The organism is Streptomyces sp. NPDC060027 (assembly GCF_042737005.1).
In the GTDB taxonomy this organism is placed as follows: domain Bacteria; phylum Actinomycetota; class Actinomycetes; order Streptomycetales; family Streptomycetaceae; genus Streptomyces.
Genome location: NZ_JBHWVI010000037.1, coordinates 1 through 53,831, shown reverse-complemented (window position 1 = coordinate 53,831; position 53,831 = coordinate 1). Strand labels below are relative to the sequence as shown.

Annotated in this window: 54 protein-coding genes and 6 tRNA genes; 24 read left to right on the top strand and 36 right to left on the bottom strand. The window is 71.8% G+C overall.

The annotated features are described in order from the left end of the window. Positions 1–55: 55 nt before the first annotated feature. Both ACFWBT_RS12735 and ACFWBT_RS12730 read right to left on the bottom strand, forming a co-directional pair. A tRNA-Val gene (locus ACFWBT_RS12735) sits at positions 56–127 on the bottom strand. Between the two features lie 82 nt (positions 128–209). Then, positions 210–644, bottom strand: a complete 435-nt coding sequence (locus ACFWBT_RS12730; protein ID WP_385698819.1) for a TIGR02611 family protein — start codon at positions 642–644, stop codon at positions 210–212. A 191-nt stretch (positions 645–835) separates the two neighbouring features. Between ACFWBT_RS12730 and ACFWBT_RS12725 the strand changes: the two genes are divergently transcribed. Together ACFWBT_RS12725 and ACFWBT_RS12720 are read left to right on the top strand one after the other, a co-directional pair. After that, positions 836–1,249 (top strand): SsgA family sporulation/cell division regulator, encoded by a 414-nt coding sequence (locus ACFWBT_RS12725; protein ID WP_003959770.1) that lies wholly within the window; start codon positions 836–838, stop codon positions 1,247–1,249. A 445-nt stretch (positions 1,250–1,694) separates the two neighbouring features. Further along, a complete protein-coding gene (locus ACFWBT_RS12720) occupies positions 1,695–2,252 on the top strand; it encodes a CGNR zinc finger domain-containing protein (protein WP_385698818.1) in 558 nt (185 codons plus the stop codon). A 332-nt stretch (positions 2,253–2,584) separates the two neighbouring features. On the opposite strand, the gene ACFWBT_RS12715 is transcribed toward ACFWBT_RS12720, so the two are convergent. After that, on the bottom strand, positions 2,585–2,737 hold the full coding sequence (locus tag ACFWBT_RS12715) for a hypothetical protein (protein ID WP_266756592.1): 153 nt from the start codon (positions 2,735–2,737) through the stop codon (positions 2,585–2,587). A gap of 157 nt (positions 2,738–2,894) precedes the next feature. Then, positions 2,895–3,341, bottom strand: a complete 447-nt coding sequence (locus ACFWBT_RS12710; protein ID WP_385698816.1) for a hypothetical protein — start codon at positions 3,339–3,341, stop codon at positions 2,895–2,897. A 162-nt stretch (positions 3,342–3,503) separates the two neighbouring features. Between ACFWBT_RS12710 and ACFWBT_RS12705 the strand changes: the two genes are divergently transcribed. Next, entirely contained in the window at positions 3,504–4,025 is a 522-nt protein-coding gene (locus ACFWBT_RS12705; protein WP_385698813.1) for a DsbA family protein, read from the top strand. A gap of 60 nt (positions 4,026–4,085) precedes the next feature. Here the strand turns inward: ACFWBT_RS12705 and ACFWBT_RS12700 are convergent, their stop codons facing one another. The 3 genes from ACFWBT_RS12700 to ACFWBT_RS12690 form a co-directional block, all read right to left on the bottom strand. Next, a complete protein-coding gene (locus ACFWBT_RS12700) occupies positions 4,086–4,910 on the bottom strand; it encodes a GNAT family N-acetyltransferase (RefSeq protein ID WP_385698811.1) in 825 nt (274 codons plus the stop codon). Positions 4,911–4,989: 79 nt separating this feature from the next. Beyond that, positions 4,990–5,811: an aminotransferase class IV gene (locus ACFWBT_RS12695; RefSeq protein ID WP_385698808.1), complete on the bottom strand. Its 822-nt coding sequence runs from the start codon at positions 5,809–5,811 to the stop codon at positions 4,990–4,992. Positions 5,812–5,901: 90 nt separating this feature from the next. Continuing rightward, the gene (locus ACFWBT_RS12690; protein WP_385698805.1) at positions 5,902–6,948 is read right to left on the bottom strand and encodes a chorismate-binding protein; all 1,047 of its coding nucleotides are present in this window, start codon (positions 6,946–6,948) and stop codon (positions 5,902–5,904) included. A gap of 156 nt (positions 6,949–7,104) precedes the next feature. On the opposite strand from ACFWBT_RS12690, the gene ACFWBT_RS12685 reads away from it, so the two are divergent. The 5 genes from ACFWBT_RS12685 (at position 7,105) to ACFWBT_RS12665 (ending at position 7,569) form a co-directional block, all read left to right on the top strand. After that, positions 7,105–7,177, top strand: a tRNA-Gly gene (locus ACFWBT_RS12685). A 39-nt stretch (positions 7,178–7,216) separates the two neighbouring features. Then, a tRNA-Cys gene (locus tag ACFWBT_RS12680) sits at positions 7,217–7,290 on the top strand. A 1-nt stretch (position 7,291) separates the two neighbouring features. Beyond that, positions 7,292–7,363, top strand: a tRNA-Val gene (locus ACFWBT_RS12675). Between the two features lie 19 nt (positions 7,364–7,382). Then, positions 7,383–7,454 (top strand) — tRNA-Val (locus ACFWBT_RS12670). A gap of 40 nt (positions 7,455–7,494) precedes the next feature. Further along, positions 7,495–7,569: transfer RNA gene (locus ACFWBT_RS12665), tRNA-Val, on the top strand. A gap of 116 nt (positions 7,570–7,685) precedes the next feature. On the opposite strand, the gene ACFWBT_RS12660 is transcribed toward ACFWBT_RS12665, so the two are convergent. The 4 genes from ACFWBT_RS12660 to ACFWBT_RS12645 form a co-directional block, all read right to left on the bottom strand. After that, positions 7,686–7,979, bottom strand: a complete 294-nt coding sequence (locus tag ACFWBT_RS12660; RefSeq protein ID WP_385698802.1) for a zf-TFIIB domain-containing protein — start codon at positions 7,977–7,979, stop codon at positions 7,686–7,688. Between the two features lie 74 nt (positions 7,980–8,053). Next, complete coding sequence (locus ACFWBT_RS12655; RefSeq protein ID WP_385698799.1) at positions 8,054–8,998, bottom strand: phosphotransferase; 945 nt, start codon at positions 8,996–8,998, stop codon at positions 8,054–8,056. Positions 8,999–9,516: 518 nt separating this feature from the next. Next, on the bottom strand, positions 9,517–9,723 hold the full coding sequence (locus tag ACFWBT_RS12650; protein WP_385698796.1) for a hypothetical protein: 207 nt from the start codon (positions 9,721–9,723) through the stop codon (positions 9,517–9,519). A gap of 241 nt (positions 9,724–9,964) precedes the next feature. Then, complete coding sequence (locus ACFWBT_RS12645; protein ID WP_081223398.1) at positions 9,965–10,198, bottom strand: hypothetical protein; 234 nt, start codon at positions 10,196–10,198, stop codon at positions 9,965–9,967. Between the two features lie 196 nt (positions 10,199–10,394). Between ACFWBT_RS12645 and ACFWBT_RS12640 the strand changes: the two genes are divergently transcribed. After that, complete coding sequence (locus tag ACFWBT_RS12640) at positions 10,395–11,699, top strand: serine/threonine-protein kinase (RefSeq protein WP_385698826.1); 1,305 nt, start codon at positions 10,395–10,397, stop codon at positions 11,697–11,699. An 81-nt stretch (positions 11,700–11,780) separates the two neighbouring features. On the opposite strand, the gene ACFWBT_RS12635 is transcribed toward ACFWBT_RS12640, so the two are convergent. The 9 genes from ACFWBT_RS12635 to ACFWBT_RS12595 all read right to left on the bottom strand — a co-directional run bounded on the left by ACFWBT_RS12635 (position 11,781) and on the right by ACFWBT_RS12595 (position 23,919). After that, a complete protein-coding gene (locus tag ACFWBT_RS12635) occupies positions 11,781–12,599 on the bottom strand; it encodes a TrmH family RNA methyltransferase (protein ID WP_385698793.1) in 819 nt (272 codons plus the stop codon). A 64-nt stretch (positions 12,600–12,663) separates the two neighbouring features. After that, complete coding sequence (cobA, locus tag ACFWBT_RS12630) at positions 12,664–13,896, bottom strand: uroporphyrinogen-III C-methyltransferase (protein ID WP_385698789.1); 1,233 nt, start codon at positions 13,894–13,896, stop codon at positions 12,664–12,666. A gap of 165 nt (positions 13,897–14,061) precedes the next feature. Beyond that, positions 14,062–17,868, bottom strand: coding sequence for a nicotinate-nucleotide--dimethylbenzimidazole phosphoribosyltransferase (cobT, locus tag ACFWBT_RS12625; RefSeq protein WP_385698786.1), 3,807 nt, complete (start codon positions 17,866–17,868; stop codon positions 14,062–14,064). A 345-nt stretch (positions 17,869–18,213) separates the two neighbouring features. Next, the gene (gene cbiE, locus ACFWBT_RS12620) at positions 18,214–19,425 is read right to left on the bottom strand and encodes a precorrin-6y C5,15-methyltransferase (decarboxylating) subunit CbiE (protein WP_385698783.1); all 1,212 of its coding nucleotides are present in this window, start codon (positions 19,423–19,425) and stop codon (positions 18,214–18,216) included. Between the two features lie 255 nt (positions 19,426–19,680). Continuing rightward, positions 19,681–20,319: a GNAT family N-acetyltransferase gene (locus ACFWBT_RS12615; RefSeq protein ID WP_385698780.1), complete on the bottom strand. Its 639-nt coding sequence runs from the start codon at positions 20,317–20,319 to the stop codon at positions 19,681–19,683. Between the two features lie 219 nt (positions 20,320–20,538). Next, positions 20,539–21,384: a MetQ/NlpA family ABC transporter substrate-binding protein gene (locus ACFWBT_RS12610; protein WP_385698777.1), complete on the bottom strand. Its 846-nt coding sequence runs from the start codon at positions 21,382–21,384 to the stop codon at positions 20,539–20,541. A 100-nt stretch (positions 21,385–21,484) separates the two neighbouring features. Next, positions 21,485–22,222 carry a methionine ABC transporter permease gene (locus tag ACFWBT_RS12605; protein WP_385698775.1) on the bottom strand — a complete coding sequence of 246 codons (738 nt, stop codon included), beginning with the start codon at positions 22,220–22,222 and terminating at the stop codon, positions 21,485–21,487. Next, positions 22,219–23,253: a methionine ABC transporter ATP-binding protein gene (locus ACFWBT_RS12600; protein WP_385698771.1), complete on the bottom strand. Its 1,035-nt coding sequence runs from the start codon at positions 23,251–23,253 to the stop codon at positions 22,219–22,221. The genes ACFWBT_RS12605 and ACFWBT_RS12600 overlap by 4 nt, the downstream gene beginning before the upstream one ends. A gap of 366 nt (positions 23,254–23,619) precedes the next feature. Continuing rightward, positions 23,620–23,919, bottom strand: a complete 300-nt coding sequence (locus tag ACFWBT_RS12595; protein ID WP_385698770.1) for a hypothetical protein — start codon at positions 23,917–23,919, stop codon at positions 23,620–23,622. Between the two features lie 69 nt (positions 23,920–23,988). Here ACFWBT_RS12595 and ACFWBT_RS12590 point away from each other — a divergent pair, with 69 nt between their 5' ends. Together ACFWBT_RS12590 and ACFWBT_RS12585 are read left to right on the top strand one after the other, a co-directional pair. Continuing rightward, positions 23,989–24,348, top strand: coding sequence for a hypothetical protein (locus tag ACFWBT_RS12590; protein WP_351130241.1), 360 nt, complete (start codon positions 23,989–23,991; stop codon positions 24,346–24,348). Position 24,349: 1 nt separating this feature from the next. Continuing rightward, on the top strand, positions 24,350–24,868 hold the full coding sequence (locus ACFWBT_RS12585; RefSeq protein WP_385698766.1) for a hypothetical protein: 519 nt from the start codon (positions 24,350–24,352) through the stop codon (positions 24,866–24,868). Here the strand turns inward: ACFWBT_RS12585 and ACFWBT_RS12580 are convergent. The 3 genes from ACFWBT_RS12580 to ACFWBT_RS12570 form a co-directional block, all read right to left on the bottom strand. Next, on the bottom strand, positions 24,865–25,368 hold the full coding sequence (locus tag ACFWBT_RS12580) for a GNAT family N-acetyltransferase (protein WP_356463849.1): 504 nt from the start codon (positions 25,366–25,368) through the stop codon (positions 24,865–24,867). The genes ACFWBT_RS12585 and ACFWBT_RS12580 overlap by 4 nt on opposite strands. A gap of 58 nt (positions 25,369–25,426) precedes the next feature. After that, the gene (locus ACFWBT_RS12575) at positions 25,427–25,921 is read right to left on the bottom strand and encodes a sigma-70 family RNA polymerase sigma factor (RefSeq protein WP_385698763.1); all 495 of its coding nucleotides are present in this window, start codon (positions 25,919–25,921) and stop codon (positions 25,427–25,429) included. 142 nt (positions 25,922–26,063) lie between these two features. Then, positions 26,064–27,227 (bottom strand): glycerophosphodiester phosphodiesterase, encoded by a 1,164-nt coding sequence (locus ACFWBT_RS12570; protein WP_385698761.1) that lies wholly within the window; start codon positions 27,225–27,227, stop codon positions 26,064–26,066. Between the two features lie 409 nt (positions 27,228–27,636). Between ACFWBT_RS12570 and ACFWBT_RS12565 the strand changes: the two genes are divergently transcribed. Then, positions 27,637–28,308, top strand: coding sequence for a lysophospholipid acyltransferase family protein (locus ACFWBT_RS12565; RefSeq protein WP_351130230.1), 672 nt, complete (start codon positions 27,637–27,639; stop codon positions 28,306–28,308). Between the two features lie 198 nt (positions 28,309–28,506). Here ACFWBT_RS12565 and ACFWBT_RS12560 read toward each other — a convergent pair whose 3' ends face one another. From ACFWBT_RS12560 to ACFWBT_RS12540, 5 genes are all read right to left on the bottom strand, one after another. After that, the gene (locus ACFWBT_RS12560; RefSeq protein ID WP_385698758.1) at positions 28,507–30,024 is read right to left on the bottom strand and encodes an MFS transporter; all 1,518 of its coding nucleotides are present in this window, start codon (positions 30,022–30,024) and stop codon (positions 28,507–28,509) included. Then, the gene (locus ACFWBT_RS12555; protein ID WP_356463855.1) at positions 30,021–30,572 is read right to left on the bottom strand and encodes a helix-turn-helix domain-containing protein; all 552 of its coding nucleotides are present in this window, start codon (positions 30,570–30,572) and stop codon (positions 30,021–30,023) included. The genes ACFWBT_RS12560 and ACFWBT_RS12555 overlap by 4 nt, the downstream gene beginning before the upstream one ends. Before the next feature lie 230 nt (positions 30,573–30,802). After that, a complete protein-coding gene (locus tag ACFWBT_RS12550; RefSeq protein WP_385698755.1) occupies positions 30,803–31,774 on the bottom strand; it encodes an aldo/keto reductase in 972 nt (323 codons plus the stop codon). A gap of 208 nt (positions 31,775–31,982) precedes the next feature. Continuing rightward, positions 31,983–33,416 (bottom strand): argininosuccinate lyase, encoded by a 1,434-nt coding sequence (gene argH, locus ACFWBT_RS12545; protein WP_385698752.1) that lies wholly within the window; start codon positions 33,414–33,416, stop codon positions 31,983–31,985. Between the two features lie 127 nt (positions 33,417–33,543). Further along, positions 33,544–34,737, bottom strand: a complete 1,194-nt coding sequence (locus ACFWBT_RS12540; protein WP_385698751.1) for an argininosuccinate synthase — start codon at positions 34,735–34,737, stop codon at positions 33,544–33,546. A gap of 237 nt (positions 34,738–34,974) precedes the next feature. On the opposite strand from ACFWBT_RS12540, the gene ACFWBT_RS12535 reads away from it, so the two are divergent. The 3 genes from ACFWBT_RS12535 to ACFWBT_RS12525 all read left to right on the top strand — a co-directional run bounded on the left by ACFWBT_RS12535 (position 34,975) and on the right by ACFWBT_RS12525 (position 37,234). Further along, positions 34,975–35,808, top strand: coding sequence for a hypothetical protein (locus ACFWBT_RS12535; protein ID WP_385698749.1), 834 nt, complete (start codon positions 34,975–34,977; stop codon positions 35,806–35,808). A gap of 136 nt (positions 35,809–35,944) precedes the next feature. Beyond that, positions 35,945–36,532: a pyridoxamine 5'-phosphate oxidase family protein gene (locus ACFWBT_RS12530; protein WP_385698746.1), complete on the top strand. Its 588-nt coding sequence runs from the start codon at positions 35,945–35,947 to the stop codon at positions 36,530–36,532. A gap of 3 nt (positions 36,533–36,535) precedes the next feature. Next, positions 36,536–37,234, top strand: a complete 699-nt coding sequence (locus tag ACFWBT_RS12525; RefSeq protein ID WP_385698744.1) for a L,D-transpeptidase — start codon at positions 36,536–36,538, stop codon at positions 37,232–37,234. Positions 37,235–37,416: 182 nt separating this feature from the next. On the opposite strand, the gene ACFWBT_RS12520 is transcribed toward ACFWBT_RS12525, so the two are convergent. Beyond that, positions 37,417–38,844: a sensor histidine kinase gene (locus ACFWBT_RS12520; RefSeq protein ID WP_385698824.1), complete on the bottom strand. Its 1,428-nt coding sequence runs from the start codon at positions 38,842–38,844 to the stop codon at positions 37,417–37,419. 80 nt (positions 38,845–38,924) lie between these two features. Beyond that, positions 38,925–39,797 (bottom strand): winged helix-turn-helix domain-containing protein, encoded by an 873-nt coding sequence (locus tag ACFWBT_RS12515; RefSeq protein WP_385698742.1) that lies wholly within the window; start codon positions 39,795–39,797, stop codon positions 38,925–38,927. A 219-nt stretch (positions 39,798–40,016) separates the two neighbouring features. On the opposite strand from ACFWBT_RS12515, the gene ACFWBT_RS12510 reads away from it, so the two are divergent. From ACFWBT_RS12510 to ACFWBT_RS12490, 5 genes are all read left to right on the top strand, one after another. Next, positions 40,017–41,378, top strand: a complete 1,362-nt coding sequence (locus tag ACFWBT_RS12510; protein WP_385698739.1) for a ferric reductase-like transmembrane domain-containing protein — start codon at positions 40,017–40,019, stop codon at positions 41,376–41,378. Positions 41,379–41,385: 7 nt separating this feature from the next. Further along, positions 41,386–41,895: an FMN-binding protein gene (locus ACFWBT_RS12505; protein ID WP_385698737.1), complete on the top strand. Its 510-nt coding sequence runs from the start codon at positions 41,386–41,388 to the stop codon at positions 41,893–41,895. A gap of 123 nt (positions 41,896–42,018) precedes the next feature. Then, the gene (locus tag ACFWBT_RS12500; protein ID WP_385698822.1) at positions 42,019–43,356 is read left to right on the top strand and encodes a ferric reductase-like transmembrane domain-containing protein; all 1,338 of its coding nucleotides are present in this window, start codon (positions 42,019–42,021) and stop codon (positions 43,354–43,356) included. Between the two features lie 19 nt (positions 43,357–43,375). Then, positions 43,376–44,182 (top strand): FMN-binding protein, encoded by an 807-nt coding sequence (locus tag ACFWBT_RS12495; RefSeq protein ID WP_385698734.1) that lies wholly within the window; start codon positions 43,376–43,378, stop codon positions 44,180–44,182. Further along, positions 44,175–44,966, top strand: a complete 792-nt coding sequence (locus ACFWBT_RS12490; RefSeq protein WP_385698731.1) for an FAD:protein FMN transferase — start codon at positions 44,175–44,177, stop codon at positions 44,964–44,966. Before ACFWBT_RS12495 ends, ACFWBT_RS12490 begins: the two co-directional genes overlap by 8 nt. Positions 44,967–45,101: 135 nt before the next feature. On the opposite strand, the gene ACFWBT_RS12485 is transcribed toward ACFWBT_RS12490, so the two are convergent. The 5 genes from ACFWBT_RS12485 to argC are packed head-to-tail and all read right to left on the bottom strand — an operon-like array spanning position 45,102 to position 49,948. Next, positions 45,102–45,638, bottom strand: coding sequence for an arginine repressor (locus ACFWBT_RS12485; protein WP_266756659.1), 537 nt, complete (start codon positions 45,636–45,638; stop codon positions 45,102–45,104). A 23-nt stretch (positions 45,639–45,661) separates the two neighbouring features. Further along, entirely contained in the window at positions 45,662–46,861 is a 1,200-nt protein-coding gene (locus tag ACFWBT_RS12480; protein WP_385698728.1) for an acetylornithine transaminase, read from the bottom strand. Next, a complete protein-coding gene (argB, locus tag ACFWBT_RS12475; protein ID WP_385698726.1) occupies positions 46,858–47,772 on the bottom strand; it encodes an acetylglutamate kinase in 915 nt (304 codons plus the stop codon). Before argB ends, ACFWBT_RS12480 begins: the two co-directional genes overlap by 4 nt. Continuing rightward, complete coding sequence (gene argJ / locus ACFWBT_RS12470) at positions 47,769–48,923, bottom strand: bifunctional glutamate N-acetyltransferase/amino-acid acetyltransferase ArgJ (RefSeq protein ID WP_385698723.1); 1,155 nt, start codon at positions 48,921–48,923, stop codon at positions 47,769–47,771. Before argJ ends, argB begins: the two co-directional genes overlap by 4 nt. Further along, positions 48,920–49,948, bottom strand: coding sequence for an N-acetyl-gamma-glutamyl-phosphate reductase (gene argC / locus ACFWBT_RS12465; protein ID WP_266756680.1), 1,029 nt, complete (start codon positions 49,946–49,948; stop codon positions 48,920–48,922). The genes argJ and argC overlap by 4 nt, the downstream gene beginning before the upstream one ends. A gap of 288 nt (positions 49,949–50,236) precedes the next feature. Here argC and ACFWBT_RS12460 point away from each other — a divergent pair, with 288 nt between their 5' ends. Beyond that, entirely contained in the window at positions 50,237–51,265 is a 1,029-nt protein-coding gene (locus ACFWBT_RS12460) for a hypothetical protein (protein ID WP_385698720.1), read from the top strand. Positions 51,266–51,310: 45 nt separating this feature from the next. Here ACFWBT_RS12460 and ACFWBT_RS12455 read toward each other — a convergent pair whose 3' ends face one another. Then, positions 51,311–51,703, bottom strand: a complete 393-nt coding sequence (locus ACFWBT_RS12455; protein ID WP_385698718.1) for a DUF5997 family protein — start codon at positions 51,701–51,703, stop codon at positions 51,311–51,313. Between the two features lie 81 nt (positions 51,704–51,784). Between ACFWBT_RS12455 and ACFWBT_RS12450 the strand changes: the two genes are divergently transcribed. From ACFWBT_RS12450 to ACFWBT_RS12440, 3 genes are all read left to right on the top strand, one after another. After that, positions 51,785–52,588, top strand: coding sequence for a LysR family transcriptional regulator substrate-binding protein (locus tag ACFWBT_RS12450; RefSeq protein ID WP_385698715.1), 804 nt, complete (start codon positions 51,785–51,787; stop codon positions 52,586–52,588). 316 nt (positions 52,589–52,904) lie between these two features. Continuing rightward, on the top strand, positions 52,905–53,324 hold the full coding sequence (locus ACFWBT_RS12445; protein ID WP_385698712.1) for a MerR family transcriptional regulator: 420 nt from the start codon (positions 52,905–52,907) through the stop codon (positions 53,322–53,324). Then, positions 53,321–53,797 (top strand): carboxymuconolactone decarboxylase family protein, encoded by a 477-nt coding sequence (locus tag ACFWBT_RS12440; RefSeq protein ID WP_385698710.1) that lies wholly within the window; start codon positions 53,321–53,323, stop codon positions 53,795–53,797. The genes ACFWBT_RS12445 and ACFWBT_RS12440 overlap by 4 nt, the downstream gene beginning before the upstream one ends. Positions 53,798–53,831: the final 34 nt, after the last annotated feature.

The window sequence follows — 53,831 nt, the reverse complement described above, 5'->3', positions numbered from 1 at the left end:
GACGAAAACGGCTCCGGTCCACGATGTCGTGGACCGGAGCCGTCTGTCGGATGTGTGGGCGATACTGGGTTCGAACCAGTGACCTCTTCGGTGTGAACGAAGCGCTCTCCCGCTGAGCTAATCGCCCGGGCGCAGAGAGAACATTACCCCATGTCAGGGGGTGGCTTCGACCAGCGGAGTCGGCTCGGAAGCGGCCCGAGCCGGGCTCGTCATTCCTTGATGTTCCACGGCATCTCGAAGCCGAACTTCCAGAGGTACACGCCGACGAGGACGGCCACGATCACGAGGCCGACCGTGGTGAGGATGATGTTGCGGCGCCGGACCTTGGGGTCGAGCGCCCGTTGCGTCGCCTCCGTGACCTTGCGCTTCGTCCAGCGGAGCACCAGCTGGGCCCAGACGAACTCGGTCGCCCAGATCGCCATGCCGCCGAAGATCACCAGCCAGCCGGGACCCGGCAGCGGCAGCATGACCACGCCCGCGCCGACGACCGCGAGCCCGACGATGAAAACACCCACCTGCCAGCTCACGTGCAGCGCGCGGCGCGCCTTGATGAATTCCGGCGCCCGAGAACCGAGCGCTCGCTCATTCTTCGCCTCGTCGTCCACCATGGCGACCTCGCCCGGCTCGTCACTCCCCGTATTCATACGACCAAACCCTACCCGAGAGAAACCGGTCACCGGAATGGCCCTATCCGGCGAAGGCACCCTCGGCCGGATGAGTTACATAAAGACACGCAAAACACTCAGAGGGGTTTACAACGGCACCGTAGGTGGCATGTCGATTTCGCCGACGTGCGAATCCCCGAGCGCACACTGAGCGAAAGGCCCTGGCGCTTATGAACACCACGGTCAGCTGCGAGCTGCACCTGCGCCTCGTTGTGTCGAGCGAGTCCTCACTGCCTGTACCCGCAGGACTGCGGTATGACACGGCCGATCCCTACGCCGTGCACGCCACCTTCCACACCGGAGCCGAGGAAACCGTCGAGTGGGTGTTCGCCCGCGACCTCCTCGCCGAGGGCCTGCACCGGCCCACCGGTACCGGCGACGTCCGAGTCTGGCCGTCCCGAAGCCACGGCCAGGGCGTCGTATGCATCGCCCTGAGCTCTCCGGAGGGTGAAGCCCTGCTCGAAGCCCCTGCGAGGGCCCTGGAATCATTCCTGAAGCGAACGGACGCAGCCGTGCCTCCCGGCACGGAACACCGGCACTTCGATCTCGACACGGAGCTCTCACACATCCTGGCCGAGAGCTGACGCGTCACCAGAGCCGCCCGGCGCCGTCCACTCGGGGAGACGGCTCGGGCCTAGACAACCGCATAAGGAACACATCGGCGCCGGCGCCGCGGACAGTCCGCGGCGGCGGCGCCGGTGCGCGTCCGCCGCGCCGGCCCCCACCGCCGGCTCCACGGACCGGCACCCACGCGGCAGCCCCACGCCGGGCACGCACCTCCCGCGCCCCCGCGGTCACCACCCGTCACCACCCGTCACTCCCCCTCGGGGCACCCCGGACACCGTTCCCTCCCGGCCTGCCTTTCGGGCACCCACGGAGGCACGGCCGCTCCGCGCCCGGGGGCGCCTCCCGTGACGGGCTCCCCTCTCCCGCGGACGCCCGCCCGTCTCCACCGCGCCGGGAAGCCACTACCATCGGCCAGCATCGGGGCGGGCACCCTCGCCCGACCCCCAGGCCAGGGAGCGAATCGTGCTGATCACCCACGACACCCGGTGCGCGCTCGACGCCGTGGTGGATCTGGTGAACACCGCGCCGGAGGACGAGACGGCGGACGGGCTCGCCGATGTCCCGTCCCTCGCCGATTTCGTACGACGGAACGACATCAGTGATGTCGGCGTGCTGTCGGAGCACGATCTCGCGGCCGTGCGCGACGTCCGCGGCCGGTTCGCGGGGGTCTTCGCCGCCGAGGATCCGCGTGTCGCCGCCTCGCTCATCAACGAGCTGGTCGCCGCCGCCGGCACCACGCCCCGGCTGACGGACCACGACGGCTACGACTGGCATGTCCACTACTTCGCGCCGGGCGCCTCGGTCGCCGATCATCTCGCGGCCGACTGCGGGATGGCGCTGGCGTTCTTCGTGGTCGCCGGAGAGCAGGAGCGGCTGCGCCGCTGCGAGGCCCCGGACTGCCGACGGGCCTTCGTCGATCTCTCCCGCAACCGCTCCCGCCGCTACTGCGACAGCCGCACCTGCGGGAACCGGCTCCACGTGGCCGCCTACCGGGCGCGCCGCAAGGAAGCCGCGGGCTGAGCGACGGACGGGAGGCCGACAGGCTCACGCACGGACGGTCCGGAAGGCCGACAGACTCACGCACGGACGGTCCGGGAGGCCGACAGGCTCACGCACGGACGGTCCGGGAGGCCGACAGACTCACGCACGGACCCCGGGAGAGCGACAGGCTCCGGACGACAGCGAGAGACCGGCAGGCTCCGGACGAACGGCCGGGAGGTCGGCAGGCTCACGGACGGGCAGGCTCACAGGCCGGTGCCGTGCGGGTCGCGGGACGGAACAGCCGGACGACGTTCCGGAGGGCCGGGCTGACGGAGCCCTCGGCGGGTGACGCCAGGGGCTCCGTGTACAGCTCAGAGCAGCAGCAGGTCATGCAGCGAAGCCATGAGCAGCAGACAGCCGATCACCGCAAGGAAGATCATCAGCGGCGGCTGGGAGAGCGCGAAGAGACAACCACGCCGCTCCTCGGGCGGGGCAGCGGTGTCGCTCGGTGTTGTGTCCAGCATCTCGCGGGCGATGATGACGCAGGGAGCACTCCCTCCGCGATCAACACGCCCGGAATATACGGGAGTTCGCTGGATCATGTGACGGGCGCGCTCGAACGTGAACGGTTCCGCGCGTTCACCGTCCGACGCGCGTGCGATCTTGGATCGGCTCAGCCGGTCAGATGCCGTGCTTCTTCAGGATCGCCTCGACGTCGCTGAAGTCGTCCCCGGAACCCTTGGCCCGCGGCGTCGCGGCGGGCCGGGCGACGGTGCCGGCACCCTGGCCCAGCGAGGGGGCCGAGGCCGCGGGAGCCATCGCGTCCCGCTGCGCGGCGGCCTTCGCGGCCTTGCGCTCCTTCCGCGTCCCCCCGCTTCGACGCTCCACGGTACGGGTGATCATGAACAGCAGCCAGGCGCCGCCGAGCACCACGAAGCCGGCCCACGCGGTCGGACTGAACGCGGTATCGGCCAGCCAGCCGACCACTCCGGTCATGACCAGGCCGATCGGCACCAGGGAGTAGGCGGCGATCCGGGCGGCCGCCAGGAAACGCTTGCGGTAGGCCGTCACTGCGGCGATGCCCAGGCCGGCGACGGAGACGGCGGAACAGACGGTCTCTGCGATCATTCCGGTCCTCCAGGCAGGGCTGGGTGGTTCGTCCCTTCCATCCTGCACCGTCCCCTGCCCGGTATGCCATGGTCCGGGCAGACCTCAGGGAGATCTCCGGGTCGCCGTCCTCCCCAGGTCCCGGTTCGGCCGCCCCCCGCCGGGGCTGGGAGACTGGATCCCATGAACGACTCCTCCCCCGCGCGTCCGGCCCCCGTCGTCCTGGACGTCTGGTGTGAACTCCAGTGCCCCGACTGCCGTGGCGCTCTCGCCGACCTGCGCGCGCTGCGTGCCCGCTACGGCGACCGTCTCGAGCTGCGGCTGCGGCACTTCCCCCTGGAGAAGCACAAGCACGCCTTCGCCGCGGCGCAGGCCGCCGAGGAGGCCGCCGAGCAGGGCAGTGCCTGGCCGTACATCGAGGCCGTGCTCGGTCGCGTGGAGGAGCTGGACCGTGGGGGCGAGGCCTTCCTGGTCGAGATCGCGCGGGAACTCGGCCTGGACGCCGAGGAGTTCGACACGGCCCTGATCGACGGCCGGCACATCCTGATCGTCGACGCCGACCAGGCCGAGGGCAAGGCGATCGGCGTCACCGGCACCCCGACGTACGTCATCGGCGATGAGCGGCTGGACGGCGGCAAGAGCCAGGACGGACTGCGCGAGCGGATCGAGGAGATCGCCGACCGGCTGCTCGCCGAACAGGCCTGAGCCCCGCGCCGAGCCACGCGACCGACCTGCTGCGGAAGCTCGTCGGGAGGCGCGTGCCGACTAGAGCAGCCTCTTGAACAGGTGGTACGCCGTCGTCTCGTAGCCGAGTGACTCGTAGAGCCGCTCGGCCGGGGTGTTCCCCGCGAAGACGTTGAGGCCCACACGGCTCGACCCGACGGCCGTCGCCTGTGCCTCGGCGAGCCGCATGAGTGTCCGCCCGTGGCCGTGTCCGCGCCGGTCCGCGCGGACCCCCACGTCGTAGACGAAGGTGCGCCCGTCCCGGTCCCCCAGCCAGAGGTCGCCCACGGGGACGCCCTCGTGCTCCAGGACGCTCAGCCGTGCGCTCGCGGTGTCCGGGCCCTGGGGCAGCGCACCGCCGAAGTCCCGGTCCGCCTTGGCGAGCGCGTCGGCCTCCGGCACACCGCGCCGGATCCAGTCCTCGGCGTACGCCTGCCGGCCCCTCCGGTCCCAGATCTCGTACTCGTCCCAGGTCATGGGCCGGGCGGCGCTGCCGGGGGGCAGCACGGGAGGGGGACCTTCGAGCACCTTCTCCATCCCGCGGTTGCGCAGGACGTAACCGAGTGCCCTGGTGAACTCCAGGGCCCCGGCGGCGGCGCCGGGGACGGTCACCTCGATCTGCCGGCAGCCCCAGCCGCGCACCACCTCCTCGGCGGCCAGCGCGGCCACGGTGCCGCGACCGCGACCGCGGTCCGGCTCCTCGATGCGAAGCTCGTGGATCTTGGCGACGTCCGGTCCGTAGGAGGTGTCCGTCGCCAGGTGTACAACGCCGACGGGACGGCTGTTCACGCACACGTGGTAGCGGCGTGAACACGTCCCGTCAGCGGCGTGCTGAAGCGGCTCGGTCGGCCGCAGTGTCGTTGTCATCAGGGGTGTTGTACCCCTTGAGGCGGGCGCGGTCAGCCGAATTTCCGCGCCGTCAGGGGCCGGTGGCCCCGAGGACCGGTCAGGGATCGAGGTCGTCCGCGGCCCGCTCGTCGAAGACGCGCATGGCCTTGGCGGTCACCGGGCCCGCTGCGCCCGGCAGTTCACGGGCGTCGACCCGGTGGACGGCCTGCACATCGCGCAGTGTGGACGTCAGGAAGATCTCGTCCGCGCGCTCGATGACGTCCAGCGGCAGGTCGGTCTCCTTGGCGCCCGTCCATTCGACGGTGAGGGCGCGGGTGATGCCGGCGAGGCAGCCGGAGGCGACCGGCGGGGTGTGGATCTCGCCGTCGAGGACGACGAAGACGTTGGACCCGGTGCCCTCGCAGAGTCGGCCCACGGTGTTGGCGAACAGCGCCTCGGACGCGCCGTGTTCACGCGCGCGGGCCAGGGCGACGACGTTCTCGGCGTACGAGGTGGTCTTGAGGCCGGTCAACGCGCCGCGCTCGTTGCGGGTCCAGGGGACGGTGACGACCGCGGTGGAGTCGGGACGCCGGTCGGAGGCGCCGAGCGCGACGACGAGGGTCGGACCGTGCTCGCCCCGGTCGGAGCCGAGCGGGCCGTGGCCGCCGGTGTAGGTGATGCGGAGCCGGCCGAGCGGCATCGGGTTGGCGTCGAGGACGGCGGCGCAGGCGCGGCGCACCTCGTCGGCGTCGGGCTCGGGCAGACCGAGGCCGCGCGCCGAGCGGGCCAGCCGGTCGAGGTGGCGGGTCATCGCGAAGGGCCGGCCGTGGACCGCCTTCACGGTCTCGAAGATGCCGTCACCCACGGTCAGCCCGTGGTCGAAGACGGAGACGCGGGCGGCCTCGATGTCCTGCAGCCCGCCGTCGAGCCAAAGCTTCACTGTCCTACCTCGCATGAATCTGCCGGAGCCGGACGGGTCGTCCGGCGTGGCGTTTCGGCCCCGGTCCCGGGCGTGGTCCCGAGGACCGGCTCAGGACGGGAGAGTCCCGTCACCCGCCTCGTACTCTCCCGACGCTACCGCGAGCAGCCGGGACGCCTTCAGCTCGGTCTCCCGCCACTCCCCCTCGGGGTCGGATCCCCAGGTGATGCCCGCTCCCGTGCCGAAGCGCAGGACACCGTCGGCGCGGTCGATCCAGAAGGTGCGGATGCCGACGGCCAGCTCGCCGGTGCCGCGGTCGGCGTCGACCCAGCCGATGCCTCCGCAGTACGGGCCGCGCGGCGCGGTCTCCAGGGCGTCGATGATCCGCAGGGCACTGGACTTCGGGGCGCCGGTGACGGAGCCGGGCGGAAAGGCGGCGGCGAGGAGTCCGGGCCAGCCGACGTCCTCGCGGAGCTCACCGTGGACGGTGGAGACGAGGTGCACGAGTCCCGGGTGCTTCTCGACGACGCACAGGTCGGGCACGGTCACGGTGCCGGTGGCGCAGACCTGGCCGATGTCGTTGCGGACGAGGTCCACGATCATCACGTTCTCGGCGTAGTCCTTGTCCAGGAGGTCCGCCTCGGTGCGTCCGGTGCCCTTGATCGGGCCCGACTCGACGGAGCGGCCCGCGCGGCGCAGGAAGAGTTCCGGGGAGGCGGTGGCTATCTCGACGCCGTGGGCCGGCAGCCGGATCGTTCCCGCGTACGGTGCCGGATTGCCGCGGGCGAGCAGAGCGGTCAGCGCGTCCACGTCCGCGTCGGGCGGGACGGGTGCGCTGAGGACGCGGCAGAGGTTCGCCTGGTAGACCTCGCCGGAGGCGATGTGCTCGCGGATGCGTCGTACGCCTGCGGTGTAGGCGGCGCGGTCGAGGGACGAGTTCCAGTCACCGGCGGCCGGGCCGTGCCAGCGTCCGGGCACCGGCGCGGGCACCGGCTCCTCGCGTACGTCCCGGAAACGGGCGCAGGTCAGACGCCCCTCGAAGGAGGCCGAGACGGCCCAGAAGCCGGTCGAGTCCAGGGCCGCGGGATCGCTGGTGACGTCGAGGAGGCCGGTCGCGACGAGGCCGCCGAAACGGGCGAGAGGAGGGAGGTCGAGCACGCAGACGAGTCTAGGGCGGGCGTGCGGCAGGCGCCCTGACCGTGTCCTCGGGGGGACAGACCGCAGCACGCTGCACAAACGCGTTTTTGTGCTGGCCCGGGAATCCGCTAGAGTTCAACTCGTCGCCGGGACGCGCAAGCGCCACGGAAACGACAAGCGGACGTAGCTCAGTTGGTAGAGCGCAACCTTGCCAAGGTTGAGGTCGCCAGTTCGAACCTGGTCGTCCGCTCGCAGGATGAGGGGGATCTTCCCGAACCCCCGCACTCCTGGTGGAGTGGCCGAGAGGCGAGGCAACGGCCTGCAAAGCCGTCTACACGGGTTCAAATCCCGTCTCCACCTCCAAGGACGATTAGCTCAGCGGGAGAGCGCTTCCCTGACACGGAAGAGGTCACTGGTTCAATCCCAGTATCGTCCACTGGTCCGCAAGGATCCCCGCGCGATTAGCTCAGCGGGAGAGCGCTTCCCTGACACGGAAGAGGTCACTGGTTCAATCCCAGTATCGCGCACGCAAGTCCAGCAGCAAGCGTGGCTTCGACCGCGTGACCTGCGCGATTAGCTCAGCGGGAGAGCGCTTCCCTGACACGGAAGAGGTCACTGGTTCAATCCCAGTATCGCGCACCAGCAAAGCCCCCGGCCGTCTCGTACGGTCGGGGGCTTCGTCGTGTCCGGGTGCGGCGGGCCGTGTCCCGGACACGACGAAGGGGCCCCTCCGCCCGGGAGGAGGCCCCTTCGGTCGTTCAGGACGAGAAGAGCATGTGGCCGAAGCTCTTGTGCCGGTGGTGGCCGCCGTGGCCGCCGTAGTGACCACCGCCGTGCTGCGGGGCGCCCCAGGCCGGCGCCGGTGCGGACGGGTAGGCCTGCGGGGCGCCCTGGGGCGGCTGCGCGGGCTGCGACCACTGCGACTCGACGCGGGTCAGCGACTCCAGCTCGCCGTAGTCGAGAAATATCCCGCGGCAGCCGCTGCACTGCTCGATCTGGACGCCATTGCGGTTGTACGTGTGCATCGGCGCATGGCATTTCGGACACTGCATGCTCGGCTCAACTCCTCGCCAGTCGGTACTGCTTCCGCCAGGACAGACTCTGCCCGGCTTCGGTCGGTTGCACCCTACGTCGCGAAACCTTGCGTCAACTCGGGCGGGGCGGAACTCATTCGGTCGCAGGCGTCGACGACGGCCAGCTGCACCTCGTCCAACGGGCGGTCCGCGGCGGTGGACTTGGCGACGGCCAGGGCTGCGGTCTGCACGGTGAGGGCGCGGGCCGCGACGTCCAGGGCGGACCAGGGATCGCCGGCGGCGGGAACGGCCGGGCCGCCCGCGGCCCGGTAGGCGGTCAGGAAGCGGAGCCACTCGTCGGTGGGGAGGAGCCCGCAGGCGTACCAGGCGGCCGGGCGGGCCAGGTCCCAGGTGGGGTCGCCGACGCCCAGGTCGTCGACGTCGATCAGGACCCAGGGACCGTCCGCCGCGGGATGGCGTACGAGCTGGCCGAGGTGCAGGTCGCCGTGGCACAGGGTCGTGGCGTCCGGCATCGGGGCCTCCGCCCGTGCCCAGCCCGGCAGCGCCCCCCAGGCACGCAGGACCGGGGCGGCGGCCGGATGCGGGCCGGCGGCGCGCAGGCGGGCGATCGCGCGGGCGGCCTTGGCGGGGCCCCGCATGGGCGGCAGGCCGTCCGGGGCGGTGGCCCGGTGCAGGCGGGCCAGGAGGGTCGCGGCCGCCTCCCACGGGGCCGCGTCGGGGGTGTCGGGGTCGACCGGGGCGCCGTACGGCCAGAGAGTCACCCGGCGGCCGAGGAGATCGGCGGAGACGGGGTTCAGCGGCGGCAGGAGGATGCCGGGGAGGCTCGCGGCCACGGAGAGGCGGAGGGCGAGCGCGGCGGGGTCCGTGGCCGGGGCGTGGGCCTTGGCGACGAGGTCGCCGTGGCGCACGACGGTGCCGTCGTCGCGGTCCGCGAGGAGTGCGTCCCCGGCGTCGCAGGGGCAGGGCACAGCCGTCGCGGGGTGGGCCGCGTGGCGTGCCGCGGCGGTGAGTGCGGGCAGCAGGGTGTCTGCGGTCACGGGTCCCCCTGGGGCTGTACGACGTCTGCCGGTGAGGGTACGCAGCCGAGGACGCACCCCCGCCGACCGGCCCCGCAACTCCCCGACACCCTGGCGCTCCGGCACCCCGGCTCTCGGGCTCTCTGGCACCGCATCCCCTGTCGCAACTGGCACCACAGCACCCCAAAGGATCCTGGCTCTCCGGCACGGGCACCGGCACGGGCATTGGAGCGTCGGCACCCCGACTTTCCGGCACCGCGGCACCGCATCCCCTGTCGCAGCACCGGCACCGCAGCACCCCGGCTCTCGGCATCAGTCACCCGGCACGCCGGGATCGGCACCGGCGCCGCAGCACCCCGGCACAGCACCACTCCGACAGTCCGGCGCCGGGCCCCGGCCCGGAACCCGGCATGAAGAATGCCCGCGCAGCTCCCCAGCTGTGCGGGCATTCTTCGTGCCGTCCGCCGCACCCCCGTCCCCACGGGGTTTCATGGCCGGATGTCCCCGCCCGGACCGCTCTTCCGGGCCTGGGGCGCCGCTCAGCGCCCCAGCATCACGCCCACGGACGACGCCTGTGTGACCACCGCTTCCCAGCCGCCGAAGACGACTACGAGCAGGGCCGCCAGGGGAAGGACCATCGCTGTCGCCACCAAGGGGTGGCGCCGACCCTGGCGGGTGCCGAACGCGGCGCTGTACGCCCTGCGTCCCTGCGTGCGGAGCCCTGTCCGCGGTGCCGTGTGGGCCATGGTCCCTCTCCTGACCGAGTTTCTGTCGTGCCTGGCAGCGGCGGGTGTCTGACCTCGGGGGACGAGTGCTGCACCCGCCGCTTGACCTCAAATCTAGGCGTGCGGAGGGCGTGGGTCGTCATGCCCTCGTACCGATTGCCGGGCCTCCCGGAGGATGAGCGATGACCTGCGGAGTACTCCCCTGGGTGGAGACGGGGACCTAGGTCTCAGGGTCTTCCCGGAGGGGGCGTCCCATGTGCCCCTACTGTTCCGAACTGTCCTCCCGGGGGACCGGCTGCTCGACGAGCGCCAGCACCCGAGTCGCCATGAAGCGGGCGGTCCGTACCACTGATCCGCTTCGGGTGACTTCGCTCACTTCTACGACACCTCGGCGCACCGCCGTCTCCACCCGGCGACCCGCCCTGCTGGCTACCACCTCGTACGTACGCGTCGTGTCCCCTGCGTCCACGACTATCTCCACGCGGTCACCCTTCACGGGTTCAATCCCCCTTCTGCGATGGATGGTTGGGATCACAGGCAGTCCAAAGAGGCCCTGTTCGCACGCTCCCTGACCACCTTTCAAGTTTCCCACCCGGCACTGACAATCGATCGGGACGAGAGGGCGCGGCCTCTGCGCGCACCCGGCCGCGGAAACGTAAGCTGTGGCTCGTCAAACGGACCGGGCAGCGGGGATGGACATGGCGATGATGCGCCTGAGGCGCGAGGACCCGCGTGTCGTCGGCTCGTTCAGGCTTCACCGACGGCTCGGCGCGGGCGGGATGGGTGTTGTCTACCTGGGCTCCGACCGGCGCGGCCAGCGGGTCGCCCTGAAGGTGATCCGGCCGGATCTGGCGGAGGATCAGGAGTTCCGCTCGCGGTTCGCGCGCGAGGTCTCAGCGGCACGGCGGATCAGGGGCGGCTGCACGGCCAGGCTCGTCGCCGCCGACCTGGAGGCGGACCGTCCGTGGTTCGCCACGCAGTACGTGCCCGGCCCCTCCCTGCACGACAAGGTCGCCGAGGAGGGTCCGCTGTCGGCCGCCGACGTGGCCGCCGTCGGTGCCGCCCTCTCCGAGGGGCTGGTCGCGGTGCACGAGGCCGGGGTGGTCCACCGTGACCTGAAGCCGTCCAACATCCTGCTGTCCCCGAAGGGGCCGCGGATCATCGACTTCGGCATCGCCTGGGCGACCGGGGCCAGCACGCTCACGCACGTCGGCACGGCGGTCGGGTCCCCCGGATTCCTGGCGCCCGAGCAGGTGCGCGGCGCCGCCGTCACCCCGGCCACGGATGTCTTCGCGCTCGGGGCCACGCTCGCCTACGCGGCGACCCAGGACTCGCCCTTCGGACAAGGCAGTTCCGAAGTGATGCTCTACCGGGTGGTGCACGAGGAGCCCCACCTGCACGGGGTTCCGGACGCCCTCGCCCCGCTCGTCCGGGCCTGTCTGGCGAAGGACCCCGAGGAGCGGCCCAGCACGCTCCAACTGTCGTTGCGGCTCAAGGAGATCGCGGCCCGCGAGGCCCACGGCACGGCTGACGTGCGGCCGCCCGCGCCGCGCACGGATCCGGACCGGCCGACGGGGCGCCTCGCCGAGCAGTACGTCGAGCAGCGCACCCAGCGGCGCCCGGGGGCCACTCCCCCGCCGCGCACCGGCGGGACGAACGGCGGATCGCGGCCGGCGCCCGCCCGCAACACCGGCCGCTCCGGGAGCAGGCCCGCGCCCCGCAGCGGCGCCGGACGCCCCGGTCCGCGGACCACCGGAACGGGCAGGCGGCCCGCCAATCCGCGGCTGCTGCGCCAGCGGCTCTTCGTGTTCGTGGTGGTGACGCTGCTGGTCGCGCTCGGTATCGCGGCGGCCCAGGGGTGCCAGGGGCCGGCCCGCGGGCTCGACGACGGGGTCCCGCGCAAGGACGTACGCCAGGAGCAGTCGTCGTACGAGCCTAGGCAGACCGGCGCTTCGACGTCCGGGACGGACCGGAGCCAGGTCCACCGGAACGGCTAGGACCTGTCCGATGGATCACGCCGCGGACGCGGGATCGGGCCCGCACGTCGGTGGCGGGGCGGCCGAGCCCCCGCGCGGACGTCAGCTCTCCGGGCGGCCCGTCGCCACCGCGTAGAAGGCGACCGCGGCCGCCGCTCCGACGTTCAGGGAGTCGACGCCGTGGGCCATCGGGATGCGGACCCATTCGTCGGCCGCCATCAGGGCCCTGGTGGAGAGGCCGTCGCCCTCCGCGCCGAGCATCAGGGCGACGCGGTCCATCCGGTGCGGGGCGGCCTCGTCGAGGGACCTGGCCTTCTCGTCCGGAGTGAGGGCGAGCAGGTTGAACCCGGCGTCGCGCACCGATTCCAGGCTCTTGGGCCAGGCGTCGAGACGGGCGTAGGGGACCGAGAAGACCGCACCCATCGAGACCTTCACCGAGCGGCGGTACAGGGGGTCGGCGCAGTCCGGGGAGAGCAGCACCGCGTCCATGCCGAGGGCGGCGGCGGAGCGGAAGATGGCGCCGATGTTGGTGTGGTCGTTGACCGACTCCATGACGACGACGCGGCGCGCGGACCGCAGCAGTTCGTCCGCCGTCGGGAGCGGCTTGCGCTGCATCGAGGCGAGCGCTCCCCGGTGCACGTGATAGCCGGTGACCTGCTCGGCGAGCTCAGGGCTGACCGCGTAGACGGGTGCCGGGAGTTCGTCGATGACGTCACGCATGACGTCGACCCACTTGGCGGACAGCAGCATCGAACGCATCTCGTACCCGGCGTCCTTGGCCCTTCTGATGACCTTCTCGCCCTCGGCGATGAACAGGCCCTCGGCGGGTTCGCGCTTGCGGCGCAGTTCCACGTCGGTCAGGCCCGTGTAGTCGCGCAGACGCGGGTCGTCGGGGTTCTCGACGGTGATGAGATCGGCCACAGGGTGATACTGCCTTGTCCTGGGTGCGGTGCCAACGGCTGGGAACGGGTTGGGTTACCCGTGGTTACTCGGGAAGTCCGGCGCCTGCGTTCACGACCTCGCCGATGACGATGACCGCGGGGGGCCTCACATCCTCGGCGCGGACGGTCTCGGCGACGGTGGCCAGGGTGGCGTCGACGCGGCGCTGCGCCGCGGTCGTGCCCTCCTGGACGAGGGCGACGGGGGTGTCGGCCGGCTTGCCGTGCTCGACGAGCGTGTCGGCGATCCTGCCGATCTTGTCGACGCCCATGAGGACGACGAGGGTGCCGCGCAGCTTGGCGAGCGCGGGCCAGTCGACGAGGGAGCGCTCGTCGTCGGGCGCCACATGGCCGCTGACCACGGTGAACTCGTGTGCGACACCCCGGTGGGTGACCGGGATGCCCGCGGCGCCCGGCACCGAGATCGAGCTGGAGATGCCGGGGACGATCGTGCAGGCGATGCCCGCCTCGGCGAGGGCCTGGGCCTCCTCCATGCCGCGGCCGAAGACGAACGGGTCGCCGCCCTTCAGCCGGACGACGGACTTGCCCTGCCTGGCGTGCTCGATGAGCGCGTTGTTGATGGCCTCCTGGGCCATGAACCGGCCGTACGGGATCTTCGCCGCGTCGATCACCTCGACGTGCGGCGGGAGTTCGGCGAGCAGGTCACGGGGACCGAGGCGGTCGGCGATGACCACGTCGGCCTCGGCGAGCAGCCGGCGGCCGCGGACCGTGATCAGGTCGGGGTCGCCGGGACCTCCGCCGACCAGGGCGACGCCGGGGGTACGGGTGCGGTGGTGCGGCGCGACGAGGGTGCCGTCGCGCAGGCCCTCGACCACGGCGTCGCGGATCGCGGCGGTGTGGCGGGGGTCGCGGCCCTTGGCGTTCGTGGTGAGGACGGCGACGGTCACGCCCTCGCTGTGACCGGTGGCCGGGGTCCAGGCCGTCGCCGCGTCGGCGTCGTCCGAGCGGACGCACCAGACACGGTTGCGCTCCGCCTCGGCCGAGGCGTCGGCGTTGGCCCGCGGGTCGCTGGTGGCGATCAGCGCGTACCAGGCGTCGGCGAGGTCGCCCTCCTCGTACGGGCGCCGCGTCCAGGTGATCTCGCCCGCGTCGGCCATCGCCTCGACGGACGGTGTCGCCCGCGGTGACACGAGGTGGACGTCCGCGCCCGCCGCGATGAGCGCGGGGAGCCGGCGCTGGGCCACCTGGCCACCGCCCAGGACGACGACGCGACGACCGGCGAGGCGGAGGCCTACGGGGTAGGCGGGGTGTTCGGCCATGGAGGTGCGGCTCCTCGTACGGGCAGGCGGTGCGGGCGGGCGCGCTGCGGCTTTGGAGCGGCCCTGACGTGGGGTTTTCGGTAGAGGTCCGGACAGGGGTCCAGACTACGGCGGGGCCGGGCGGGCAGCGCTGAGCGCCTGCCTGCCCCACCCGGCGCCGTCGGCCTACTTCTCGGTCACCCCGGCCGAGTCGAACGTCGCGACCTCGTGCATCGCCCGCGCCGCGCTCTGGACGATGGGCAGGGCCAGGAGGGCGCCGGTGCCCTCGCCCAGGCGCAGGTCGAGGTCGATCAGGGGGCGCAGGCCCAGCTTGTTCAGGGCCGCCACATGACCGGGCTCCGCGCTGCGGTGGCCCGCGATGCAGGCGGCCAGGACCTCGGGGGCGATGGCGCGGGCCACCAGTGCGGCGGCGCCGGCGCTGACGCCGTCCAGGATCACCGGCGTGCGCAGGGACGCGCCGCCGAGCAGGAGGCCGACCATGGCGGCGTGCTCCAGGCCGCCGATCGCCGCGAGGACACCGATCGGGTCGGCCGGGTCCGGCTGGTGGAAGTCGATGGCACGGCGGACGACCTCGGTCTTGCGGGCCAGGGTCTCGTCGTTGATGCCCGTACCGCGGCCCGTCACCTCGGCGGGGTCGGCGCCGGTGAAGACCGAGATCAGGGCCGCCGAGGCGGTCGTGTTGGCGATACCCATCTCACCGGTCAGCAGCGCCTTGTTGCCCGCCGCGACCAGGTCGCGGGCCGTCTCGATGCCCACCTCGAGCGCCGCGACGGCCTCTTCCCGGGTCATGGCGGGACCCGTCGTCATGTCGGCGGTGCCCGCGCGGACCTTGCGCGGCAGCAGGCCCGGTGTGGCCGGCAGGTCGGAGGCGACGCCCACGTCGATGACGCAGACCTCGGCGCCCACCTGGTTGGCGAACGCGTTGCAGACCGCGCCGCCGCCCAGGAAGTTGGCCACCATCTGCCCGGTGACCTCCTGCGGCCAGGGGGTGACGCCCTGGGCGTGCACGCCGTGGTCGCCCGCGAAGATCGCGACGGCAGCCGGCTCCGGGATCGGCGGCGGGCACATCCGGGACAGGCCCGACAGCTGCGCGGAGATGATCTCCAGCATGCCGAGGGCGCCCGCGGGCTTGGTCATCCGCTTCTGGCGCTCCCACGCCTCGCCCAGCGCCTTGGCGTCCAGGGGGCGGATGTTGGAGACCGTCTCGGCGAGCAGGTCGTGCGGCTCCTCGCCGGGCAGGGCGCGGCGGCCGTACGTCTCCTCGTGCACGACCCAGGACAGGGGGCGGCGCTTCGACCAGCCGGCCTGCATCAGCTCGGGCTCGTCGGGGAACTCGTCGACGTAGCCGACGCAGAGGTAGGCGACCACGTCGAGGTGGTCGGGCAGGCCCAGCGCGCGGACCATCTCCCGCTCGTCGAAGAAGCTGACCCAGCCGACGCCGAGGCCCTCGGCACGGGCCGCGAGCCACAGGTTCTCGACCGCGAGGGCGGAGGAGTACGGGGCCATCTGCGGCTGGGTGTGACGGCCGAGGGTGTGGCGGCCGCCCCGGGTCGGGTCGGCGGTGACGACGATGTTGACCGGGGTGTCGAGGATGGCCTCGATCTTCAGTTCCTTGAACTGCTTGGCGCGGCCCTTGGGAAGGGACTTGGCGTAGGCCTCGCGCTGGCGCTGGGCGAGTTCGTGCATGCTGCGCCGGGTGTCGGCGGAGCGGATGACGACGAAGTCCCAGGGCTGGGAGTGGCCGACGGACGGCGCGGTGTGCGCGGCCTCCAGGACGCGCAGCAGCACGTCGTGCGGGATGGGGTCGCTGCGGAAGCCGTTGCGGATGTCACGGCGTTCGCGCATCACCCGCAGCACGGCCTCGCGCTCGGCGTCGTCGTAGCCGGGGGCCGCCGGACCGGTGGACTCTCGTACGTCTTCCACCACGGCCGTGCTCTCTTCCTGGTCGGCGACCTGGGTGCGCAGGTCCTCCGCTTGCTGTGCGGCTACGGGTTCCGGCTCCGCCGTGAGCGGTTCCGGGACGGGGACGGGCCCGGGTGTGATCTCGGGCGCGGCCTCCGCCTCCCGGGGGGCGGGCACGGGCGCCGGAGCGAGTGGTTCCGCCTCCGTGACAGGGGCCTCCGCGATTCCCTCGGCGGTCTCCTCGACCGGAGCGGGCGCCACGACGATCGCGTCTTCCGCGGGCTCCTGAGCCACGGGCGGCTCCTCCTCCACGGGGAGGGGCGGCACGGTCATGGCGTGCGGCGGGGTCGGGGCCAGGTGCGGCGTGGCCGGCACGGTGCCCTCCACGGGCACGAACTGGCCGACGCCCTGGTCACCCTGGGGCACGAAGGGCGCACCGGGGTGTCCGGGAGCGCCCGCCGCGTCCAGGGCGCTCGGGTGGTGCTGGTCGCCCTGGGAGCGGCCGACGGCCGAGTGGGAAACCTCCGCGTGCGCGGCCACGACCACCGGTACGCCGTGCAGGGCCTCGTGGCCGGCGGGCTCGGGGAGGACGACGCCGTTGGGGGAGAAGGCACCGTCCTCCGAGAGCGCGGCGGCGTCCTCGGAGAGAGCGGCTCCGTTCTCGGCGAACGCGGCCTGGTCCGTGAACTGCTGGGCCTGGAAGCCTTCGAGGCCGATGCCCGGCCCACCGTGCGAGGCTTCCGCCGCGCGCGCGGAGAGTGCCGACAGCGCGGACTCCGGGGCCTCGAAGAGGTGCGGGGCGGCGGCGAGGAACTGCCCGGCCTCCGGCAGGGGTGCCTCGTCCGCGAATCGGACGGCGGGTTCCGGCAGCTGGACGCCGGGTTCGGCGAACCCGGCGTCGCCGGCCGCGAGGTCGGCCGGCTCGGCTCCGTACATCTCCTGGTCGGCGATCTGCTGCGGGGCCGGCTGAGAGGCCTGCGCGGCGACGACGTCCTCGGCCGGCGCGAGGTCCTGCGCGGGCGCGACCTGCTCGGCGTCCGCGGGGATCGGCACCGGTGCGGCCTCGGGCGCGGACACCTGCGCGTCGCCACCGGACCGCTCGGCGGAACCCGCCTGCTCGGCGGCCTCGGTGGCGTCCGGCGTGCCGAGGTCGTGCGGGGCGTCCGGGAACTGCGCGACGTCCGGGAACTGCAGGGCGTCGGGAAGCTGGGCGGCATCGGGAAGCTGGGCGGCGTCGGGAAGCTGGGCGGCCGACGCACCGTCCGCCGCGGGCACGGGCTCGGGAGCCTGTCCGTCCGCGGGGTCCTGGAGGTCGAGCGGCGCTTCGTGGGCCTGCGGCGTCGGCGCCTGGGCGGCGTCCGGCGTCAGGGTCTGGTCCTGGACGAAGGGCGTCGCGACGAACCCCGGCACCTGCTCGGCCTCCGCCGCCTGCGGCTCGGGAGCCGGTCCGGCCTCCACGTCAACGGCGGACGCGGGCGGCTGTACCGCCTCCGGGACGACCGTTTCTGCAGCCGTCGCCTCGAACCCGACCGGCGGAGTCCCCCACGGCACCGCGCCCTGGGGCGCGGCCTCGCCGAGCTGGGCCACGTCCAGGTACTCGGGACCGACCGTGGGCGGGCCGGCGTGCCGTGCGGGAGCGACGCGGGCCGCCATGGGGCCCGGACGCGCGCCCGCGGGTCCGCGGTCGGCCAGGGAGCGCACGGGGCTGGAGGAGCCGTCCGGCGTGGGCGGGCCGAGGTGCAGCGGGCGACGGGGCGCCACGGGCTGCGGGCCGGGCACGGGGTTCGGCGCACGGACGGCGCCGAGGTCGACCGCGCCGCTGTCCCGTCCGGCCGTCTCGTGCGGGCCGGGCTCGTCGGTGAAGGGCATCGGGGCCGGCGGCGGCACCTCGTTGCCCCAGGCGCCCTGGGCACCGGGCGCTCCGGGCATCAGAAGGAGGTCGTCGTCCTCGGCGGGGTTCTCGGAGGGGTCGAGGAAGGTGTACGCGCCCGGCGTGGTGACGCCCGGCTGCTCCACCATGCCTGCGTTCTCCGGCAATCCCTCGCCCGGGACCTGGCCGGTGTCGGTCATGCGTACCCCTCGCCCATCGGTTAGTGCTTCCAAGTCCAGCTCGCCCGGAACGGCGCACCGACCGCCCCACAGTGAAGAACGAGCGTGCGTGCCCAGCGGCACGAACGACCGGCCAACAAAGACGACAAAGCCATTAACTGGCATTGTCCCGGTCGTACCGCCCTCGCGACAGGTTGATCCGCGAGCGCCCGCTGTGGACTGCGCCACGTTGCGCGTCCTCCGGTTCTGCCGTACCACACACGCCTCAAAACGGGCGGGTTTTCCGGACATTGGCCTACGAAAGGCCGACCCCCCGGGAGCAGTACAACGATCGGCCAGCCTACCGCGCGCAGTACGACAACAGGATCACGGGGCGCGATCCGGCAAACGGCCGCTGAGCAGGAACGCGACGCTCCGCTCCTTCTCCGTCCAGGCCCTCGTATCGAGTTCGACGGACTGAATGAGGGCGCACTCGACGTCATAGCCGTGCTCGGTCAGATCGCGGCCGATGAGTTCGGCGGCGTCTCGGGTGGCGGCGTGCGCGACGATGCGCTGGGGCCGGCGGTCGGCGACGGCGGAGACGACCGCCGCTCCCCCGCCGCCGACGCGGACGACATCGGGTTCGGGCAGGTCCTCCAGGACGTGCGGGGCGCTGCCGTGCACGATCTGCATCTGGACGCCGAAGCGGCGGGCGGAGTGTTCGGTGCGGGTGCAGGCGCCCGGACTGCGGTCGACGGCGATGACGGCGGCACCGGTGCGGGCGGCCTCGGTGGCGAAGGCGCCGCTGCCGGAGCCGATGTCCCAGACGAGGTCGCCGACACGGGGTCCCAGGCGGGCGAGTTGGGCGGCCCGGAGCAGATCCGTCTCGCCCTCGCCGAGTGCGCCGCCGTACGCCCCGGCGGGCAGCGCCCAGCCGCGCGGTCCGCCGCCGGGCTCCCGGCCGGCGATCCAGCCGCCCCCTTCGGCCGCGGCCACGAAGCCGCCGATGACGATCACGACGTTCGGGTCGCGCCAGGTGTGGTCGGCCGCTTTGTCCGAGGTCAGGATCGTGACCTGTTCGCGGGCGGTGCCGAGCTCCTCGCAGATGACGAAGGTGCGGTGCACTCCTTCGAGCAGCAGCCCGAGTTCGGCGGGTCCGGCGCCGGGTGAGGTGAGGACAGCGACCTTGGTGTGGGCTCGGCATACATTCACCGCGCGTCGCAGGGTGCGGCTATGTGCGACGACCACTTGTGCGTCGTCCCAGGGCATTCCGGCGCGGGCGAAGGCGGCGGCCACCGCGGAGACGGCGGGCACGACTTCGACCTCCAGGCCGAACTCGGGTGCGCGCAGGGAGCGTACGACGCCGAAGAATCCCGGGTCCCCGTCGGCCAGGACGACGGCGGTGCCCCGGTGGCCCGCGATCCGGCGGGCGGCGAGGCCGACGCTGCCGAGACGGATGCGTTCGGCGCTCTCCGGCACTTCGGGGAGTGCGAGATGGTGGGCCGCGCCGGCCACCAGCGTGGCGGCACCGAGAGCCGAGCGCGCCGCGGCGGTCAGCGGCGAGCCGTCCCAGCCGATCACCGTGACCCGGTCGGCCATCGTCGTCAGTCTCCAGAAGGTCTTCGCAGGTCGTCAGGTGCAGCCCGGGCGGGCTCCGTGAGGGTACCTGGTGCGGCCGTGCGGTGCCCGGGCCGGGCGGTGCGGGGGCGGTCCCGCCGTTCCCGGACCGTGGTCCCGGTCCGTGCCCCGGGGTCCGGTGAGGGAACGCCCGTCCATCCACATGACTCGTCGCGACCGCTCCGGTACGCCGGTGAGGGCCCGGCACGCGGAGTGCCGTACGGCTGCCGGGCCGGGTCAGGCCCAGTCGTTGAACGAAGTGAAGCCACCGGTGTCGGCGAGATGCTCGCCCACGCCGTCGAGGTCCTCCGGCAGCAGGCTCCACACGATGAAGTCGGTGCGCAGGTCGACCCAGGACCCGTCCTCGGTCCGGGTGCGCGCTATGCAGGCGTTGCGCAGCACGCCCTCGCTGATGCAGCCGATCTTCTGGGCGACCTGCTGCGAGGCGGTGTTGTCGGCGGCCGTGCGCAGTTCGATGCGCTCGAACTTCTGGTCGCGGAAGAGCCATCGGGCGGTGGCGAGCGCGGCTTCGGACGCGTAGCCCTCGCCGCGCGCCCAGGGGGCGATGATGTAGGAGAGCTCGGTGGAGCGAACGCGCCAGTTCGTCTTGCCGAGTTGGATGATGCCGACCAGGCGCTGGGTGAGGAACTCCGTGACGGCGAGGTCGAGTCCGCGGCCCTCCGTGCGTTCCGTGGGCGCGTAGTCGGTGACCCAGTCGCGGGCACCGTCCTCCGTGAACGGCTGCGGGATCGACGTCCAGGCCGCGACCATCTCGTCGTTCATCATCTCGGCCAGCGCGGGCACGTCGTCCTCGTCGAGCGCACGCAGGACCAACCGCTCCGTGCTGATGGAGATGTCGGGGAAGGTGCTCGTCATGCGACGCTCCGTAACCGTCGGGGACTTCGGACCTGATATACCGTCGGGTCCGCTGAACTGCCCAGCATGCAGCATGAAACCACTGAACGGCACAACGGGGTCCACTCCGGGTAATGGAGTGGACCCCGTGCGGTGACGAGGGGGGCCGCCGGCCGTGGGTGGCCTCCGGGGCCGAGCCCTCGGCGCCGCCCTCGCCGCTGTTCTTCCCCCGGTCCGGGCCTACTTGAAGGACGGGATGACGGAGCCGGCGTACTTGTCCTCGATGAACTTCTTGACCTCGGGCGAGGTGAGGAGCTTCGCGAGCTTCTTCACGCGCGGGTCGTTCTCATTGCCCTTCTTGACGGCGAGGAAGTTGCCGTACGGGTTGTCCGTCGCCGACTCCAGGACGAGGGCGTTCTCGGCGGGCTTGAGGTCGGCGGCGATGGCGTAGTTGCCGTTGATGACCGCCGCGTCCACGTCGTCCAGGGAGCGCGGGGTCTGAGCCGCCTCGACCTCCTTGAACTTGAGGTTCTTCGGGTTCTTCGAGATGTCCTGCGGGGTCGCCGCGTTGCCGGCGTCGTCCTTGAGGGTGATGAGCCCCTTGGACGCGAGCAGCTTCAGGGCACGCGCTTCGTTGACCGCGTCGTTCGGGACCGCGACGGTCGCACCGCTCTTCAGGGCGTCGACGCTCTTCACCTTGTGGGAGTAGAGGCCGAGCGGCTCCAGGTGCACCGTGACGACGGGCACTATGTGGGTGCCGCGCTTCTCGTTGAAGTCGTCCAGGTACGGCTGGTTCTGGAAGTAGTTGGCGTCCACCGAGCCGTCCTCGGTCGCCGTGTTCGGCACGATGTAGTCCTGGAACTCCTTGACCTCCAGGTCGAGGCCGGCCTTCTTCGCCAGGTGATCCTTGATGTAGTTGAGGATCTCGGCGTGCGGGACCGGGCTGGCGGCGACGACGAGCGGCCCGCTCGTGTCGGCCGAGGAGGAAGAGGACGAGGAGTCCTTGTCCGAGCCGCAGGCGGAGAGTCCCAGGGTGAGGGCTCCGGCGGCGAGGACAGCGGTGGTGATCTTGGCGGCGTTACGCACGAAAAGTGCCTTTCCTTATGGGTGAAGCTGCCCCGTCATGGGATGAACGGGGAAGTCTGCGGGGGGAAGCCGGGGGCCTGCGGCAGACTCCCGGGAGGGTTCAGGCGACCTTGCCGACGTCCGCGACGGCGGGCTCCCTGGACTTCAGGAACCGCAGCCTCGGGGCGGCGCCGGACTTCCCGCCGCGCCGGTGCAGCCCGCGGGCCGCGTAGTCGCCGGCGAACTGGATGAGCGAGATGACGACCGCCAGGATGGCGACCGTGATCCACATCATTTCGGTCTCGAAGCGCTGGTAGCCGTAGCGGATCGCGATGTCGCCGAGACCGCCGGCGCCGACGGTGCCGGCCATCGCCGAGTAGCCGATGAGGGCGACGATCGTGGTGGTCGCGGAGGAGATCAGCGACGGCAGCGACTCGGGTACGAGGACCCTGCGGACGACGGTCCAGGTGTTGCCGCCCATCGACTGCACGGCCTCGACGAGTCCGCCGTCCACTTCGCGGACCGACGTCTCGACCAGCCGCGCGAAGAACGGGATCGCGCCGACGGCGAGCGGCACGATCGCCGCGTCGCGCCCGATGGTCGTTCCCGTGATCGTGCGCGTGAAGCTCATCAGCGCGACCATCAGGATGATGAAGGGCAGCGAGCGGGCGACGTTCACGACCTGCCCGACGACCTTGTTCACCAGCACGTTCTGCAGGAGTCCGCCGCGGTCGGTGAGGACGAGCAGAATGCCGAGCGGCAGACCGCCGACGATCGCGATGAGCGTGGACCAGCCGACCATGTAGAGCGTGTCCCAACACGCCTCGGACAGCAGCGGCTGCATCTCCGACCAGGTCACAGGGCACCTTCCTTCACCAGAACGGGCTCCTGGCCCTGGATGTCGATCTGCAGGCCCTGCTCGCGGAGGAAGCCGATGGGTACGACGTTGTCCTCGTAGCGGCCGGGGAGTTCGATGCGCATCCGGCCGACCTGCTTGCCCGCGACGGTGTCCATCGCGGCGCCGAGGATCGAGATGTCGATGTTGTAGGTGCGCGAGAGCTGAGAGATGACGGGCTGCGTGGCCGCCTCGCCGTGGAAGGTGACGTCGATGACGGTGCGGTCGTCGCCGGAGGCGTCGCCGCTGACCGGGAAGAGCGCGGAGGCCAGCTCGGAGCCGGGCGTCGCGAGCAGCTCGCTGACGGTGCCGGACTCGACGATGCGGCCCTCTTCCATCAACGCGGCCGAGTCGCAGATCGTCTTGACGACGTCCATCTCGTGGGTGATGAGCAGGACAGTGAGGCCCAGCTGGCGGTTCAGGTCGCGCAGCAGCTGGAGGATGGAGCGGGTGGTCTCCGGGTCGAGGGCACTGGTCGCCTCGTCGGAGAGCAGCACCTTCGGGTCGCCGGCGAGCGCCCGGGCGATGCCGACGCGCTGCTTCTGACCGCCGGAGAGCTGCGCCGGGTACGCCTTGGCCTTGTCGGACAGGCCGACCAGGTCGAGCAGTTCGAGCGCCTTGCGGCTGCGCGCCTTCCCGGAGACGCCGAGGATTTCGAGCGGCAGCTCGACGTTGTCCTGGACGGTTCGCGAGGACAGCAGGTTGAAGTGCTGGAAGACCATGCCGATCCGGCTGCGCGCCCGGCGCAGTTCCCGGCCCGCACGCGGACCGCGGCCGACGAGGGCGGTGAGGTCCTGGCCGGCGACGGTGACCTTGCCGGAGGTGGGACGCTCCAGGAGGTTGACGCAGCGGATGAGCGAGGACTTGCCGGCGCCGGACTGGCCGATGACGCCGTACACCTCGCCTTCGCGGACATGCAGATCGACGCCGTCGAGGGCGGTCACTTCACGGCCGCGCGAGCGGTAGACCTTGGTGAGGCCCGTTGTCGTGATCACTGGGGTTTCCGTCACTGTCGAGTGCGGGGCGTGGGTGTGCGCCGGGCACGGGTGCATTCGGTCGGGAACGCGGCACGGTTCTCGCGATGGCGATGGAACCGGAGGAGAACGTGTGCGCGGGGCAGCCCGGTCACGTACGCGGTACGGACACAGGGCACGTCGATCCCGCTTCGGGGCGCGGGATCAGGCGGTGGTGCGAGGGCCCTCTAGCAGGCACACATTCGACACATACAACGAGCACCGGGCGTCATGGTCGCCTCGGTCGCAAGGATGCGGCAGCTCGTCGTGGTCATGGAATGAAGTAAAGCAGATCGTGAGCCGGGGCCCGCCACCGCTGTCCGAATAGCGGACAGCCGTGGACACGGCTCAGCCCCGGACGGAGATCTCCACTCCGTCGCGCGTGCCCAGTACGGACGGGGCGGAGAGGTTCTCGACGACGAGGTCGGCGTCCAGCTCGCGGGCTTGGTGCGTTGTGGTCAACGCCACGGTGGTCATCCCGGCCGAGCGGCCCGCCCCGAGCCCGGCGGGGGCGTCCTCCACGGGCCCCTCCCCGGACGGAACTCGTCGGAGTCCTTGAAGGAGCGTCCAGCAGCGGTTCACCGACTCGATGGACGAGACGAGGGTCCCGTCGTTGTCGAACAGAAGGGCCTCGGCGTGGATCTTCACGCCTTCGCCCCCAAGGGGCACCCCGGGGGCGAAGGCATCGGGTCTTTTGGCCCGTAATAGGGTCGCGGCATGTTTGATGCCCTGACGGTCGCGACGGCCGTCGCCGCGCTCGCGCTCGCCGCCTGGTGCGGCTGGGCCGCCTACCGTGATCAGCCGACCAAGGACTGGCACTTCATCGGCATGGCCGTGGTGTCGCTGCTCGCCGTGATCCAGCTGGTGATCGGCGTGGTTCAGCTGGCGCGCGGCGAGAAGCCGGAGCAGGGCACGACGATCTTCGTGGCGTATCTGCTCGGCGCCTTCGCGTGCGTCCCCGCCGCGGGGTTCATGTCGCTGGCGGAGCGCACCCGCTGGGGTTCGGTCACGGTGGCGGCCGGCGGCGTCGTCCTCGCCGTGCTCGAAGTACGGCTCTACGACATCTGGGGAGGCTGAGATGACGGCCACGGAGGAGAACACGACGGTGCCACGGGACGAGCGGACCGAGCGGGACGAGCGGAACGAGGAGCCGACCGCGCTGCCCGCGGAGAAGAAGCGCACGCGGCTCATCACCGGCCCCGGCATCCTGCTGCTGTGGCTGTACGGCGTGATGGTGGTCGGCGCCGTCTCGCGGTCCGCCGTGCAGATCTCGACGGAGTTCGGCAAGGCGCCGCTCGCCTACTCGCTCTCCGCGGTCGCCGGTCTCGTCTACGGATTCATCACGTACTCGCTCGTCCGCGGCGGCGAGACGGCGCGCAGGGCGGCGCTGGTGTGCTGCGCCGCCGAGCTCGCGGGTGTGCTGATCGTCGGGACCTGGACACTGGTCGAGCCGTCCGCCTTCCCCGACGCCACTGTGTGGTCGGACTACGGCATGGGCTATCTCTTCATCCCGGTGCTGCTGCCGCTGTCGGCGATGTACTGGCTGCGCAAGGCGCGTACGACCGCCGACCAGGGTGTGGCGTCGGGCGACCGCTAGGCGCTGGTGGCGTACGCGCCGGTGTCGGCGCCCTTGGCCAGGGTCACCAGCGTCATCCGCTCACCCACCCGCTCCTGGGAGACGGGCGCGTAGCCGTGCTTGCGGTACAGACGCAGGTTGCGCTCGCTGCGGTGGCCGGTGAAGAGCTGGAAGGACTTGGCCGCTCCGTCGGCGCCGAGCCGCGTCTCGATCGCGGCGAGCAGGCGCCCGCCGAGGCCGTGCCGCTGCATGCGCGGATGCACGATGAGTTTGTTGATGCGGGCCGTGCCGTCGGCGTCGACGGCGCCGCGTACCGAGGCCACCACCTCGTCGCCGAGCCGGGCCACCAGTACGGTGCCGCCCGCCAGTTCCGCCCTGAGCGAGTCGAGCGGCTGCGTGAGCGGCTCGATGCCGTAGTCGCCGTACAGCTCGGCCTCGCTCTGGTAGCAGAGGTACTGCAGCTTCAGGATCTGTTCTGCGTCCTGCTCGGTCGCCGCCGAGATGGTCACGCTCATGCCCATGTGTGCATGCCTCCCGCTCACCTGTTCCACCGGTCGTTGCTCACTCCTATCCCCGTCGTCAGCGGGCCGCAACCTCCACCGTCAGCAAACGCCGCAGACATCCCAGGCATCTGGAACGTTCCGGACCAAGACTCCCCTGTGAGATACCCAACTCACCTGCGATCTCCCGGTAGGTGAGGTCGTCCGGGGAGAGCAGGGCGGCCATCAGGCCGGGGCAGCGGCCGGGCAGCCGGCGCACGGCGTCGTGGAGCTCGCGACGGCGCTCGGCGGTCATCGCCCGCTCTTCGGGACCGGAGTCGCTGTCGTCCGCGGGCTCGACGGCGTACGGCCGCTCGGCGTGGGCCCTGCGGCGGCTCAGGCGCGCCTCGGAGCGCACGGCCCGGCGCACCCAGCGCTGCGGGTCGACGGGCGGTCCCGTCGTGTCCAGGCGCTCCAGGAGGCGCAGCCAGACGGCCTGTTCCAGATCGCCGCTCTCGGCGCCGGTCGCGTGGGCCTCCGCCGATGCCTCGGCGGCGAGGAGCGGTCGCAGGGTGGAAACCAGCTCGTGGGTCATGTGCGGCACGACGCGGCCGCCCCGGCAGGAGGTTGCCGGGGCGGCCGGTTGTCACCCCATCCGGGGTGACCGGGTCATCCGTTGACGGCCGGGCGCGGGTCTCGTCGCCCGGACGCGTCCCTGACGGCCCGGGGGGCCGGACTCATCCCTTGAGGAAGTCCGCGCGGGCCAGCAGCGCGGTGTCCGCGTTGTCGGAGAAGACGCCGTCGATGCCCGTCTCGAAGTACACCTTGAAGGCGCCGAAGGCGTCCCCGTAGGCGTCCGCGGCGGTGCCCTTGCGGAAGCTCGTGGGCAGGAAGGGGTTCTCGTTGCGCATGGTGTACGGGTGCAGGATCAGGCCCGCCCGGTGCGCGTCGGCGACGAGGGTGGTCGGCTGGGTGAGGTTGCCGGCCGCGTCCTTCGGGATGATCAGGTCGAGCGTGGGGCCGATGCCCTGCGCGTACGAGGCGATCCACTCCAGGCCCGCGGGCGTGACGAGGTCGGCGACGGTGCGGGGGTCGCCCGCCTCGACGAAGTCCCAGGGGCGGGTGTTCGCGCCGGACAGCAGGACGGCGAGCGGGTTGCCGACGAGCTTGTCGAGCCGCTCGATGCTGCTCGGCTCGAAGGACTGGAGGATGACCGGCGAGTCCTTCCTGTCCTTGCCGTACTTGCGCAGCAGCTTGGCGACCCGCTCCTCCAGGCCGAGGCCGAGCTTCCGGAAGTAGGTGGGGTGCTTGGTCTCGGGGTAGATCCAGACCTGCTTGCCGCGCTTGCGGGTCTGCTCGTCCTGCCAGCGGAGCACCTCTTCGAAGGTGGGGATCTCCCAGCGGCCGTTGTAGAGGGTGTTGTGCGGGCGGTTGGCGGGGATGCGCTCGACGGCACGCAGGGTCTTCAGCTCGGCGAGGGTGAAGTCCTCGGTGAACCAGCCGGTGGTGGCGACCCCGTCGAGCGTCTTGGTGGTCTTGCGGGCGGCGAACTCGGGGTGCGCCGAGACGTCCGTCGTCCCGCCGATCTCCGGCTCGTGACGGCATACGAGGTGGCCGTCCTTGGTGGGCACCAGGTCGCCGGCCTCGACGACGTCGGCGCCCAGGTCGAGGGCCAGCTGGTACGAGCCGAAGGTGTGCTCCGGCCGGTAGCCGCTGGCCCCGCGGTGGCCGATGATCGTCGGCTTGGGCAGGCTCCGGTAGCCGCCGCCCCCGTGCCGTTCGTCCGCTCTCGCCGCGCCGGGCAGGCCTAGGACGGCTCCACCCGCCCCGAGCACCGCGGCTCCCAGCAGCGCCCGCCGCGCCGTGCCCCGCTCCTGACCGTTCGACTCCTGCGCTCCCATGAGCGCTCCTCCCGCCGTAGGTGCCCTGCCTGTCGAAGCGGGACGATCGTAGGTGCCCCGGTGTGACGAGAGGGAGGCCTGCGGCAGAACACGCGGGTGACCCTGGATGTCGTACGGGATGCGGAACCTGACGGTCCGTCGGCTTCGGTCCGGCGGTCGGGGGTACCCGTGGGGATGCGGCGAACGAGCGGCGAACCATGACGGGGTCACCCGTTCGCCGGTGCGGCGCGCGATGTCCGTCACATCGTGTCGCCCCGATGTCGGGCGCCCACAGGCGCGCCACCGCAGGTAAACGTGGGTCAACAGTGCGTATCCAGTCGGTGAACCCGATGTGCAATCACCCGGGAACCGCGAGTATCGTCCTCACCTGCACAGACTCCATACCGACCCCTTGACACCGGAGGGCCCGTTGTCCCGCTTCGCGCTCATCAAGGCAGTGCTCGGACCGATCATGCGCCTGATGTTCCGCCCACGGGTGGAGGGCGTGGAGCACATCCCGGGCGACGGCCCGGTGATCCTGGCCGGCAACCACCTCACCTTCATCGACTCGATGATCCTTCCGCTGGTCTGCGACCGGCAGGTGCTCTTCATCGGCAAGGACGAGTACGTCACGGGCAAGGGCCTCAAGGGCCGCCTGATGGCGTGGTTCTTCACCGGCGTCGGCATGATCCCGGTGGACCGGGACGGTGCCAACGGTGGCGTGGCGGCGCTGATGACCGGCCGCCGCATCCTGGAGGAGGGCAAGGTCTTCGGGATCTACCCCGAGGGCACCCGCTCCCCCGACGGCCGCCTGTACCGCGGCCGTACCGGCATGGCCCGGCTCACCCTGATGACCGGCGCCCCGGTCGTCCCGTTCGCGATGATCGGCACGGACAAGCTCCAGCCGGGCGGCGCGGGGATCCCGCGGCCGGGCCGGGTCACGGTCCGCTTCGGCGCGGCCATGGAGTTCTCGCGGTACGAGGGCATGGACCGCGACCGCTACGTGCTGCGCGCCGTGACCGACTCCGTGATGACCGAGGTCATGCGGCTGTCCGGCCAGGAGTACGTCGACATGTACGCCACCAAGGCGAAGGCCGCCTAGCCCTTCACCGGGCCCCGCGACATCGCACACGGGTGGGCCCCGACCGGTAACTGCCGGTCGGGGCCCACCCGTTTTGTACGGTTCCGGCGGGTGCCGATCGAAGCCGCCCGGTCCAGGCCGCGCCGGGCGCCCCGCCCCGGGCCGGACTTCGGCCGGACCGGCCCCGAGTGGTCCGATCCCAGGTGGTCCGAACGCCCCCTACACCTCCAGCTTCTGGCCGCGCAGCAGGAACCACGCCGCCACGGCGGTGGCGAGCAGGACCGCCGCGCCCGCGCCGGACGCGAGTGCCAGACCGTCGACGAAGGACTCCCTGGCCGCGCTCAGCAGCGCCTCGGAGGTGTGCGCGGGCAGGCTCCCGGCCGCCTCCACCGCTCCGCCGAGCGAGTCGTGCGCCTCGGCCGGTGTGCCCGCGGGCCCGGCGAAGCCCGCGTAGACGCCGGTCACGATCGAGCCGAGCAGGGCGATACCGAGAGCCGCGCCGAGTTCGTACGCCGTCTCGGAGACCGCGGACGCGGCTCCCGCCTGGTCCTTGGGGACGGCGGAGAGGATGACGTCGGCGGTGACGGTGAACGAGAAGCCGGCGCCGATGCCGACGACCAGCAGCGCGGCACCGAGCAGCGGATAGCCGGTGGACCGGTCGAGCAGGGTGAGCGTGCCGAGCGCGAGACCCACCGCGGCGAGTCCGGCGGAGACGACGGTACGCACGGAGAACCGCCGCGCGAACCTTCCCGCGACCAGACCGGCCGCCACCGCGCCCACAGCGGCGGGTATTTCGGCGAGCCCCGCCTCGAACGGCCCCCTGCCCTGCACGAGTTGCAGGTACTGGGAGAGGAAGAACACGAGTCCGGACAGGCCGAGCACGGTGAACAGGTCGGCGAGCACGGCACCGGAGAATCCCCGGTTGCGGAACAGACGGACGTCCAACAGGGGCGTGGGAAGCGTCAGTTGGCGGCGCACGAACCAGAAGAGCGCACCGGCGCCCAGCAGGCCCGCGGCGAGTGCCTCGCCGCTCGCCCCGTGCGCGGCGACCTCCTTGACCGCGTACACCGCGGCGATCACACCGACGAGCGAGAGTGTGACGCTGATCAGGTCCCAGGGTCCATGGGTCGGGCTCTTCGACTCGGGCAGCAGCCGGCTGCCGACGAGGACGAGCACCACCATCACCGGAAGGTTGATGAGGAAGACCGAACCCCACCAGAAGTGTTCGAGCAGGAAGCCGCCGACGACGGGACCGACCGCCGTACCCGCGGAGGCCGTCGCGCCCCAGATGCCGATGGCGAGACTGCGCTCGCGCGGGTCGTGGAAGATGTTGCGGATCAGGGCGAGGGTGGCGGGCATCAGGGTCGCGCCCGCGACACCGAGCAGCGCCCGCGCCAGGATCATCATCTCGGGTGTCGTGGCATAGGCGTTGAGCACGGATATCAGGCCGAACGCCGTCGCGCCGACGAGCAGCAGCTTCTTGCGTCCGATGCGGTCGCCGAGACTGCCCATGGAGACGAGCAGACCGGCGATGACGAAGGAGTAGACGTCACCGATCCACAGGAGCTGGGTGCCGGAGGGTTGCAGGTCCTCACTGATGTACGGGGTCGCGAGGCCGAGGACGGTCGCGTCCACGGCCACCAGCAGCACGGCGAGGACGAGGACGCAGAGCGCGAGCCAACGACCGGGGCGCTTCTGCACCTCCGTCGCGAGCGCCGGCTGCAGGGTGCTGGTCATGATTCCTCTCTCCGTAGCGCGCCGCCGAGCAGCAGCTCGACGATCATGTGGTGGAAGTCGTTGGCGGCGACCCGGCCCTCGGTCACGGCCCAGGCCGCCGAGGCCATCAGCCCGTAGAGCGCCTCGGTGAGCCAGGCCGGGCTGAGGTCGATACGGAACTCGCCGCTCTGCTGGCCGCGCCGGAACAGCGCCGCCATCCGGGCGTCGAGCCGGGCCCAGCCCTCGTGCTGCCCGTCGCCCTCGAACAGCTGGTTCTCCGTATAGAGGAAGGCGAGCAGTCCGGCCACCTTCTCCAGCTCCCGCACCAGGCGGCGCACGGCCTCCTGGGCGGTGCCGTCGTCGAGGCGGGCCGCGTCCAGAGCGGCCTCGCACTCCTCGATGCCGAGCGACTCCAGGGCCCGTACGAGGGCGTCGCGGCCGGCGAACTGGCGGTGCAGCGTGGCCCGGCTGATCCCGGCGGCCTTGGCGACCTCGTCCATGGTCGCGGTGGATTTCCGGGTGAGCAGGGCCGCTGCGCTGCGCAGCACGTGGTCACGGTCGACAGCCATGAGACAATCGTACCGCAGATGAGACACCATTGTCTCACAAGGGGCATGCGTGTCTCAGTCGCGTGACAGGCGGCAGGAGGAGCGGTACTCGGAGTGTTCGCGTGAGCCGCGGGCGCTTCGCCCGGGGCCGGCTGCTCGGAGTGACCGGAGCGTTCGGGTGGCCCGCGGACCCCGCGCCCGGGGGCGCGCGGTGCTCAGTGCCAGGTCAGCCACCCGCGCCTGCGTGGGCCTCAGTGCCAGGGCAGCTGCCCGCGCCGCTCCCAGTACGCCGCCGGCTCCTCCACGAGGGCGGTGAGCCGGGAGAGCTGGTCGTCGTCGAGGTCGACGACCGCGGCGTGCAGGTTCGAGGCGAGTTGGTTGGCGGTGGCCGCCCCCGAGAGCACGACGCCCGCCCAGGGCTGCCGCAGGATCAGCGCGAGAGCGACCGCGTCGCAGTCGAGAGAGGTCTCCGCGGCGACGGCCCGCAGCGCGTCCGGCGCGTGGGGCCGGGCGAGCCGGCCGTTGGCCATGCCCTCCTTGACGATCACCGTGAGTCCGGCGTCGTGGGCCTCGGCGAGCGCCGGGGCGGCCGAGGTCTCCAGGACGTTGTACGTGGACTGGACGGTACGGAAGAGCGGTTCGCCGTCGACCGTCACGGCGAGCGCGGCACGGATCGCCTCCGCCTGGGCGGGCCCGCTGGTGGAGAACCCGACCGACAGGCCTCCGGCGGCCGCTTCGGCGAGTGCCGCGTGCAGCTCCTTGTCGGTGAGGGCCGGGCTCTCCGGGGTCACCGAGTGGATCTGGTAGAGGTCGAGCCGGTCGCCGAGCAGTTCCGCGGTCTCGGCGCGCTGCCGCTCGTACATGGCGAGGCCGTGGTCCTTGACCTCGTGCGCCTCGGCGTCGGTGCGCCAGTCCGCCGTGTACGCGTAGCCCCATTTGCTGCCGACGACGATGTCGTCGATGTCCGGGCGGCGGCGCAGCCAGTCGGCGAGGAACTCCTCGGAGCGGCCGTAGGAGCGGGCCACGTCGAAGTAACGCACCCCCTGGGCGTAGGCGGCTCCGAGGAGTTCGTGGGTGCGCTCGCGCAGGGCGTCGACACTGCGGTCCGCCGGGAGGTCCTCCTCGCGCCCGAGGTTGATGTAGCCGGGGCGGCCGACGGCGGCGAGCCCCAGTCCGATGTGGGCGGTGGGAGTCGTGGCTGAGGCGAGGCGTGCGAAGGGCATCGCGGCTCCGTTCGGTCGGCTCCTTTACGGCACCCGACCAACGTAACCCGCGATGCCCTCCGTCAAACGGCACCCGCCCCCGTACGCGAACCGCGTCCGCTCTTCCGCGCCCGGGAGAGGCGGCTGCCCCGGCCCCGATCCGGTCCCGCGGCGCGTGCGTGCCGGGACTGGTCCGGCTTCCGTTTCCCCCGGGCGTCCGCGCGGAGGACTACTTCTTGTGCTTCGCCACCGCCCACGCCTGCTGGGCGGCGACGTCCGTCTTGATCTCGGCGAGCTGGACGGCGACCGCGCTGGGCGCCGTGCCGCCGCGGCCGTCGCGGGAGGCGAGGGCGCCGGGGACGTTGAGGACGGACCGCACCTCGGGCGTCAGATGCGCGGAGATCTTCGCGAACTGCTCGTCGGTCAGCCCGTCCAGTTCCTTGCCGTCCGCCTCGGCGACCTTCACGCACTCACCGGCGACCTCGTGCGCGACGCGGAACGGCACGCCCTGCTTGACCAGCCACTCGGCGATGTCGGTGGCGAGCGAGAAGCCGGCCGGGGCCAGCTCCTCCATGCGCTCGCGGTGGACGGTCAGCGTGGCCATCATGCCGGTGAAGGCGGGGAGCAGGACCTCCAGTTGGTCGCAGGAGTCGAAGACCGGCTCCTTGTCCTCCTGGAGGTCGCGGTTGTACGCGAGGGGCAGGGCCTTGAGCGTGGCCATCAGCCCGGTCAGATTGCCGATCAGGCGGCCCGACTTGCCGCGCGCGAGTTCGGCGATGTCCGGGTTCTTCTTCTGCGGCATGATCGACGAGCCGGTGGAGAACGCGTCGTGGAGGGTGACGAAGGAGAACTCCTTCGTGTTCCAGATGATGACCTCCTCGGCGATCCGGGAGAGGTTCACACCGATCATCGCGGTGATGAAGGCGAACTCCGCCACGAAGTCGCGGGAGGCCGTGCCGTCGATGGAGTTGGCGACACTGCCGTGCTCGAAGCCGAGGTCCTTCGCGACCGCCTCCGGGTCCAGGCCGAGGGAGGAACCCGCAAGGGCGCCGGAGCCGTACGGCGAGACGGCCGTCCGCTCGTCCCACTGGCGCAGCCGCTCCGCGTCCCGGGACAGGGACTGGACATGGGCGAGGACGTGGTGGGCGAACAGCACCGGCTGGGCGTGCTGGAGGTGGGTGCGCCCCGGCATCGCCACGTCCGGATGGGCCTCCGCGAGCCCGATCAGCGCCTCCTGGAGGTCGGCGATCAGGCCGCCGATGATCCGGGCGTGGTCGCGCAGGTACATCCGGAAGAGCGTGGCCACCTGGTCGTTGCGGGAGCGGCCGGCGCGCAGCTTGCCGCCGAGGTCGGGGCCGAGGCGCTCCAGCAGGCCGCGCTCCAGGGCGGTGTGGACGTCCTCGTCGGCGATGGTGCCGACGAAGGAGCCGTCGGCGACGTCGGTCTCCAGGCGGTCGAGGCCCTCGATCATCCGGGTGAGCTCGTCCTCGGTGAGCAGCCCCGCCCCGTGCAGCACGCGCGCGTGGGCGCGCGAACCGGCGATGTCGTACGGCGCGAGGCGCCAGTCGAAGTGGACCGACGCGGACAGCTTGGCCAGGGCCTCGGCGGGACCGTCGGCGAAACGTCCGCCCCAGAGCCGTACGTCACCGCTGTTGCTGCTCACTTGCGTTACTCCTCGAAAGGTGTGGATGTGCCACCGCCTCCCCACGCGCGAGTGAGGAGGCGGCTGTCAGGCTAGTGGTCGGGAGGCTTCGAGGCGGCGGACACGGCCGCGCCAAGTCCCTTGCGGGTTACGCCAGGTCCCGCTTGGCGGCGATCTTCGACGACAGGCTGTAGATGTCGATGAAGCCCTTGGCGGCGGCCTGGTCGAAGGTGTCGCCCGTGTCGTACGTCGCGAGGTCGAAGTCGTAGAGCCCGGTGTCGGAGCGCCGGCCGGTGACGACCGCGCGGCCGCCGTGCAGGGTCATCCGGATGTCGCCGTTGACGTGCTGGTTGGCCTCGTCGATGAAACCGTCCAGGGCGCGCTTGAGCGGGGAGAACCACTGGCCGTCGTAGACCAGTTCGCCCCAGCGCTGCTCGACCTGCCGCTTGTAGCGGGCGAGTTCGCGCTCGACGGTGACGTTCTCCAGCTCCTGGTGGGCGGTGATCAGCGCGATCGCGCCCGGAGCCTCGTACACCTCACGGGACTTGATGCCCACGAGCCGGTCCTCGACCATGTCGATCCGGCCGATGCCCTGGGCGCCGGCGCGCTCGTTGAGCTGCTGGATGGCCTGGAGCACGCTGACGGGCTTGCCGTCGATGGCGACCGGGACGCCCTGCTTGAAGGTGATGACGACCTCGTCGGCCTCGCGGTGCTCGGCCGGGTTCGAGGTGTACTCGTAGATGTCCTCGATCGGGGCGTTCCAGATGTCCTCCAGGAAGCCCGTCTCGACCGCGCGTCCGAAGACGTTCTGGTCGATGGAGTACGGGGACTTCTTGGTGGTGGCGATCGGGAGCTGCTTCTCCTCGCAGAACGCGATCGCCTTGTCCCGGGTCATCGCGTAGTCGCGGACCGGCGCGATGCACTTGAGGTCGGGGGCGAGGGCGACGATGCCGGCCTCGAACCGCACCTGGTCGTTGCCCTTGCCCGTGCAGCCGTGGGCGACCGTGGTGGCGCCGTGCTTCTGGGCGGCGGCGACGAGGTGCTTGACGATCGTCGGCCGGGAGAGGGCGGAGACCAGCGGATAGCGGTCCATGTAGAGGGCGTTGGCCTTGATCGCCGGGAGGCAGTACTCGTCGGCGAACTCGTCCTTGGCATCCGCGACCTCGGCCTCGACGGCACCGCAGGCGATGGCGCGCTTGCGGATGACGTCCAGGTCCTCGCCGCCCTGGCCGACGTCGACCGCTACGGCGATGACCTCGGCGCCCGTCTCCTCGGCGATCCAACCGATGGCGACGGAGGTGTCCAGACCGCCTGAATAGGCGAGTACGACGCGCTCGGTCACGGGATTCTCCTCACAGTGCATTCGCTGACATGCATGAGTATGCAGGAGTCTGCATGATTCGTCAATCTCGGCCGGCCCGGCGACGGAATCTTCGGGACGCTTGAACGCGGGAAACCGCTTTCGCGTATCTCCCGCTGAACGCAGGCACCGCGTTCGCGTACGGCAGCACCACGGACAACTCACCGCCCGGACGACCACCGGGCGGCCCCCGGTCCCCGACCCGAAAGAGGCTTCCGCATGTCCAGGGCTCTTCCGAAGTACAACAAGCGGCGCGTCGTGATGATCGGCGGAGCGTCCGCCGTCGTGCTGTCCGCCGCGGTGATCGCCGGCAGCGCCCTGGCGGGCGAGACCCCCGGGAGCGGCGCCACGAACGCCACGACGAAGGCCGCCGCCGCGGGCACGGTGAACTGCCCGGCCGTCGCGCCGAGCCTGCCCGCGGTGCCCGCGTCCGCGAAGGCCGAGGTCGACCGGAACCTCGCCCTGCTGAACACCCAGATCGCCGAGGCGAACAAGCGACTGGTGGACACCGTCGGGCAGGGCGGCCCGAACTTCGTCCAGAACGCGATCCTCGGCCCCCTCAAGGACAAGCGCGTCGCCACCGTCAACCGCATCGCGACGGCCATCGGACGTACGGCCGCCAAGCCGCAGGGCCTCGACGCGCTGGCGCCGTGCACGCTCAACGGTGCGGGGGGAGCGGCCACCGGCAGCGCCGCGCCCAGCGCGCCGGCCACCGCGCAGCCGGGCGGGGCCGCCGGTGACACGGGTGCCGCCACCGCCGCGGGCGCCATCACCTGCCCGGACGTCGCGTCGCAGCTGCCCGCTGTCCCGGCCTCCGCGAAGGCCGAGGTCGACCGCAACCTGGCACTGCTGAACACCCAGATCTCCGAGGCCAACACCCGCCTGGCCGACACCGTCGGGCAGGGCGGCCCGAACTTCGTCCAGAACGCGATCCTCGGCCCCCTCAAGGACAAGCGGACCTCCACGATCGACCGCATCGCGATCTCCATCGGCCGCACCGCCGCCAAGCCGACAGGGCTTGACTCCCTCGCCGCCTGCACGGTCACCCCGTGATGTGACAGGTGACGTGACCGCCCCGCCAGCGCCGGCCGGGACGGCCACGGGGGTTCCGGCGATGCCTCCGAACGGCGTCGCCGGAACCCCGCATTTCGTTAGACAGGCGAACGGCTTTCCTGAATAATCGTTAGACATGGGAAAGACCTATGAACGCATCGACGGCCGCCTCCGCACCTTCATCGAGGCGCAGCCCCTCTTCTTCACCGCGACCGCACCGCTGTCCGGGGACGGCACGGTCAACCTCTCTCCCAAAGGGCTCACCGGCTCCTTCGCCGTGCTCGACGAGCGGACCGTGGCCTATCTGGACTTCGCGGGGAGCAACGCCGAGACGATCGCGCATCTGCGCGAGAACGGCCGGATCACCCTGATGTGGTGCGCCTTCCAGGGACCGCCCAACATCGTCCGGGTGCACGGCCACGGCGAACCGGTCTTCCGCGACGACCCGCGTTTCAAGGAACTCCTCGGCCATTTCGCCACCGTCGACCCGACCCCGCACGGACTGCGCGCGATCATCGTCGTGACCGCCGAGCTGGTCCGCGACACCTGCGGCTACGCCGTGCCCTACATGTCCTACGACGAGGACCGCGATCTGCACGCCAGGCGCTTCGCGCGCGAGGACGACCTCTCGCTGAACGAGTACTTCACCAAGAAGGAGTACATCGCGACGAGCCTGGACGGACTGCCCGGGCTGCCGCTCCCGTTGCCCCCCAGTACCGTCTGAGGCATGCGCCTCGGAGCCGCCGCCCTCGCGTCCGCTTCCCTGCTCACCCTGGCCCCGGGCGGGCCGCCGCCCCTGCGTGGACTGCCCGCGCGGATGGCCGACACCGGCGGCGGGACCCAGCTGATCACCGCTCAGGCACCGCGCGGGAAGGCCACCTCGGGGACGCTCACGTGGTGGGACCGGCGCGGTGGGCGCTGGGTGCGGGCCGGATCCGCCCGCGCGCGGTTCGGGGCGGGCGGACTGGTCGAGGGCCGGTCGCGGCGCCAGGGCACGAACACCACACCCACGGGGTTGTACGAGCTGCCGCACGCGTTCGGGATCGAGGCGGCGCCGGAGGGGACCTCGATGCCGTACCGCCGGGTGCGTGAGGGCTCCTGGTGGTGCCAGGACAACGCGTCCCGCTCGTACAACCGGTGGACCGAGCCGCGCCCCGCGGACTGCCGGGCCGGCGAGTCCGAACATCTGATCACCTTCCGGAAGCAGTACGCGCACGCCGTCGTCATCGGCTTCAACTACGAGCGGCCGGTACGGGGCCGAGGCGCGGGGATCTTCCTGCACGTCGACGGGAGCGGAGCCACGGCCGGTTGTGTGTCCGTTCCGGCGGGCGCGATGCGGCGGATCCTCGCCTGGGCCGACCCCGCGCGCGAGCCGCACATCGCCATCGGCACGGCGAGCGGGGCGACGGCGCTCACCCGGTACTGACGGAACGCCGGAACGCGCCTCGGGCCGCGGCCGACGGGCGGACCGCTCGTCTCGGGCGCACGACACCGGGCGTACCGCGCCCTGGGAAGCCGCCGAACCGCCCCCGACCCGTCCCTGCCCCTGTGGCTGCGGGGACTGAGGGCCGCGTCCCGAGCCGCGCCGAACCGGCAGGCAGGCACGGTTCAGACCGCGGGAAGTCGTACGGTGAACGTCGTCGCTCCAGGCCGGCTCTCCAGGCCGACCGTGCCGCCGTGTGCCTCGACCACGGCCGCCACGATCGACAGACCGAGCCCCGCTCCGGTGCCGGCGCCGTCCGCGCGGCGGCGGTCCGCCCGGGCGAAGCGTTCGAAGACGCCGGGGCGGACGTCCTCGGGAACGCCGGGTCCGTCGTCGTGGACCCTCAGCACGGCCTCCGTGCCGGCACCCTCCAAGGACACCGTCACCCGGGTGCCGACAGGCGTATGCACACGGGCGTTGGCCAACAGGTTGGCCAACACCTGGTGGAGCCGATGGGCGTCGCCGGTCACGGTCACCGGCTCCTCCGCCAGCTCCAGCACCCAGCGATGACCGGGACCCGTGGCGCGGGCATCGGTGACCGCGTCGAGCACGAGGTGGGTGAGGTCGACGGGAAGCCGTTCCAGGGGGCGGCCGGCGTCGAGACGGGCGAGCAGCAGCAGGTCGTCGACCATCTCCCCCATGCGCGCCGACTCGGCGGCGATCCGTTCGAGGGCGCGGGTCACCTTCGGGGGCACCGGGCCGGGGTGCAGCAGTGCGAGTTCGGCGTGGCCGCGGACCGAGGCGACCGGGGTGCGCAGCTCGTGGCTGGCGTCGGCGGCGAAGGTGCGCAGCCGTTCCTCGCTCGCGTGCCGCTTGGTGAGCGCGTCCTCGACATGACCGAGCATGCGGTTGAAGGCGCTGGCGACCCGGCCCACCTCGCTGCGCGGGTCGGACTCGGGCGCGCGTGGGGGCAGCGCCACCTCTCCGCTGGCGAGCGGGAGTTCACTGACCCGCGTGGCGGTCGCGGCGACCCGGTTCAGCGGGCGGAGCGACCAGCGCACCCACAGGGCCCCGGCGACTCCGGCGACGACGAGGGCCACGCCGAGGACCAGGGAGGCGACGAGTTCCAGGCGGTGGACGGCCGCTTCGACCGGCTCCGTCGGCAATCCGGTGATCAGCAGGTCACCGTCCTGGCCGTCCGTCGCCAGCACACGGTAGTCCCCCAGCCCCGAGAGGCAGACGGTGTGGGCACGGCCGTCCACCGGTACCGCGGCCAGCACCGCCTCGTCGTGGGTGGTCGGATCCACGTTCCGGACGGCCGTGGTGGTGCCGGACGGCACGACCGCGGCGTTGGTGACGTCGTCGCCCACCAGGCGCGCTCCGAACGTGCCGGCACTCTGCCGGCGGGTGTCGCCGTGTTCGTCGCCGTCGTGGTCGGACGGCTTCGCCGTGTTGTGCTCCAGGCTCGCCGGGAACCGCACGCCGGCTTCCTGCAGCTGCTGGTCGAGGCGGCCGGTGAGGAAGCCGCTCAGTTCGTACACCGCCGCCACGCCGACGGCGGCGCAGCTGACGGCGAGCAGCACCACGAGCCCGGCGGTGAGGCGGGCTCGCATCGTGCGCGGCCGCGGCAGAGCGCGCAGGGCCGCTGTGAGCCGGACCCGCCATCGCCCGACCCGGGCCCGCACGCTCGCTCTCACCGGCCCGCCGCGGGTTTGATGACGTACCCGGCGCCCCGGACCGTGTGGATCATGGGCTCGCGGCCGGCGTCGACCTTCTTGCGCAGGTAGGAGATGTAGAGCTCGACGACATGGGCCTGTCCCCCGAAGTCGTAGGACCAGACGCGGTCGAGGATCTGCGCCTTGCTGAGTACGCGGCGCGGGTTGCGCATCAGGAAGCGCAGCAGCTCGAACTCGGTCGGCGACAGCTCGATCAGGTCGCCGCCCCGGGTCACCTCGCGGGCCTCCTCGTCCATCGCCAGGTCCCCCACGACGAGCCGTGGACCCTCGTCGACCGGGCGGGCCATGCCCGCGCGGCGCAGCAGTCCGCGCAGCCGGGCGACGACCTCCTCCAGGCTGAACGGCTTGGTGACGTAGTCGTCGCCGCCCGCCGTGATGCCGGCGATGCGGTCCTCCACGGCGTCCCGGGCGGTGAGGAAGAGGACGCAGACGCCCGGCAGCACGGTGTGCAGCTCGCGCAGCACGGTGAAGCCGTCGGTGTCCGGGAGCATCACGTCGAGGACGACGGCGTCGGGCAGCAGTTCGCGTGCCTCGGCGGCCGCCGAGGCACCGTCGCCCGCGGTACGGACCTCCCAGCCCTCGTACCGCAGGGCGCCGGAGAGGACCTCGGCCAGGTCCGGATCGTCGTCGACGACGAGAACGCGTACGGGCGTGCCGTCGGGCCGCGTCAGCGAGGGCGGCCTGACGGCGCCCCGGGAGTCGACAGCGCCGGTGCCCGGGACACGGGGCGCACCGGTGTCGGGGACACGGGCGGCGCCGGGCTCCGGGGCTCGGGGAGCGTCGGTGCCTGGGGCGCGGGGAGCCTCGGGGTCTGGGGTGGGAGCGTTCATGTCGCCTTCCAGCATCGCTCCTCCCGATGGCCGCGCCCTGCCGCGTGGCCTCTGAGTTTCCTCTGAGTCACCTCGCGCTCGCGTCCGCCGTTTCCCCTGTTCTCCGCCTCCCCCGCTCTCAGTTTGCTGTGAGTCCGCGCAGAACCCGCCCGTTCAGAGCCTCCTCAGAAGTTCCGGACGCACAGTTTCCTCCCGGACAGCCGGACGAAGGACGGAAACATGACCACGGTGTACGAGCGGGCTGCGAACCCGCGCCCGACACGAGGACGCGGGCGACCGCGGCCCTCGCCCGCGGGGCCCCTGCTGGCCCTGTTGTGGGCGGGAGCGGCCGGGGTCCTCGCCCTGTGGTGGACCGACACCGGGTCGGTGGTGGGCACGGCCGGATGGCTGACGGACGCGGGCCGGATCGCCGGGCTGCTGTGCGGGTACAGCTGCGCCGTCCTGGTGGCGCTGATGGCCAGGGTCCCGCTCCTGGAGCGGCGCATCGGCTCCGACCGGGTCGCCCGCTGGCACGCCATGGCCGGCCGCTACACGATCTGTCTGCTGGTCGCGCACGTCACGCTGATCCTCTTCGGCTACGCCGCCCAGGACGGGACGGACATCGTGCACGAGACGCTGAGCGTGGTGTTCGACTATCCGGACATGCTCAAGGCGACAATCGGCGCGGTGATCCTGTTCGCCGTCGGGATCACCTCCGCGCGCCTGGCCCGCCGCAGGATCAGCCACGAGTTCTGGTACTACGTGCACCTGCTGACCTACGCGGCGGTCTTCCTGGCCTTCTTCCACCAGCTCGCGCTCGGCTCCGACTTCGTCGGCAACCAGGCCGCGCGGGCCGCCTGGTACACGCTCTACCTCGGTACGGCCGCGCTCGTCGTATGGTTCCGGCTGCTCGCCCCGGTACGGCTCAACCTGCGCCACCGGCTGCGCGTGGAGGCCGTGCACCGGGAGTCCCCCGGAGTCTTCTCCGTCGTGGTCCGCGGTGAGCGACTGGACGAGCTGAACGCCCGGCCGGGCCAGTTCTTCCGCTGGAGGTTCCTCGCGGACGGGATGCGGTGGACCTCGACGCCGTACTCGCTGTCGGCGCCGCCCCGGCCGGACCGGATGCGAATCACGGTGAAGGCGCTCGGCGACCACAGCGCGGCCGTCGGACTGCTGCGGCCCGGCACCCGGGTGTGGGCCGAGGGCCCGTACGGCTCACTGACCGCCGACCGGAGCACGTCGTCGAAGGCCCTGCTGATCGCGGGCGGCGTGGGCATCACGCCGCTGCGCGCCCTGTTCGAGACGCTGCAGGGACAGGTCACGCTGCTCTACCGGGCGCGCACGGCCGAGGACCTGGCGCTGGGCGGCGAGCTGCAGGCCATCGCGCGGTGGCGCGGGGCCCGCGTCCTGTACGCCGTCAACGCCGCCGACGGCACGCGCCCACGGCTCACCGCCGAGTCGCTCCGCGAGAGCGTGCCGGACATCGCCGAGCACGACGTCTACCTCTGCGGACCTCCCGCGCTGGCGCGGGATCTCTACGGGGCGCTTCGCACAGCGGGTGTCCCCGACCGTCGTATCCACCACGAGTCGTTCGAGCTGTGAGGCCGCCGTGCACGCGCTGAAGAAGAACCGTCCGCTGCGCCGGGTGACTCTGGCGGCCGCCACCACGGTCACCGGTGTCGTCCTGCTGCTCTCGCTGAAGCCGCACACGCCACCGACACCGGCCGAGGCGTCCTCGTCCGTGGGTCATTCCTCGTCCTCCTCGGGAGGATCGTCCGGTGACTCCTCGGGCAGTTCCTCGGGGGGCTCCTCCGGCTCGTCCGGGAGCACGAAGAGCACGAAGAGCAAAACCGTCACCGGCGACACGGTGCAGACCCGTTGGGGCCCGGTCCAGGTGCGGATCACGCTGAAGAACGGCAGGATCACCGAGGTGACCGCGGTCGCCTACCCCTCGGAGAATCCCAGGGACCAGGAGATCAACAGCTACGCGATTCCCCAGCTCAGGCGTGAGGCGCTGGCCGCGCAGAGCGCGGGGATCGACTCGGTCTCGGGGGCCACGTACACCAGCGACGGATACAAGCAGTCCCTCCAGTCGGCACTCGACTCCGCCGGCCTCTGAACGCACGGGCGTCGTGGACCGTATCTCTGGGCCAGGGGGCCACTCCCCTCGCCCCGTCTCCAGGACGAACACGGAGGAACCGTGTCCACGATCGCCGGTGGTCGCGCCGCGCGGCGCCAGACCATGCGCCGAATCCGCCCTCGCCGCTCGCCCGCCGTACCGCTGCTGATCGCCGTCTGGGCGGGCGCGGCGGGAGTCATCTGGCTGTGGTGGAACAACACCCCGTCCATCGCGGACAACAACGGCAGGATCCTCAACGCGGGCCGCATCACCGGGCTGCTCGCCGGATATCTGATGGCACTCGTGGTGCTGCAGATGGCCCGCGTGCCCGCCCTGGAACGCAGGGTGGGATCCGACCGGGTGGCGCGCTGGCACGCGATGACCGGCCGCTACACGATCTGCCTGGTCCTCGCCCACCTCTTCCTGACGATGTGGGGCTATGCCCTGCAGTCCGGCAGCAGTCTCGGCGGGATCGTCCAGCAGACCGTCGACTCGGTCAACCAGCTCCCCGACATGGGCAAAGCCGCGATCGGCACGGGCCTGCTCGTGCTGATCGGGTTCATCTCCATGGGCTGGCTGCGCCGGCTGATCCCGTACGACACCTGGTACCACGTCCACCTGCTGACGTACGCCGCCGTGTTCCTGACGTTCTGGCACCAGCTGTCCACCGGCAACGACTTCGCGGTGGAACCCGTCGCCAAGACCGTCTGGTACGGGCTGTACGGGTCGGTGACGGCGCTGGTCCTCTGGTACCGAATCCTTTCTCCTGTCCGGCTGAACGTGAAGCACCGGATGCGGGTCGAGGCGGTCATCGAGGAGACGCCCGGCATCGTGTCGGTACTGATCAGCGGGCGCAAGCTGCACCGGATGGGCGCGGAGGCAGGGCAGTTCTTCCGCTGGCGCTTCCTGGCACCCGGGATGCGTTTCAGCTCCCACCCGTACTCGCTCTCGGCGGCACCCCGCCCCAACATGCTCCGCATCACCGTGAAGGCGATCGGCGACCACAGCGCCGCCCTGCGCGATCTGGAGCCGGGCACCCGGGTGTGGGCCGAGGGCCCGTACGGAGCCCTGACGGCCGGCAAGCGCAGTCGCGGCAAGGTGCTCCTGGTGGCGGGTGGTGTCGGCATCACCCCGATGCGGGCCCTGTTCGAGACCCTCCCCGGCGCGTCCGGCGACCTCACGCTGCTCTACCGCGCCAACACCACCCAGGACCTGGCCCTGTGGGACGAGCTCGCCGCCATCTCCCAGGAGCGCGGGGCGCGTCTGATGTACGCGGTGAACAGCCCCGACGGCGAGCGCCCGGACATCTCGGCGGAGTCCCTGCGCCGCAAGCTGCCCGACATCGACAGCCACGACGTCTTCATGTGCGGGCCGCCCGGCTTCGCGCAGCAGGTGTACGACGCACTGCGCGGCGCGGGGGTCCCCGCCCGCCGCATCCATCACGAGTCGTTCGAGATGTGAGCGACGGGAGTCAGGAGCGATGAAGAAGAGTCACCCCATACGGCGGTTCATGCTCGCGACCGCCGCCACCGTGTCCGGAATCGTGCTGCTGCTCGCGCTCAAACCGGCGTCCGATCCGGCCGCCGCGTCGGCGCAGGGCGGAGCGGCGCCCCAGCAGACCGCGGCCGGGCAGGAGTCGCCGCAGGGCGGCAGCGCCCAGCAGTCGGGTACCCGGACCGTCACCGGTGACGTGGTGAAGACCCAGTACGGTCCGGTCCAGGTGCGGCTGACCATGAGCGGCGGCAAGATCACCAAGGCCGACGCGGTCCAGGCCCCCGAGGGCGGAACCAGCAGCCAGAAGACCGCCCTCGCGGTACCCGAACTCAACAAGGCGGTGCTCACGGCGCAGAGCGCCGACATCGACGCCGTCTCGGGCGCCACCTACACGAGCGGCGGATACAAGAAGTCCCTGCAGTCGGCCCTGGACAAGGCGAAGACCGCCGGCGGCTCGTCGGAGTCCTCGGGAGCGGCCGGGGCTGCGTCCCCGTCGCCGAAGGCCCCGGCCGCGGAGACCCGCATCATCACCGGCACGATCGCCCAGACCCAGTACGGCCCCGTCCAGGTCCGTCTCACGTTCAGCGGCACCAAGGTCACCAAGGCCGAGGCGGTCCAGGCGCCGAGCGGCGGGCGCAGCACGGAAGTCAGCGACGACGCGGTCCCGAAGCTCAACCAGGAGGCCGTCGCGGCCGGCGGCAGCGCCGACATCGACGCCGTCTCCGGCGCCACCTACACCAGCGGCGGATACAAGAAGTCCCTGCAGTCGGCCCTGGACAAGGCCGGTGGCTGAACCCGCGGAGGAGGCACCGTCGGCGCTGCGCCACGCCGAGGAAGTGATGGGCACCGTCTTCTCCTTCGACGTGCGCGGCGGGGAACCGGCCGCCGTGCGCACGGCGTTGGAGGAGGCGATCGCCCGACTCCACCGCGTGGACGAGGTGTTCAGCACCTACCGCGAGGACAGTCAGATCTCGCGGCTGGTGCGCGGAGAGCTCACCGTCGAGGAGTGCGACCCGGAGGTCGCCGAAGTGCTCGAACTGGGCGCGGAGGCGGAACGGGTCAGCGACGGCTGGTTCAGCACACGGTACGAGGGGCAGCTCGATCCGACGGGGATCGTCAAGGGCTGGGCGGCCGAACGCGCGGCCCTGCACCTGGTCGCGGCCGGGGCGAGCGGAGTGAGCGTCAACGGCGGCGGCGACGTGCAGCTGTGCGGCGTCCCCGGGCCGCACCGCCCCTGGCGGGTGGGCGTGTCGGATCCGCTCCGCCCGGGCTCGCTCGCCGCCGTGGTCTCCGCGGCCGGCGTCGACGAGCTGGCCGTGGCGACCTCCGGCACCGCCGAACGCGGCGCCCACATCGTCGACCCCCGCACCGGCAGGTCGGCGGTCACCGACCTGCTGGCCGTGACCGTGGTGGGTCCCCGTCTGACCTGGGTGGACGCCTGGGCGACGGCCGCCTTCGCGATGGGCTCGCGGGCGGGGCTCGACTGGCTGGAGTCGCTTCCGGACGTGGAGGCCCTGCTCATCACGGCGGGCGACGAGGTCAGATGCACGGGCGGGCTCGCCCGGCGTCTGGGCTGACCGGTCCCTTCAGGGGCAGGAGCGCGGGTGCCCGTCGGTCGGCCGCGCCCACCCCCGTGTCAGAGGCACACCAGCCGAGGCAGACACCAGCCGAGGCGCACCCCTTTCCGGGGCGCGCCTCCGCCGTCGTACCTGTCAGTGATGGTTCTGGGCCAGCCGCAGCAGGTGATCGGCCAGTGCCTGCCCACCCGTCGGACCGCGGCTGATCAGCAGCAGGGTGTCGTCACCCGCGATCGTCCCGAGGATGTCGTGCAGCTCCGCCTGGTCGATCGCCGAGGCGAGGAACTGAGCCGCCCCCGGCGGGGTGCGCAGGACCACGAGATTCGCCGAGGCCTCCGCGGAAATCAGCAGCTCCGAGGAGAGCCTGCGCATCCGCTCCTCCTTCGCCGACTCCCCCAGCGGCGCTCGCGGGGTGCGGAACCCGCCCTCGCTCGGCACCGCGTAGATGAGGTCGCCGTCGTTGTTGCGGATCTTCACCGCGTTCAGCTCGTCGAGGTCCCGGGAGAGCGTCGCCTGGGTGACGTTCAGTCCGTCGTCGGCGAGGAGCTTCGCCAACTGGCTCTGCGAGCGCACCGGTTGTCGGTTGAGGATGTCCACGATCCGGCGGTGGCGTGCGGTGCGGGTCTGCGGCACGGCAGGCCCTGCGTGCTCGTGGTCCTGCGCCTGACTCATCGTCGTCGTCCCATTTCTCGGGATCATCCGTCCCCGTTGGCTGCGTCGAGGATGCCGGGAAGGGCCCGGAGGAACGCGTCCACTTCGTCATCGCCGAGATTCAGCGGCGGCATCAGCCGTACGACATCGGGGGCGGGCGCGTTCACCAGGAAACCGGCGTCCTGAGCCGCCTGCTGCACCTGGGGCGCGAGCGGCTCGGTGAGCACGATACCCAGGAGCAGTCCCGCACCCCGGACATGGTCGATCAACGGATGTCCGGAACCGCCGCCGGCGGCCTCGATTCCGTCCCGCAGCTTCTCGCTCGCGCGCTTCACGTTCTCCAGGAGTCCCTCGGACTCGATCGTGTCGAGCACGGCGAGTCCCGCGGCGCAGACGACCGGGTTGCCGCCGAAGGTCGTGCCGTGGTGGCCGGGCTTCAGCAGCCCGGCGGCGCGGCCGAACGCGACGGTGGCACCGAGCGGCAGTCCGCCGCCGAGCCCCTTGGCGAGCGTGACCACGTCGGGCAGGACGCCCTCGTGGGCCTGGTACTCGAACCAGTGGCCGGTACGGCCGATTCCGGTCTGCACCTCGTCCAGCACGAGCAGGGCGCCGTTGGCCGCGGTGATCGCGCGGGCCGCCTTGAGGTAGCCGGGGGGCGGCACGACCACGCCGTTCTCGCCCTGGACGGGCTCGATGATCACCAGCGCGGTGTCCTGGGTGACCGCCTCGGCGAGGGCCTGCGCGTCGCCGTACGGGACGTGCGTGACATCGCCGGGCAGCGGCAGGAAGGGTTCCTGCTTGCCGGGCTGGCCGGTGAGCGCGAGGGCGCCCATGGTCCGGCCGTGGAAGGCGCCGGTGGTGGCGACCATATGGGCCCGGCCGGTCAGCCGGCCGATCTTGAAGGCGCCCTCGTTGGCCTCGGCGCCCGAGTTGCAGAAGTACACCCGGCCCTCGCGGCCGAAGAGCTGGAGCAGCCGTTCGGCGAGCGCGACGGGCGGTTCGGCGACGAAGAGGTTCGAGACATGGCCGAGGGAGCCGATCTGCCGGGTCACGGCCTCGACGATCGCGGGGTGGCCGTGACCGAGCGCGTTGACCGCGATACCGCCGACGAAGTCGAGGTACTCCTTGCCGTCGGCGTCCCACAGCTTGGTTCCGGCGCCGCGGACGAGCGGCAGTCGCGGGGTGCCGTAGTTGTCCATGAGCGCGCCCTGCCACCGCTGGGTGAGCTCTTCGTTGCCGGTCATGCCGCGTCCCCCGCTTCCTCGTCGTCCGGCACGACCATCGTGCCGATGCCTTCGTCGGTGAAGATCTCCAGCAGGATCGAGTGCTGGACCCGGCCGTCGATGACACGGGCGGTGGTGACGCCGTTGCGCACGGCGTGCAGACAGCCCTCCATCTTCGGCACCATGCCGCTGGCCAGCTCGGGAAGGAGCTTCTCCAGCTGGGAGGCGGTGAGGCGGCTGATCACCTCGTCGCTGTTCGGCCAGTCCTCGTAGAGACCCTCGACGTCCGTGAGGACCATGAGCGTTTCGGCGCCCAGCGCGGCAGCGAGTGCCGCAGCCGCCGTATCAGCATTGACGTTGTAGACATGTCCGTCGTCCTGGCTCCGGGCGATCGAGGAGACGACCGGGATCCGGCCGTCGGCGAGCAGCGCCTCGATCGCGCCCGTGTCGATCGCGGTGATCTCGCCCACCCGCCCGATGTCGACCAACTGGCCGTCGATCGTGGGCTGGTGCTTGGTCGCGGTGATGGTGTGCGCGTCCTCGCCGGTGAGGCCGACGGCGAGCGGTCCGTGCTCGTTGAGGAGCCCGACCAGCTCGCGCTGGACCTGTCCGGCCAGCACCATGCGGACGACGTCCATCGCGTCCTCGGTGGTGACCCGCAGGCCCGCCTTGAACTCGCTGACGATGCCGTGGCGGTCGAGGGCGGCGCTGATCTGCGGTCCGCCGCCGTGCACGACGACCGGCTTGAGGCCCGCGTGGTGCAGGAACACGATGTCCTGGGCGAAGGCGGCCTTCAGCTCGGCGTCGATCATGGCGTTGCCGCCGAACTTGACGACGACGGTCTTGCCGCGGTGCCGGGTCAGCCAGGGCAGCGCCTCGATGAGGATCTGCGCCTTGGGCAGAGCGGTGTGCTTGCGGGTCACATTGCTCATGAGGAGTACGCGCTGTTCTCGTGGACGTAGTCGGCGGTGAGGTCGTTGGTCCAGATCGTGGCGGTCGCGTCGCCCGCGGCGAGGTCCGCGACGATGTGGACCTCGCGGTAGCGCATGTCGACGAGTTCGCGGTCCTCGCCGACTCCGCCGTTCTTGCAGACCCAGACGCCGTTGATGGCGACGTTGAGGCGGTCGGGCTCGAAGGCGGCCGCGGTGGTGCCGATCGCGGACAGCACACGGCCCCAGTTGGGGTCCTCGCCGTGGAGGGCGCACTTGAGGAGGTTGTTCCGGGCGATGGAGCGGCCCACCTCGACGGCGTCGTCCTCGGTCGCGGCGTTGATCACCTCGACCTTGATGTCCTTGCTGGCGCCCTCGGCGTCGCGGATCAGCTGCTGACCGAGGTCGTCGCAGACCGCGCGTACGGCCTCGGCGAACTCCGCGTACTCCGGGGTGACTTCACTGGCTCCGGAGGCGAGCAGCAGCACGGTGTCGTTGGTGGACATGCAGCCGTCGGAGTCGACGCGGTCGAAGGTGGTGCGGGTGGCGTCGCGCAGCGCCCGGTCGAGGTTCTCGCTGTCCACGTCCGCGTCGGTGGTGAGCACGACGAGCATGGTGGCGAGGCCGGGGGCGAGCATGCCGGCGCCCTTGGCCATGCCGCCGACGGTCCAGCCTCCGCGCGTCACGACCGACGTCTTGTGCAAGGTGTCGGTGGTCTTGATGGCGATGGCGGCCTTCTCGCCGCCGTGCGGACCGAGTTCGGCGACGGCCAGGTCGATGCCGGGAAGCAGTTTGTCCATCGGCAGGAGCACGCCGATGAGGCCGGTCGAGCACACGGCGACGCTGCCCGCGCCCAGGTCACCGAGCGCCTCGGCGACCTTCTCGGCGGTGGCGTGGGTGTCCTGGAAGCCCTTGGGTCCCGTACAGGCGTTGGCTCCACCGGAGTTGAGGACGACCGCGGTCAACTGACCGCTCTTGAGGACCTGTTCCGACCAGAGGACCGGCGCGGCCTTCACGCGGTTGGAGGTGAAGACGCCCGCGGCGGCGCGGCGGGGCCCGTTGTTGACCACGAGGGCCAGGTCCGGGTTGCCGTTCTGCTTGATCCCCGCGGCGACTCCGGCCGCGGTGAATCCCTGTGCTGCCGTGACGCTCACGGTGCGACTCCGATCGTGGAAAGTCCCAGCTCCTCGGGGAGACCGAGGGCGAGGTTCATGCTCTGGACGGCACCGCCCGCGGTGCCCTTGGTCAGGTTGTCGATGGCGCTGATCGCGATGATGCGGTGCGCGGCGGCGTCGTACGCGACCTGGACCTGAACGGCGTTGGAACCGTAGACGGACGCCGTGGCGGGCCATTGCCCCTCGGGCAGGAGGTGGACGAAGGGCTCGTCGGCGAAGGCCTTCTCGTAGGCGGCCCGGACCGACTCGGCGGTGACCCCGGGCTTCGCCTTGGCGCTGCAGGTGGCGAGGATGCCGCGGGGCATGGGCGCGAGGGTGGGTGTGAAGGAGACGGTGACGGGCTCTCCGGCGGCCGCGGTGAGGTTCTGGATCATCTCGGGGGTGTGCCGGTGGACACCGCCGACGCCGTACGGCGTCATCGACCCCATGACCTCGCTGCCGAGCAGGTGCGCCTTGGGCGCCTTCCCGGCACCCGAGGTGCCGGAGGCGGCGACGATGACGGCCTCGTTCTCGGCCAGCCCCGCCGCGTACGCCGGGAAGAGGGCGAGCGAGGCGGCCGTCGGGTAGCAACCGGGCACCGCGATGCGCTTGGACCCCTCCAGCGCGGCGCGGGCGCCCGGCAGTTCAGGGAGGCCGTACGGCCAGGTCCCGGCGTGCGCGGAGGCGTAGAACAGCTCCCAGTCGGCGGGGTTCTTCAGCCGGAAGTCGGCGCCCATGTCGACGACGAGGACATCGGGGCCGAGCCGCTCGGCGACCGCGGCGGACTGCCCGTGGGGCAGCGCGAGGAACACCACGTCGTGTCCGGCCAGCACCTCGGGGGTGGTCTCCGTGAGGACGCGGTCGGCGAGGGGCAGCAGATGCGGCTGGAGCGCACCGAGCCGCTGGCCCGCGTTGGAGTTGCCGGTCAGGGCGCCGATCTCGATCTCGGGGTGTGCCAGGAGCAGACGCAGCAGTTCCCCGCCCGCGTACCCACTCGCTCCCGCCACCGCCGCACGTACCGCCATGGAACCCTCCTCTTGGATGGCATGACTATACGTATCGCTGCACGTTTATGCAATCTTGTTCGCGGCTCGGCCTCGGCACCTGCGCGCACCCCGCCGGCCGGCGGCAGCCGGATGGGTGCCCCGGTGCACCTCCGACGATGATCCGATCCCCACACCCACGCCGGTGCAACCCCCTCCACCGGACATCAGATGATCGGAACCGAAGGAAAAGCACGACCCGGCGGATGAATTGCGATCAAACCCTGGCATCGACCTCACCGGACGCCATCGGATTGGAACCATCCCCGCATGCGTCTCCCCCGGGCCCCGCGCACGGCTCTCCTCATCTGCGTCGCCGCGGCGACGCTCGCCGCCTGCTCCGGCTCCAGTTCCGGCTCCGGCGGTCGTTCTTCGGGCACGGCGGGGTCCGCCCGTAGCGGCGTCGCCGCCCCCTCGGCCACGGCGGACGGCCGGCGGTCCGTGGTGACCTTCGCCGGGTCGTCGCCCCTGGGTTCCGCGGCCCTGCGCCGCAACGCGGACCGGATGCGGGCGCGCGCCGAGGCGCTGGGGCTCACGGGTGTGCGGGTGGAGGCACGCGGGGGCACGATCACCGTCACCGGGCCCACCGCCGACGAGAAGCGTCTGACGGAGCTGGGGGCGTCCGGCCGGCTCGGCTTCCGGCCCGTGCTGGCGACGGAGACGCTCAGCCCCTCGCTCACGCCGCAGCCCTCCCCCAGCCCCGATCCGGCGCAAGGGCGGGCCGTCACCGAGGGTCTGCGCCCTCGTGTCACCGGCTCGGCGTCCGCCTCCGCCGCGCCCGGCCCGGCAGAGGGGAGCGCGGTCGACGCGGCGCTCCAGCGGCGCTTCGTGGTGCTGGACTGCTCACAGCACCACAGGCCGACGGAGGCGGACGGAGACGCGCGGGACTCCGTCGTCGCCTGTGGAGCCGACGGCGGCGCCGACTCCCCGCCCGCCAAGTACCTGCTGGGTCCGACGGCCGTGGACGGGGCCCATGTCGCCTCGGCCGAGGCGGCGCACGACGAACAGGGCCGAGGCTGGACCGTGCGGCTGGACTTCGACTCCGTCGGCACCGAGCGGTTCGCGGCCCTGACCGCGGACCTGTCCACGCACCAGGCACCGCAGAACCAGTGCGCCATCGTCCTGGACGGCGCCGTGATCTCCGCCCCGTCCGTCAGCCAGAGCCTCGGCGGCGGCCAGGCGGAGATCTCCGGAGGCTTCAACCGGGAGTCGGCCGAGCAGCTCGCGGTCACCCTCGACTCGGGGGCGCTCCCGAACCCCCTGGCCGTCACCGAGGTGACCCGGCTTCCCCACACCTAGGCCGTGTGACCTGCGGCGAGAGCTGTCGCCCCGTGACAGCTCGGGTCAGGAAGGCTTGGCGGCCTGCTCCGCGTTCTTCTCCTTGATGCGCGCCGATTCCTTGCGGACCTCCGCCTGAGTGGCGCGCTCACGTCGCAGCCACTCGGGCTCCTCGGTCTTCAGCGCCTCGATCTGCTCGGTGGTGAGCGCCTCGCTGACGCCGCCGCGGGCGAGGCCCGCGATGGAGACACCGAGCTTGGCCGCGACGACCGGCCGCGGGTGCGGGCCGTTGCGGCGCAGCTCCTGGAGCCACTCCGGCGGGTCGGTCTGCAACGCGTTCAGCTCGGCACGGGAGACGACACCCTCCTGGAACTCGGCGGGGGTGGCCTCGAGGTACACACCCAGCTTCTTGGCCGCGGTGGCGGGCTTCATCGTCTGGGCGGTCTGGTGCGAACTCATGGGTCAAGGGTATCGAGCGCGCGGGCTCCCGCCGACCATCGCCGGTACGGCACCCCCGGGCACGCCGGGTAATCTGACGTGGTGACCGGCTCCGAAGCATCCCCCTCGTTCAGGCTCGCCTACGTTCCGGGGGTGACCCCCTCGAAATGGGTGCGGATCTGGAACGAGCGGCTGCCCGGCGTACCGCTGACCCTCGTCCCGGTGTCCGCCGCCGAGGTGTACGGCATGCTGCGGAGCGGCGACGCGGACGCGGGCTTCGTCCGGCTGCCGGTCGACGGGGCCGACCTCAGCGCGATCCCTCTCTACACCGAGACGACGGTCGTCGTGGTCCCGAAGGATCACATCGTGGCGGCGGTCGAGCAGGTCTCCGGCGAGGACCTCGCCGACGACATCGTGCTGCACCCTCTCGACGACCCGCTGGACTGGGAGCGCCTGCCGGGGAAGCCCGCGCTGGAGCGGCCCGCCGGTACGGAGGACGCCGTCGAGCTCGTCGCGGCCGGCATCGGGGTCGTGGTGGTTCCGCAGTCCCTGGCCCGCCTCCACCACCGCAAGGACCTCACCTACCGGACGGTCACGGACGCGCCCGAGTCACGCGTCGCCCTGGCCTGGCCCGAGGACCGGACCACCGACCTGGTGGAGGACCTCATCGGCATCGTGCGCGGCCGGACGGTCAACAGCACGCGAGGGCGCTCCCAGACCCCGGCCGCGGCGCAGCAGAAGGCCTCGGGCACGGCCAAGCCCCGGAAGTCGGACTCGGGCGGCGCGCGACGCAAGCCCGCGGCGGGCGGGACGGGTGGCAAGGCGACGGGCAAGAACCCCCGGAGCAGCGGTTCCGGCGGCCCGAAGGGCGGCGCGAAGCGCGGCAAGCCCCGCCGCCGCTCCTGACCCGGCGGCTCTGCCCCGGCGCCCCTGACGGCACGCCTGACTCGGCGCCCCCTGACCCGGACCTCCGACTCGGCACCTCTGACCCGGCGTCCCTCACTCGGCGCCCTAACCCGACGCCTCTGACTCGGCTCTGGCCGGAGTGGGGCGAGCGTTCGGTCCACTCCGGCCGGAGTGGGCCGACCGTTCGGTCCAGGGCGGGGTTCGCGCGGCTCGGGCGTGCCTCGCTCTCTGATCTCGGGTCACCTCGAACCGGCCCACGGGCCGCGCCTCCGACCGTCCTTGACCTGGAGCGCACTCCAGGTTCTACGGTTTCCTCATGACCGGCGGACATCCCCTCCCACGTGCCGCGGAACCGACGCTCACGATCGCCCAGGTCGTCGAGCGCACCGGGCTCTCGCACGACACGCTGCGGTACTACGAGAAGGCCGGCCTGATCGAACGGGTCGGCCGGACCACCGGGAACCAGCGGCGTTACGCGGCGACGGACCTGGCCTGGCTGGAGTTCCTCATCAGGCTGCGCGAGACGGGCATGTCCATCGCGGACATGCAGCGGTTCGCGGAGCTGCGCTCCCGCGGTGACGCCACGGTCCCCGACCGGCTCGCGATGCTCCGCGAACACCGCGCCGGACTCGAGGACCGGATTCGCGCACTGCGCCGGAATGCCGCGTCCCTCGACAGCAAGATCGACCACTACGAACGGCTGCTGGACCAGCCGGGATCGGACGGACCGACATGAGCGACACCCCGCAGAGCAGCGCGTCCACCACCCGCGAGGAGCGCTTCGAACACGGCCTGAAGATCCTTGAGCGGGTGGACGGCGAGGCCGGCCGGCGGGTGGTGGACGCGCTCGGCGACGTCAACCAGGAGCTGGGCCACCAGATCGTCGCCTGGGCCTTCGGCGACATCTACGACCGGCCCGGACTCGCCCCGCGCGACCGCCAGTTGGTGACCCTCGGCATGCTCACCGCGCTCGGCGGCTGCGAGACCCAGCTGGAGGTGCACGTCAACGCGGCGCTGAACGTGGGACTCTCCTCGGAACAGATCGTCGAGGCGCTGCTGCACTCCGCCGTCTACTGCGGCATCCCGAAGGCGATGAACGCGACCCTGGTCGCGAAGAAGGTGTTCGGCGAGCGTGGGGGGGTGGCCGGGGGGGCGCCCCCCCCCCCCCCCCCCGACCCCCCCCCCCCCCCCCGGAAAGAACCGCGTTAGCCCGGGACGGGTTTCTGTAACCCCCCCCCGCCCC

Excerpts from the sequence above, each read along its gene's own strand:
- ACFWBT_RS12730 (WP_385698819.1), bottom strand. The coding sequence starts at position 644 with ATGAATACGGGGAGTGACGAGCCGGGCGAGGTCGCCATGGTGGACGAC.
- ACFWBT_RS12725 (WP_003959770.1), top strand. The coding sequence starts at position 836 with ATGAACACCACGGTCAGCTGCGAGCTGCACCTGCGCCTCGTTGTGTCG.
- ACFWBT_RS12715 (WP_266756592.1), bottom strand. The coding sequence starts at position 2,737 with ATGCTGGACACAACACCGAGCGACACCGCTGCCCCGCCCGAGGAGCGG.
- ACFWBT_RS12710 (WP_385698816.1), bottom strand. The coding sequence starts at position 3,341 with ATGATCGCAGAGACCGTCTGTTCCGCCGTCTCCGTCGCCGGCCTGGGC.
- ACFWBT_RS12705 (WP_385698813.1), top strand. The coding sequence starts at position 3,504 with ATGAACGACTCCTCCCCCGCGCGTCCGGCCCCCGTCGTCCTGGACGTC.
- ACFWBT_RS12700 (WP_385698811.1), bottom strand. The coding sequence starts at position 4,910 with ATGACAACGACACTGCGGCCGACCGAGCCGCTTCAGCACGCCGCTGAC.
- ACFWBT_RS12660 (WP_385698802.1), bottom strand. The coding sequence starts at position 7,979 with ATGCAGTGTCCGAAATGCCATGCGCCGATGCACACGTACAACCGCAAT.
- ACFWBT_RS12650 (WP_385698796.1), bottom strand. The coding sequence starts at position 9,723 with ATGGCCCACACGGCACCGCGGACAGGGCTCCGCACGCAGGGACGCAGG.
- ACFWBT_RS12640 (WP_385698826.1), top strand. The coding sequence starts at position 10,395 with ATGGACATGGCGATGATGCGCCTGAGGCGCGAGGACCCGCGTGTCGTC.
- cobA (WP_385698789.1), bottom strand. The coding sequence starts at position 13,896 with ATGGCCGAACACCCCGCCTACCCCGTAGGCCTCCGCCTCGCCGGTCGT.
- cobT (WP_385698786.1), bottom strand. The coding sequence starts at position 17,868 with ATGACCGACACCGGCCAGGTCCCGGGCGAGGGATTGCCGGAGAACGCA.
- cbiE (WP_385698783.1), bottom strand. The coding sequence starts at position 19,425 with ATGGCCGACCGGGTCACGGTGATCGGCTGGGACGGCTCGCCGCTGACC.
- ACFWBT_RS12615 (WP_385698780.1), bottom strand. The coding sequence starts at position 20,319 with ATGACGAGCACCTTCCCCGACATCTCCATCAGCACGGAGCGGTTGGTC.
- ACFWBT_RS12590 (WP_351130241.1), top strand. The coding sequence starts at position 23,989 with ATGTTTGATGCCCTGACGGTCGCGACGGCCGTCGCCGCGCTCGCGCTC.
- ACFWBT_RS12585 (WP_385698766.1), top strand. The coding sequence starts at position 24,350 with ATGACGGCCACGGAGGAGAACACGACGGTGCCACGGGACGAGCGGACC.
- ACFWBT_RS12580 (WP_356463849.1), bottom strand. The coding sequence starts at position 25,368 with ATGGGCATGAGCGTGACCATCTCGGCGGCGACCGAGCAGGACGCAGAA.
- ACFWBT_RS12575 (WP_385698763.1), bottom strand. The coding sequence starts at position 25,921 with ATGACCCACGAGCTGGTTTCCACCCTGCGACCGCTCCTCGCCGCCGAG.
- ACFWBT_RS12570 (WP_385698761.1), bottom strand. The coding sequence starts at position 27,227 with ATGGGAGCGCAGGAGTCGAACGGTCAGGAGCGGGGCACGGCGCGGCGG.
- ACFWBT_RS12560 (WP_385698758.1), bottom strand. The coding sequence starts at position 30,024 with ATGACCAGCACCCTGCAGCCGGCGCTCGCGACGGAGGTGCAGAAGCGC.
- ACFWBT_RS12555 (WP_356463855.1), bottom strand. The coding sequence starts at position 30,572 with ATGGCTGTCGACCGTGACCACGTGCTGCGCAGCGCAGCGGCCCTGCTC.
- ACFWBT_RS12550 (WP_385698755.1), bottom strand. The coding sequence starts at position 31,774 with ATGCCCTTCGCACGCCTCGCCTCAGCCACGACTCCCACCGCCCACATC.
- ACFWBT_RS12535 (WP_385698749.1), top strand. The coding sequence starts at position 34,975 with ATGTCCAGGGCTCTTCCGAAGTACAACAAGCGGCGCGTCGTGATGATC.
- ACFWBT_RS12530 (WP_385698746.1), top strand. The coding sequence starts at position 35,945 with ATGGGAAAGACCTATGAACGCATCGACGGCCGCCTCCGCACCTTCATC.
- ACFWBT_RS12525 (WP_385698744.1), top strand. The coding sequence starts at position 36,536 with ATGCGCCTCGGAGCCGCCGCCCTCGCGTCCGCTTCCCTGCTCACCCTG.
- ACFWBT_RS12520 (WP_385698824.1), bottom strand. The coding sequence starts at position 38,844 with ATGCGAGCCCGCCTCACCGCCGGGCTCGTGGTGCTGCTCGCCGTCAGC.
- ACFWBT_RS12515 (WP_385698742.1), bottom strand. The coding sequence starts at position 39,797 with ATGAACGCTCCCACCCCAGACCCCGAGGCTCCCCGCGCCCCAGGCACC.
- ACFWBT_RS12510 (WP_385698739.1), top strand. The coding sequence starts at position 40,017 with ATGACCACGGTGTACGAGCGGGCTGCGAACCCGCGCCCGACACGAGGA.
- ACFWBT_RS12500 (WP_385698822.1), top strand. The coding sequence starts at position 42,019 with ATGCGCCGAATCCGCCCTCGCCGCTCGCCCGCCGTACCGCTGCTGATC.
- ACFWBT_RS12495 (WP_385698734.1), top strand. The coding sequence starts at position 43,376 with ATGAAGAAGAGTCACCCCATACGGCGGTTCATGCTCGCGACCGCCGCC.
- ACFWBT_RS12485 (WP_266756659.1), bottom strand. The coding sequence starts at position 45,638 with ATGAGTCAGGCGCAGGACCACGAGCACGCAGGGCCTGCCGTGCCGCAG.
- ACFWBT_RS12480 (WP_385698728.1), bottom strand. The coding sequence starts at position 46,861 with ATGACCGGCAACGAAGAGCTCACCCAGCGGTGGCAGGGCGCGCTCATG.
- argB (WP_385698726.1), bottom strand. The coding sequence starts at position 47,772 with ATGAGCAATGTGACCCGCAAGCACACCGCTCTGCCCAAGGCGCAGATC.
- argC (WP_266756680.1), bottom strand. The coding sequence starts at position 49,948 with ATGGCGGTACGTGCGGCGGTGGCGGGAGCGAGTGGGTACGCGGGCGGG.
- ACFWBT_RS12460 (WP_385698720.1), top strand. The coding sequence starts at position 50,237 with ATGCGTCTCCCCCGGGCCCCGCGCACGGCTCTCCTCATCTGCGTCGCC.
- ACFWBT_RS12455 (WP_385698718.1), bottom strand. The coding sequence starts at position 51,703 with ATGAGTTCGCACCAGACCGCCCAGACGATGAAGCCCGCCACCGCGGCC.
- ACFWBT_RS12445 (WP_385698712.1), top strand. The coding sequence starts at position 52,905 with ATGACCGGCGGACATCCCCTCCCACGTGCCGCGGAACCGACGCTCACG.
- ACFWBT_RS12440 (WP_385698710.1), top strand. The coding sequence starts at position 53,321 with ATGAGCGACACCCCGCAGAGCAGCGCGTCCACCACCCGCGAGGAGCGC.